At 71.6% G+C, this 56,003-nt stretch carries 54 protein-coding genes and 2 pseudogenes (1 of these 56 running past the window's edge); 17 read left to right on the forward strand and 39 right to left on the reverse strand.

Features of this window, described 5'->3' with window-relative positions; genetic code table 11:
• The coding region (locus NH2_RS27095) for a hypothetical protein (RefSeq protein ID WP_157103999.1) at positions 1–366 on the reverse strand (366 nt) is incomplete at its 3' end.
• A 197-nt stretch (positions 367–563) separates the two neighbouring features.
• Between NH2_RS27095 and NH2_RS29115 the strand changes: the two genes are divergently transcribed.
• Positions 564–1,235 (forward strand): Ea47 family protein, encoded by a 672-nt coding sequence (locus NH2_RS29115; RefSeq protein WP_501193511.1) that lies wholly within the window; start codon positions 564–566, stop codon positions 1,233–1,235.
• A 12-nt stretch (positions 1,236–1,247) separates the two neighbouring features.
• On the opposite strand, the gene NH2_RS27100 is transcribed toward NH2_RS29115, so the two are convergent.
• The 6 genes and pseudogenes from NH2_RS27100 to NH2_RS27125 all read right to left on the reverse strand — a co-directional run bounded on the left by NH2_RS27100 (position 1,248) and on the right by NH2_RS27125 (position 5,569).
• Positions 1,248–1,700, reverse strand: coding sequence for a flavodoxin family protein (locus NH2_RS27100; protein WP_157104001.1), 453 nt, complete (start codon positions 1,698–1,700; stop codon positions 1,248–1,250).
• Between the two features lie 47 nt (positions 1,701–1,747).
• Positions 1,748–1,963 (reverse strand): annotated as a pseudogene (locus NH2_RS27105) (flavodoxin family protein); the annotation flags it as partial.
• Positions 1,964–1,967: 4 nt separating this feature from the next.
• Complete coding sequence (locus tag NH2_RS27110) at positions 1,968–2,444, reverse strand: hypothetical protein (protein WP_067660545.1); 477 nt, start codon at positions 2,442–2,444, stop codon at positions 1,968–1,970.
• Positions 2,441–3,187, reverse strand: a complete 747-nt coding sequence (gene dapB, locus NH2_RS27115; protein WP_067660548.1) for a 4-hydroxy-tetrahydrodipicolinate reductase — start codon at positions 3,185–3,187, stop codon at positions 2,441–2,443. Before dapB ends, NH2_RS27110 begins: the two co-directional genes overlap by 4 nt.
• Positions 3,188–3,224: 37 nt before the next feature.
• Positions 3,225–4,328, reverse strand: a complete 1,104-nt coding sequence (locus NH2_RS27120) for a zinc-binding dehydrogenase (RefSeq protein WP_067660551.1) — start codon at positions 4,326–4,328, stop codon at positions 3,225–3,227.
• Positions 4,325–5,569, reverse strand: a complete 1,245-nt coding sequence (locus NH2_RS27125) for an MFS transporter (RefSeq protein WP_067660554.1) — start codon at positions 5,567–5,569, stop codon at positions 4,325–4,327. The genes NH2_RS27120 and NH2_RS27125 overlap by 4 nt, the downstream gene beginning before the upstream one ends.
• Positions 5,570–5,660: 91 nt before the next feature.
• Between NH2_RS27125 and NH2_RS27130 the strand changes: the two genes are divergently transcribed.
• Entirely contained in the window at positions 5,661–5,981 is a 321-nt protein-coding gene (locus NH2_RS27130; protein WP_067660557.1) for an ArsR/SmtB family transcription factor, read from the forward strand.
• 228 nt (positions 5,982–6,209) lie between these two features.
• Here the strand turns inward: NH2_RS27130 and NH2_RS27135 are convergent, their stop codons facing one another.
• The 4 genes from NH2_RS27135 to NH2_RS27150 all read right to left on the reverse strand — a co-directional run bounded on the left by NH2_RS27135 (position 6,210) and on the right by NH2_RS27150 (position 11,926).
• Complete coding sequence (locus NH2_RS27135) at positions 6,210–7,478, reverse strand: M16 family metallopeptidase (RefSeq protein ID WP_245650797.1); 1,269 nt, start codon at positions 7,476–7,478, stop codon at positions 6,210–6,212.
• Between the two features lie 122 nt (positions 7,479–7,600).
• The gene (locus NH2_RS27140; protein ID WP_067660561.1) at positions 7,601–9,889 is read right to left on the reverse strand and encodes a polyribonucleotide nucleotidyltransferase; all 2,289 of its coding nucleotides are present in this window, start codon (positions 9,887–9,889) and stop codon (positions 7,601–7,603) included.
• Between the two features lie 697 nt (positions 9,890–10,586).
• Positions 10,587–10,856: a 30S ribosomal protein S15 gene (rpsO, locus tag NH2_RS27145; RefSeq protein WP_067660564.1), complete on the reverse strand. Its 270-nt coding sequence runs from the start codon at positions 10,854–10,856 to the stop codon at positions 10,587–10,589.
• Positions 10,857–10,963: 107 nt separating this feature from the next.
• Positions 10,964–11,926 (reverse strand): bifunctional riboflavin kinase/FAD synthetase, encoded by a 963-nt coding sequence (locus NH2_RS27150; protein ID WP_084505943.1) that lies wholly within the window; start codon positions 11,924–11,926, stop codon positions 10,964–10,966.
• A 229-nt stretch (positions 11,927–12,155) separates the two neighbouring features.
• On the opposite strand from NH2_RS27150, the gene NH2_RS27155 reads away from it, so the two are divergent.
• On the forward strand, positions 12,156–12,824 hold the full coding sequence (locus tag NH2_RS27155) for a metal-dependent transcriptional regulator (protein WP_174552886.1): 669 nt from the start codon (positions 12,156–12,158) through the stop codon (positions 12,822–12,824).
• 76 nt (positions 12,825–12,900) lie between these two features.
• Here the strand turns inward: NH2_RS27155 and NH2_RS27160 are convergent, their stop codons facing one another.
• Positions 12,901–13,974, reverse strand: coding sequence for a tartrate dehydrogenase (locus tag NH2_RS27160; protein WP_067660570.1), 1,074 nt, complete (start codon positions 13,972–13,974; stop codon positions 12,901–12,903).
• On the reverse strand, positions 13,971–15,431 hold the full coding sequence (locus NH2_RS27165; RefSeq protein WP_067660574.1) for an NAD-dependent succinate-semialdehyde dehydrogenase: 1,461 nt from the start codon (positions 15,429–15,431) through the stop codon (positions 13,971–13,973). Before NH2_RS27165 ends, NH2_RS27160 begins: the two co-directional genes overlap by 4 nt.
• A gap of 119 nt (positions 15,432–15,550) precedes the next feature.
• On the opposite strand from NH2_RS27165, the gene NH2_RS27170 reads away from it, so the two are divergent.
• From NH2_RS27170 to NH2_RS27185, 4 genes are all read left to right on the forward strand, one after another.
• Entirely contained in the window at positions 15,551–16,792 is a 1,242-nt protein-coding gene (locus NH2_RS27170; protein ID WP_067660577.1) for an aspartate aminotransferase family protein, read from the forward strand.
• Positions 16,793–16,997: 205 nt separating this feature from the next.
• Entirely contained in the window at positions 16,998–17,492 is a 495-nt protein-coding gene (locus NH2_RS27175) for a DUF3830 family protein (RefSeq protein ID WP_067660580.1), read from the forward strand.
• Between the two features lie 106 nt (positions 17,493–17,598).
• Positions 17,599–18,018 (forward strand): YciI family protein, encoded by a 420-nt coding sequence (locus NH2_RS27180; protein ID WP_067660583.1) that lies wholly within the window; start codon positions 17,599–17,601, stop codon positions 18,016–18,018.
• Positions 17,991–19,286 (forward strand): RNA polymerase sigma factor, encoded by a 1,296-nt coding sequence (locus NH2_RS27185; protein WP_218021753.1) that lies wholly within the window; start codon positions 17,991–17,993, stop codon positions 19,284–19,286. Before NH2_RS27180 ends, NH2_RS27185 begins: the two co-directional genes overlap by 28 nt.
• Before the next feature lie 39 nt (positions 19,287–19,325).
• Here the strand turns inward: NH2_RS27185 and NH2_RS27190 are convergent, their stop codons facing one another.
• Positions 19,326–20,723 (reverse strand): amidase, encoded by a 1,398-nt coding sequence (locus NH2_RS27190; RefSeq protein ID WP_084505944.1) that lies wholly within the window; start codon positions 20,721–20,723, stop codon positions 19,326–19,328.
• A gap of 13 nt (positions 20,724–20,736) precedes the next feature.
• Positions 20,737–21,702 carry a D-2-hydroxyacid dehydrogenase gene (locus NH2_RS27195; RefSeq protein ID WP_174552887.1) on the reverse strand — a complete coding sequence of 322 codons (966 nt, stop codon included), beginning with the start codon at positions 21,700–21,702 and terminating at the stop codon, positions 20,737–20,739.
• 96 nt (positions 21,703–21,798) lie between these two features.
• Here NH2_RS27195 and NH2_RS27200 point away from each other — a divergent pair, with 96 nt between their 5' ends.
• Genes NH2_RS27200 through NH2_RS27210 form a run of 3 tightly spaced genes read left to right on the forward strand, consistent with a single transcriptional unit; the run spans position 21,799 to position 23,927 of the window.
• Entirely contained in the window at positions 21,799–22,539 is a 741-nt protein-coding gene (locus tag NH2_RS27200; protein ID WP_067660592.1) for a maleate cis-trans isomerase family protein, read from the forward strand.
• A 10-nt stretch (positions 22,540–22,549) separates the two neighbouring features.
• Positions 22,550–23,275 (forward strand): maleate cis-trans isomerase family protein, encoded by a 726-nt coding sequence (locus NH2_RS27205; protein WP_067660595.1) that lies wholly within the window; start codon positions 22,550–22,552, stop codon positions 23,273–23,275.
• Entirely contained in the window at positions 23,262–23,927 is a 666-nt protein-coding gene (locus tag NH2_RS27210) for a GntR family transcriptional regulator (protein WP_067660598.1), read from the forward strand. The genes NH2_RS27205 and NH2_RS27210 overlap by 14 nt, the downstream gene beginning before the upstream one ends.
• A gap of 9 nt (positions 23,928–23,936) precedes the next feature.
• Here the strand turns inward: NH2_RS27210 and NH2_RS27215 are convergent, their stop codons facing one another.
• Complete coding sequence (locus NH2_RS27215) at positions 23,937–24,344, reverse strand: DUF4345 domain-containing protein (protein WP_067660601.1); 408 nt, start codon at positions 24,342–24,344, stop codon at positions 23,937–23,939.
• Between the two features lie 73 nt (positions 24,345–24,417).
• Here NH2_RS27215 and NH2_RS27220 point away from each other — a divergent pair, with 73 nt between their 5' ends.
• Complete coding sequence (locus NH2_RS27220; RefSeq protein WP_067660605.1) at positions 24,418–25,002, forward strand: TetR/AcrR family transcriptional regulator; 585 nt, start codon at positions 24,418–24,420, stop codon at positions 25,000–25,002.
• Between the two features lie 4 nt (positions 25,003–25,006).
• Here the strand turns inward: NH2_RS27220 and truB are convergent, their stop codons facing one another.
• From truB to NH2_RS27280, 12 genes are all read right to left on the reverse strand, one after another.
• The gene (gene truB, locus NH2_RS27225; protein WP_067660608.1) at positions 25,007–25,891 is read right to left on the reverse strand and encodes a tRNA pseudouridine(55) synthase TruB; all 885 of its coding nucleotides are present in this window, start codon (positions 25,889–25,891) and stop codon (positions 25,007–25,009) included.
• Positions 25,891–26,559, reverse strand: coding sequence for a 4'-phosphopantetheinyl transferase Npt (gene npt / locus NH2_RS27230; protein ID WP_067660610.1), 669 nt, complete (start codon positions 26,557–26,559; stop codon positions 25,891–25,893). The genes truB and npt overlap by 1 nt, the downstream gene beginning before the upstream one ends.
• A 23-nt stretch (positions 26,560–26,582) precedes the next feature.
• Positions 26,583–27,542, reverse strand: a complete 960-nt coding sequence (locus tag NH2_RS27235) for a metallophosphoesterase family protein (protein WP_157104002.1) — start codon at positions 27,540–27,542, stop codon at positions 26,583–26,585.
• A 75-nt stretch (positions 27,543–27,617) separates the two neighbouring features.
• A complete protein-coding gene (locus NH2_RS27240; protein ID WP_084505945.1) occupies positions 27,618–29,135 on the reverse strand; it encodes an MATE family efflux transporter in 1,518 nt (505 codons plus the stop codon).
• Positions 29,132–30,133, reverse strand: coding sequence for a DHH family phosphoesterase (locus NH2_RS27245; protein WP_067660615.1), 1,002 nt, complete (start codon positions 30,131–30,133; stop codon positions 29,132–29,134). The genes NH2_RS27240 and NH2_RS27245 overlap by 4 nt, the downstream gene beginning before the upstream one ends.
• 11 nt (positions 30,134–30,144) lie before the next feature.
• On the reverse strand, positions 30,145–30,585 hold the full coding sequence (gene rbfA / locus NH2_RS27250; protein ID WP_067660618.1) for a 30S ribosome-binding factor RbfA: 441 nt from the start codon (positions 30,583–30,585) through the stop codon (positions 30,145–30,147).
• Positions 30,586–30,634: 49 nt separating this feature from the next.
• Positions 30,635–30,925, reverse strand: coding sequence for a DUF503 domain-containing protein (locus tag NH2_RS27255; protein WP_067660851.1), 291 nt, complete (start codon positions 30,923–30,925; stop codon positions 30,635–30,637).
• A gap of 71 nt (positions 30,926–30,996) precedes the next feature.
• The gene (infB, locus tag NH2_RS28470) at positions 30,997–34,026 is read right to left on the reverse strand and encodes a translation initiation factor IF-2 (RefSeq protein WP_084505946.1); all 3,030 of its coding nucleotides are present in this window, start codon (positions 34,024–34,026) and stop codon (positions 30,997–30,999) included.
• A 110-nt stretch (positions 34,027–34,136) separates the two neighbouring features.
• Positions 34,137–34,376 carry a YlxR family protein gene (locus tag NH2_RS28475; RefSeq protein WP_245650799.1) on the reverse strand — a complete coding sequence of 80 codons (240 nt, stop codon included), beginning with the start codon at positions 34,374–34,376 and terminating at the stop codon, positions 34,137–34,139.
• Positions 34,377–34,489: 113 nt separating this feature from the next.
• Positions 34,490–35,518, reverse strand: a complete 1,029-nt coding sequence (gene nusA / locus NH2_RS27270) for a transcription termination factor NusA (protein WP_067660627.1) — start codon at positions 35,516–35,518, stop codon at positions 34,490–34,492.
• Positions 35,515–36,153, reverse strand: coding sequence for a ribosome maturation factor RimP (gene rimP / locus NH2_RS27275; RefSeq protein ID WP_067660630.1), 639 nt, complete (start codon positions 36,151–36,153; stop codon positions 35,515–35,517). The genes nusA and rimP overlap by 4 nt, the downstream gene beginning before the upstream one ends.
• A 201-nt stretch (positions 36,154–36,354) precedes the next feature.
• Complete coding sequence (locus NH2_RS27280) at positions 36,355–36,840, reverse strand: glutathione peroxidase (protein WP_067660633.1); 486 nt, start codon at positions 36,838–36,840, stop codon at positions 36,355–36,357.
• A 132-nt stretch (positions 36,841–36,972) separates the two neighbouring features.
• Here NH2_RS27280 and NH2_RS27285 point away from each other — a divergent pair, with 132 nt between their 5' ends.
• A complete protein-coding gene (locus NH2_RS27285) occupies positions 36,973–37,527 on the forward strand; it encodes a hypothetical protein (protein WP_067660636.1) in 555 nt (184 codons plus the stop codon).
• Positions 37,524–37,955 carry a DUF4439 domain-containing protein gene (locus NH2_RS27290; RefSeq protein ID WP_067660639.1) on the forward strand — a complete coding sequence of 144 codons (432 nt, stop codon included), beginning with the start codon at positions 37,524–37,526 and terminating at the stop codon, positions 37,953–37,955. Before NH2_RS27285 ends, NH2_RS27290 begins: the two co-directional genes overlap by 4 nt.
• Before the next feature lie 105 nt (positions 37,956–38,060).
• On the opposite strand, the gene NH2_RS27295 is transcribed toward NH2_RS27290, so the two are convergent.
• Positions 38,061–39,800 (reverse strand): proline--tRNA ligase, encoded by a 1,740-nt coding sequence (locus tag NH2_RS27295; RefSeq protein WP_067660642.1) that lies wholly within the window; start codon positions 39,798–39,800, stop codon positions 38,061–38,063.
• A gap of 45 nt (positions 39,801–39,845) precedes the next feature.
• Complete coding sequence (locus NH2_RS27300) at positions 39,846–40,580, reverse strand: SDR family oxidoreductase (protein ID WP_067660644.1); 735 nt, start codon at positions 40,578–40,580, stop codon at positions 39,846–39,848.
• A gap of 70 nt (positions 40,581–40,650) precedes the next feature.
• On the opposite strand from NH2_RS27300, the pseudogene NH2_RS28480 reads away from it, so the two are divergent.
• From NH2_RS28480 to NH2_RS27310, 3 genes and pseudogenes are all read left to right on the forward strand, one after another.
• Positions 40,651–41,391: pseudogene (locus NH2_RS28480) on the forward strand (helix-turn-helix transcriptional regulator); the annotation flags it as partial.
• A 122-nt stretch (positions 41,392–41,513) separates the two neighbouring features.
• Positions 41,514–42,257 (forward strand): peroxide stress protein YaaA, encoded by a 744-nt coding sequence (yaaA, locus tag NH2_RS27305; RefSeq protein ID WP_067660646.1) that lies wholly within the window; start codon positions 41,514–41,516, stop codon positions 42,255–42,257.
• 96 nt (positions 42,258–42,353) lie between these two features.
• Complete coding sequence (locus NH2_RS27310; protein ID WP_067660648.1) at positions 42,354–43,085, forward strand: DUF7873 family protein; 732 nt, start codon at positions 42,354–42,356, stop codon at positions 43,083–43,085.
• Positions 43,086–43,414: 329 nt separating this feature from the next.
• Here the strand turns inward: NH2_RS27310 and NH2_RS27315 are convergent, their stop codons facing one another.
• The 3 genes from NH2_RS27315 to cobA all read right to left on the reverse strand — a co-directional run bounded on the left by NH2_RS27315 (position 43,415) and on the right by cobA (position 48,448).
• Positions 43,415–45,469 carry a GmrSD restriction endonuclease domain-containing protein gene (locus NH2_RS27315; RefSeq protein ID WP_169811545.1) on the reverse strand — a complete coding sequence of 685 codons (2,055 nt, stop codon included), beginning with the start codon at positions 45,467–45,469 and terminating at the stop codon, positions 43,415–43,417.
• A gap of 165 nt (positions 45,470–45,634) precedes the next feature.
• Positions 45,635–47,122, reverse strand: a complete 1,488-nt coding sequence (locus NH2_RS27320) for an MFS transporter (protein ID WP_245650794.1) — start codon at positions 47,120–47,122, stop codon at positions 45,635–45,637.
• A 93-nt stretch (positions 47,123–47,215) separates the two neighbouring features.
• Entirely contained in the window at positions 47,216–48,448 is a 1,233-nt protein-coding gene (gene cobA / locus NH2_RS27325) for a uroporphyrinogen-III C-methyltransferase (protein ID WP_067660656.1), read from the reverse strand.
• Between the two features lie 274 nt (positions 48,449–48,722).
• Here cobA and NH2_RS27330 point away from each other — a divergent pair, with 274 nt between their 5' ends.
• Positions 48,723–49,910 (forward strand): TetR/AcrR family transcriptional regulator, encoded by a 1,188-nt coding sequence (locus NH2_RS27330; RefSeq protein WP_369690069.1) that lies wholly within the window; start codon positions 48,723–48,725, stop codon positions 49,908–49,910.
• Here the strand turns inward: NH2_RS27330 and NH2_RS27335 are convergent.
• The 6 genes in view from NH2_RS27335 to NH2_RS27360 are tightly spaced (at most 13 nt apart) and all read right to left on the reverse strand, a layout consistent with a single transcriptional unit that may run on beyond the window.
• On the reverse strand, positions 49,901–50,773 hold the full coding sequence (locus NH2_RS27335; protein ID WP_084505948.1) for an Rv1363c family protein: 873 nt from the start codon (positions 50,771–50,773) through the stop codon (positions 49,901–49,903). The two genes, NH2_RS27330 and NH2_RS27335, sit on opposite strands and share 10 nt — an antisense overlap.
• Positions 50,774–50,786: 13 nt before the next feature.
• Complete coding sequence (locus NH2_RS27340) at positions 50,787–51,968, reverse strand: MCE family protein (protein ID WP_067660663.1); 1,182 nt, start codon at positions 51,966–51,968, stop codon at positions 50,787–50,789.
• Positions 51,965–53,068, reverse strand: a complete 1,104-nt coding sequence (locus tag NH2_RS27345; RefSeq protein ID WP_067660666.1) for an MCE family protein — start codon at positions 53,066–53,068, stop codon at positions 51,965–51,967. The genes NH2_RS27340 and NH2_RS27345 overlap by 4 nt, the downstream gene beginning before the upstream one ends.
• Positions 53,065–54,174: an MCE family protein gene (locus NH2_RS27350; RefSeq protein ID WP_067660669.1), complete on the reverse strand. Its 1,110-nt coding sequence runs from the start codon at positions 54,172–54,174 to the stop codon at positions 53,065–53,067. Before NH2_RS27350 ends, NH2_RS27345 begins: the two co-directional genes overlap by 4 nt.
• Positions 54,174–55,175, reverse strand: a complete 1,002-nt coding sequence (locus tag NH2_RS27355; RefSeq protein ID WP_067660854.1) for an MCE family protein — start codon at positions 55,173–55,175, stop codon at positions 54,174–54,176. Before NH2_RS27355 ends, NH2_RS27350 begins: the two co-directional genes overlap by 1 nt.
• Positions 55,172–56,003 carry the 3' portion of an MCE family protein gene (locus tag NH2_RS27360; protein WP_067660672.1) on the reverse strand. It continues 191 nt past the right edge of the window, so 832 of the gene's 1,023 nt are visible here — the last part of the coding sequence; the start codon falls outside the window, past its right edge; it ends in the stop codon at positions 55,172–55,174. Before NH2_RS27360 ends, NH2_RS27355 begins: the two co-directional genes overlap by 4 nt.

Consider the following 56,003-nt stretch of genomic DNA (forward strand, 5'->3'; position numbering starts at 1 on the left):
ACCGCTCACCTCCGCCTGCTTTGCGGCCTCGTCCAACTTCGCGTTAGCGTTCGGGTCGGGCTTCCCCGCCGCGCCGACGAGCATGTCGCGGATGGCGTTGAACACAGCCTTCGTGTCCACCGCATTCATCAGTACGTCGCTGCACTCCGCTGCGAACTCGGTAGCGGCGGCGAAGACTGTCTCGTGCTCGCGTAGCTGGTCCTCACGTCCCTCTTTGCGGTCGAGCACCGTGTGCTCCTGCTTGGCCTTCCGTTTATCGCTCGCAAAGAGCGACCACGACCCGATGATGGGTCCGACGAGACCGGCTCCCAACAGGGCTCCCCACCCAAATCCGGGTTGGGTGAAGAAGTCAGACACGAGGCTCATGCCGGGGAGCATAGAGGCTGTCTCCGACAGGTTCGGCACTCTGCACCGACAACAGATGCACCCAGCACCCTTGGACGGCTTGCCTGACATCGCCTCGTAGTTGGCCGCTTCATCTCACTTGCCGCGTCGGGCGACGTTAATGTGGCCAGGTGCCATCAGTCGACGGTTCGGACACCAACCTCCGGCCATGCCCTCTCGTGTTGACACATGACCGCGTATTCGAGTGTCACTTTCAGCTTCATCAGATGATCGCCGCCTATCATCACCCTGCTCCGTTTAGATACTCAGCCAACGCCTTTCTCGCGAGTTCGAAATCTGTGATTGAGATGGTGCGGCTCGACATGGAGAAGGAAGGCGAGAATGCTTGGCGTAACGAGCGCGTAGGTCGAGTACTGGCCGATGACCTATTCACCCAATTCAACCTCGCCCGCAATTTTGTGATCCATCGGGGAAGTCTGATTCGGTCCAGCCAGGTTGAAGTCGGGCTCTTTAGTAACCGGCGTCTAAAGCTCGCACTCAGCACCGAACTCAAGACTGACGAGCCCAGTCACGTTCTGATCGACCGCGTCGCGAACAGCGATTCCGCTTCGATGTTTATCCATCCCGACCGCCCATTTATCGGGGAACAGCTAGGAGTTCGGCGTGTGTATCGCGAGCCTCAGTTGAGTACCGAACATGATGTTTTGACCGCCACCGACATGATTCTGAGCCAGCTGTGCAATCTAGTCGATGACTGTCATGCGCGCCTTGGGGTGCCCTCCGACGATGGCGCACACAACTGCTGTACGGCGCATGACCTCGAACAGCACGCAACGCTGCTGGAAACGGACATAGATCCGTCACTCGTGGAGCAATGGGGCTGGGACTGAGCCAGACTCCAGTTACGCCATGAGCTTGGCCGCGACGGTTGCGCCGAGTTCCCAGCACGCTTCGAGGTCGTCCTTGGACGGCTTGCCCGACACCACCACGTACTCGGCCGACTTCACCCACCCCAGCCCGGTCGTGATCGAGGTGATGCCCTTCTCCGCGCCCTCTGTGCCCTCGTTGCCGTGGAAGTACGCCCCGAACGGCCGCCCTCGGGTCGAATCGAGGCAGGGGTAGTAAATGACATCCAGCCCGTGTTTCAGGCCGCCGCTCATGTACCCGAGGTTGGCCGGGGTGCCGAGCACGTACCCGTCGGCCTCCAGCACGTCGCTCGGCGACAGCGACAAAGCGGCCCGGCGCACGACCTCCACGCCTTCGATCTCCGGGTCGGTCGCGCCGGACACCACGGCCTCGAACATCGCCTGACAGTGCGGCGACGGCGTGTGGTGGACGATCAGAAGCCGTTTCACGCCGCCGACCTCGCAGTACTCGTAATAGACGGGTAAGTAGACAAATTATGTTTGAGGGCGCCGCTCATGTAGCCGAGGTTGGCGGGGGTGCCGAGGAGGTAGCCGTCGGCCTCGAGGACGTCGATGGGCGCGACCGTGAGCGCGGGGCGGCGGACCACCTCGACGCCCTCGATCTCGGGATCGGTGGCCCCGCGCAGCACCGCCTCGAACATCTCGTGCGTGTGCGGGGATGGGGTGTGGTGCACGATCAGCAGGCGGGCCACGGGCTCACCGATCCAGGCGTTCCAGGGCGACGGCGCGGCGCATGACCTCGCGGGCGCGGGAGCGGTCCCCGGCGAGGTCGTAGGCACGGGCCAGGCGGTAGGAGGAGCGCCAGTTGTCGGGGTCGGCTTCCCATTCGGTCTTGACCTCGGCGAAGAGCGCGTCGGCCGCGGCGGTCTCGACGCGGCCGGAGGGGCGGCGGGGCAGGTCGGCGGTGTCGAGTTCGCGGCCCTCGGCGTGCATGCGGCGGGCCAGGTGCTGGTGGGCCAGGGCGGCGCGCAGGGTGGCGACCACGATCCAGACGCCGATGATCGGCAGGATCAGCACCCCGGCGCCGATCGCGACGGCCGCCGCCTCGCCGGAGGTGAGCAGCTCGAGCGCGATCCGGCCGAGCAGCAGGAAGTAGAAGCCGAGCGCCAGCACCAGGGCGGCGATGAAGGCGACCCGCTTCAGCACCTCGCGGGCGGGGGCGGATTCGGTCACAGGTCCAGCAGCGGGTCGAGCCCGACGGTGAGGCCGGGGCGGGCGGCGATACTCCGGACGCCGAGCAGCACGCCGGGGGCGAAGGAGTTGCGGTCGATGGAGTCGTGCCGGATGGTCAGGGTCTCGCCCTGGGTGCCGAAGAGCACCTCCTGGTGCGCGACCAGTCCGGCGAGCCGCACCGAGTGCACCCGCACCCCGTCGACGTCGGCGCCGCGCGCGCCCTCCAGCTCGGTGCTGGTGGCGTCGGGGCTGCGGCCGATCCCGGCCTTCGCCCGTGCCTCGGCGATCAGCCCGGCGGTGCGGTAGGCGGTGCCGGAGGGCGCGTCCGCCTTGTTCGGGTGGTGCAGCTCCACCACCTCGACCGAGTCGAAGAAGCGCGCCGCCTGCTCGGCGAAGCGCATGGAGAGCACCGCGCCGATGGCGAAGTTGGGAGCGATGAGCACGCCGGTCGACGGGCTCTCCGCCAGCCAGCCGCGCACCTCGGCGAGCCTGCCGTCGTCGAAGCCGGTGGTGCCGACCACGGCGTGAATCCCGTTCTCGACCAGGAACTTCAGGTTGCCCATCACCACATCGGGGTGCGTGAAATCCACGACGACCTCGGTGTTCGCGTCGGGGAAGGCGGTTAGCGCGTCGTCCTTGTCGACGGTGGCGACCAGCTCCAGGTCGTCCGCCGCCCGCACCGCGGCGCAGATGGCCTGGCCGACCTTCCCCTGCGCACCGAGCACTCCGACCCGAATGGTCACCGCTTCTCCTCTCGTCCGAACGGGGGTGAGCCTAGCGTCAGAACACGATCACCTGGCGCAGTGCGTGCCCGGCGGCCAGCTCATCCATGGCGGTATTGATCTGCTCGAGCCCGATCCGGGCGGAGACCAGCCGCTCCACCGGCAGCCTGCCCGCGCGCCACAGCCGCACGTACTCCGGGATGTCCCTGGACGGCACCGCGGAGCCCAGGTAGCTGCCGACGATGGAGCGGCCCTGCGCGACCAGCGCCAGCGGCGAGATGCTCGCGCGCGCGTCCGGGGCGGGCAGCCCGACGGTGACGGTGGTGCCGCCCGGCGCGGTGGCGGCCACGGCGGTCTCGAAGGCGCGGATATTGCCCGCGGCCTCCACCACCACCTCGGCCTGCACGCCCTGCTCGGCCACCTCGGCGGGGGTGAGCGCGGTGTTCGCGCCGAGTTCGCGGGCGAGCGCGAGTTTCTCCGGTACGGTGTCCACCGCGATCACCTCGCCGACTCCGAGCGAGACCGCGACCAGCACCGCCGCCATCCCGACGCCGCCGAGCCCGACCACCATGATCCGGTCGCCCTTGGCGGGCGGCGCCGAGTTGAGCAGCGCGCCGCCGCCGGTCAGCACCGCGCAGCCGAGCACCGCGGCGACCTCGGGCGGCACGTCGTCGTCGACCGGGACCACCGAGCGGCGGTCCACCACGGCGTGCGTGGCGAAGGCGGAGACGCCGAGGTGGTGGTGCACCTCGGCGCCGTCGCGGCGCAGCCGGCGGCCCCCGTTGAGCAGCTCGCCCGCATTGTTGGCGGCGCTGCCGGGGATACACGGCGTGCGGCCCTCGCTGGCACAGCCGGCGCACTCGCCGCAGCGCGGCAGGAAGGTCATGACCACGCGCCGCCCGACGGCGATATCCGGCTCCGCGGGCCCGACGGCCTCGACCCGGCCGGCGGCCTCGTGCCCGAGCAGCATGGGCACCGGGCGCACCCGGTTGCCGTCGACGACGGAGAGATCCGAATGGCAGAGCCCCGCCGCCTCGATCCGGACCAGCAGCTCGCCCGGCCCCGGTTCGGCCAGCTCCAGCTCGGAGATGGTGAGCGGCGCCGAGTCGGCGAACGGGACGGGCGCGGCGATGCGCTCCAGGACAGCTCCACGGATCCTCATGGCGCCGACGTTACTCCGCGCCGAGCCCGCATCACGGGCGCGACCGCGTCGTGGTCGGCCGCGCGGCGGCGCAGCCCCAGAGCGGCGGCGATCAGGCAGGCCACGGCAGCGGCCGAGACGAACCACGGGAAAACGGTGCTCAGACCCCAGACAGTGGCGGCCCACCCGGCGAGCACCGTCGGCAGCGCCATGGCGGTATAGGCGAGCAGGTAGTACGCCGACATGGTCTCGCCGCGCCTGTGCTGCGGCACCACATCCGACAGGTGCCGCAGCGACCCGCCGAAGCCGAGCCCGAAGGTGCCGCCGAGGAGCACCCCGGCCAGCAGCACCACGCCCCAGCTGTGCGTCGCCAGCGCCGGGATCAGCGCGAGCAGCGCGAAGGCCATGCCGATATCGCCCACCACGGCGGCCCGCCGCGCCGGGACGCGGGTGGCGACGAGCTGCACCAGCGCGGCGGCCAGCGCCGTCGCGGCCACCACCGCGCCGCCGAAGACCAGGTTGTGGATGCCGGTCTGGCGCGCGGCCAGCGACGGGTAGAGCGAGAGCAGCACACCGAGCACCGACCAGGCCGCCATCACGCCGATCGCGGAGAACCAGAAGTCGCCGCGAATCTCCGCGGGCACCGACGGCCTGGCGATCCGGATCCGCCCTGCCACCCGGGCCGCGTGCGGCTCGCGCAGCGCGATCACCCCGGCCGCGATGGCCAGGCAGACCACGCTGATCACCACGTACGGCGTGCGCAGCGGGTGCGGCGCGTACTGGGCGAGCAGCGCCGACCCGAGGACCGTCACCGCCATCCCGACATTGAACGCCACCCCGCTCAGCTGCCCGGAGCGCGCACCGCGGTGCGGCCGCAGGTCCAGCAACGCCGCCGCGCCCGCCACCACGGTGGCGCCGACCGCCATGCCGTGCAGCGCGCGGGCCAGCACCAGCATGGGCACCGAATCGGCGGCCACGAAGACCAGCAGCCCGGCGATCATCGTGCCGAAGGCGCCGAGCAGCACCGGCTTGCGGCCGAGCACGTCCGAGATCCGGCCGGTGACCAGCACCGCGGCCAGCGCCGCGACCGCGTACACCGCGAAGATCACGGTGGTGGTGAGCGGCGACAGGTTCCACTCGGTCTCGTACAGCCCGTAGAGCGGCGCCGGTGCCCCGGAGACCCCGAGCGCGGCCCCGGTCGCGATCAGGACGAGCGGATAGGCCCAGCGCTGCGCTGCCGGCTGGGCGATGGTCGCGGTCATCGCGGCTCCATCCGATAGGTTTGATGATTGTCGAACCGCACTCGACCATACGGCGCGGGTACGATGGTCATCAAACCGAGTGAGGTAGATCATGAGCGAAGCGAACGTCTCGGCGCCGGCGCCGGTGGCTCCGCTGGCCGCCGTGCTCGGCGCGCTGCAGGACCCGGTCCGGCTGGAGATGGTGCGGCGGCTGGCGAATGCCGGGGGGCCGGTGCGGTGCGCGGCGCTCTACGACGCCATCAACAAGTCGACCGCCACCCACCACTTCAAGATCCTGCGCGAGGCGGGGGTGATCGAGCGGCTCACCGTCGAGGGGAACACCTGCCAGCGGCTGCGCCGAAGCGAGCTGGACGCCGCGCTGCCCGGGCTGCTGCCCGCCGTGGTCGAGGCGGCCAATCGCGCCCTCCGGTGACACGGCCGGATCTCGACCTCGCCGAGCTCCTCGCCCACTGCCGCAGCGCCGACACCGCCGCCTCCCGCTGGACGCCCGAGCCCGACCGCCCGCTCTTCGCTGCCCGACGACGCGCGGGTTGCCGCGGTGGCGGCGCCCGCACACGGCATCGCCCACCGCACGGCGCGCGCGAGCACCGGCACGCGGCCCGGCGGATGAGCACACGGGGCCTCGGCCCGGCCGAGAACCCTAGTTCTCCACCAACCTCCGCACCGCGACCGGCAGATCCCGGGTCCGGCGGTACGGCCCGGCGACCGCCGCCGCCATGGGCCGGGCGAGCAGGGTGCGGGCGACGGCGTCGACCTGCTCGGTCGTCACCGCGTCGATCCGCTGGAGCGTCTCGGAGACGCTGCGGTGGTTCCCGTAGTTGAGCTCGCTGCGCCCGATCCGGTTCATCCTGGACCCGGAATCCTCCAGCCCGAGCACCAGCCCGCCGCGCAGCGAGCCCTTGGCGCGGGCGCACTCGGCGTCGGTGATGCCGTTCGCCGCCACGTCCTCCAGGACGCCGCGGGCCAGCGCGGCGACGGTGCCGAGGTTCTCCGGCTGGCAGCCGAGCGCGACCGAGAAGGCGCCGGTGTCGGCGAAGGTGTCGACCCCGGAATACACCGAGTAGGCGAGCCCGCGCTCCTCCCGGATGGCCTGGAAGAGCCGCGAGCTGAGCCCCCCGCCGACCACGGTGTTGAGTACCGAGAGCGGCCAGCGCTTGTCCCCCTCGTGCCTGCCGTAGGCGCGCACGCCGAAGGCCAGGTGCGACTGCTCGCTGTCCCGGTTGCTCCAGTGCAGGGTGGGGGCGGTGCGGGTGCGGAAGCGGCCCTCGCGGCGCGGGGCGGGCGCGGCGGCCGGGTCGAGCCGCCCGGCGAAGGCGCGGTGCACGAGCTCCACGGTGTGCTCGTGCTCGACATTGCCCGCGACCGCGACGACCATCCGGTCCGGGCGGTAGCGGCGCTGGTGGAAGGAGCGCAGCTGGGTGGGGCGCATGGCCTCGATGGACTCCACCGAGCCGATGACCGGGCGGCCGATCGGGTGGTCGCCGAAGAGCGCGGTGAGGAAGGCATCGCCGACCAGGTCCTCCGGGTCGTCGTCGCGCATGGCGATCTCCTCGAGCACCACCTGCCGCTCCACTTCGACGTCGGCGCCCCGGCACAGCCCGTTCAGCACCACGTCGGCGACGAGCTCGACCGCGAGCGGCAGGTCCTCGTCGATGACGTGCGCGTAGTAGCAGGTCTGTTCCTTGGCGGTGAAGGCGTTGAGCTCGCCGCCGACGGCGTCCATGGACTGCGCGATATCCAGCGCGCTGCGCGTCGGGGTGGCTTTGAAGAGCAGGTGCTCCAGGAAGTGCGCGGCGCCGGCGACGCCGTGCCCCTCGTCCCTGGAGCCGACGCCGACCCAGACGCCGACGGAGGCGGAGCGCACGCCGGGCACGTGCTCGGTGACGACGCGCAGCCCGCCGGGCAGCACGGTGCGGCGGACCCCGCCGTCCGAGCCGAGCTGCTCGGCGCCTGCGGTTCGGAGCGACGAACCCCCCTGCTCACCGCGGAGCAGAGGGGCCGTCGTGTTCTCGGTACTCACAGATACCGTGTCTACTCGCTTTCGGCGGCGGCGGCCTCGGGAGCCGCGGCTTCGGCGATCTCCTCGACCGGGACCAGCGAGATCTTGCCGCGGTTGTCGATATCGGCGATCTCGACGCGCAGCTTGTCGCCCACGTTGACCACGTCCTCGACCTTGGCGACGCGCTTGCCGTTGCCCAGCTTGGAGATGTGCACCAGACCGTCGCGGCCCGGCAGCAGCGAGACGAACGCGCCGAAGGCGGTGGTCTTCACGACCGTGCCGAGGAAGCGCTCGCCGACCTTCGGCAGCTGCGGGTTGGCGATGGCGTTGATCGCGTCGATCGCGGCCTGCGCCGAGGGGCCGTCGGTCGCGCCGACGAACACGGTGCCGTCGTCCTCGATGGAGATATTGGCGCCGGTGTCCTCGGTGATCTGGTTGATGACCTTGCCCTTGGGGCCGATCACCTCGCCGATCTTGTCCACCGGGATCTTGATCGCGGTGACGCGCGGGGCGTACGGGCTCATCTCGTCCGGCGAGGTGATGGCCTCGGCCATGACGTCGAGGATGGTGGTGCGGGCGTCGTGCGCCTGCGCCAGCGCCCCGGCCAGCACCTGCGAGGGGATGCCGTCCAGCTTGGTGTCGAGCTGCAGCGCGGTGACGAAGTCGCGGGTGCCCGCGACCTTGAAGTCCATGTCGCCGAAGGCATCCTCGGCGCCGAGGATGTCGGTGAGTGCGACGTAGCGCACCTCGTCGGTGCCGTCGGCGCCGGTGACGGTGTCCGAGACCAGGCCCATGGCGATACCCGCGACCGGCGCCTTGAGCGGGACGCCTGCGTTCAGCAGCGAGAGCGTGGAGGCGCAGACCGAGCCCATCGAGGTGGAGCCGTTGGAGCTCAGCGCCTCGGAGACCTGCCGGATGGCGTAGGGGAACTCCTCCTGGCTGGGCAGCACCGGGATGAGCGCCCGCTCGGCGAGCGCGCCGTGGCCGATCTCGCGCCGCTTGGGCGAGCCGACGCGACCGGTCTCACCGGTGGAGTAGGGCGGGAAGTTGTAGTGGTGCATGTAGCGCTTGCTGGTCTCCGGGCCGAGCGAGTCGACCTGCTGCGCCATCTTGACCATGTCCAGCGTGGTGACGCCCATGATCTGGGTCTCGCCGCGCTCGAAGAGCGCCGAGCCGTGCGCCCGCGGGATCACCGCGACCTCGGCGGAGAGCGCGCGGATGTCGGCCAGGCCGCGGCCGTCGATCCGGAAGCTGTCGGTGAGGATGCGCTTGCGCACCAGCTTCTTGGTGAGCGAGCGGAACGCGGCGCCCAGCTCCTTCTCCCGGCCGGCGAAGGTCTCGCCGAGCTGGTCGAGGACGGTGAGCTTGATCTCGTCGATCTTCTCCTCGCGCTCCTGCTTGCCCGCGATGCTCAGCGCCTCGCCGAGCTGCGCGGCGGCGGCCGTCTCGACGGCGGCAAAGGCATCGTCGCCGTAGGGCGGGAAGAGCGGGAACTCGCCGGTCGGCTTGGCGGCCAGCTCGGCCATGTCGGCCTGCGCGCGGACCAGCCGGGCGATGAACGGCTTGGCGGCCTCCAGCCCCTCGGCCACGACGGCCTCGGTTGGCGCCTGCGCGCCGCCGTCGACCAGCGCGATCACGTTCTCGGTGGCCTCGGCCTCGACCATCATGATGGCGACGTCGCCGGAGTCGACCACGCGACCGGCCACCACCATGTCGAAGACGGCGTGCTCGAGCTGCTCCACGGTCGGGAAGGCGACCCACTGCGGGGCGCCGCCGACGGCCGGATCCTGCAGCAGCGCGACCCGGACGCCGCCGACCGGGCCGGAGAAGGGCAGCCCGGCGATCTGGGTGGAGGCGGAGGCGGCGTTGATGGCGACCACGTCGTAGAGGTCGTTCGGGTCCAGGCTCAGGATGGTGACGACCACCTGGATCTCGTTGCGCAGCCCGTCCACGAAGGAGGGGCGCAGCGGCCGGTCGATCAACCGGCAGGTGAGGATCGCGTCGGTGGAGGGCCGGCCCTCGCGCCGGAAGAAGGAGCCCGGGATGCGGCCCGCGGCGTACATCCGCTCCTCGACGTCGACCGTGAGCGGGAAGAAGTCGAAGTGGTCCTTGGGCGCTTTGCTCGCCGAGGTGGCGGAGAGCAGCATGGTCTCGTCGTCCAGGTAGGCCGCGACCGCGCCGGCCGCCTGCCTGGCCAGCCTGCCGGTCTCGAACCGGACCGTGCGGGTGCCGTAGGCGCCGTTGTCGATCAGCGCGACGGACTCGAATACACCGGGCTCGACCTCGACGGCCGTTGACTTGCGTTCGATGGTGTCGGTCATATGTCTTGTCTCAACCTCTCGTCTTCGCCGGATCCAGCGCCCGTCGGGCGCGATCCGGCATTTCGTCAGCCGTTCCGGGTACGGACACGCGGCAGCCTCGTGCTGCGCAACGCGCGCACCCGGCCGATCCCCCTTGGGAACGGCGACGCGGAGGCGGTCATCGATCGAAGCCCGCCGGACGGATCCCTTATCCGAGCCGGGAGGCCACTACCGAAGACCGACGCCACGCAACGGATGCGTCCGGCTGTTGCCATAGTTGTCCGGGCGCGAGAGTTTCTCTTCTCGCTGCCGCAGAGGAGCCAACGACCAGATTGTACGTCTACCCGCGGGTAAATCCCCCGGAACCCCGGCCGTACCGCCCGGGGCGCAGGTCACAGCGCCTTTCCGGCGCGGCGGGCAGAGAAAGAAAGGTTTCTCGGGGGCGCAAGCGCCCCCGAACCCCCACGACGCAACGCGGGTGGCAGAGATGCGGACCCGACGCGGCAGCGAGGGCCCGACGCCGGATGGAAACCACTAGGTATCGCCCAAGTAGCGAGCTACCTCACCAACCGGCTACGCCGGGGGCGAGTCCTACGAGCCCCGTTCGCGGCCGGCTCGCGTTCGAGCACTCGAAGCGCATGCGCCGCAGGCGCGAGTCTCGAGTGCTCGAACGCGAGCCTCGAGGGCCGCGAACACGCGCGCCGAAGGCGCGCCAAAATTACCGCCTGAGCCCAAGCCGCTCGATAAGCGAACGGTAACGCTGGATGTCGTTGTCCGCCAGGTACTTCGACAGCCGCTTCCGGCGCCCGATCAGCGCCATCAGCCCGTGCCGGGTGTGGTGATCGTGCTTGTGCTTCTTCAGGTGCTCGGTGATATCGGAGATCCGCTTCGACAGCAGCGCGATCTGGGCCTCCGGCGACCCGGTGTCCTTCTCGTGCAGCCCGTACTCGGCGAGGATGGCCGACTTCTGCTCGGTGGTCAGTGCCATGCGGCGTCCACTCCTGTTTCTCAGTTCCGCGTGAATGGTTCCGGGGAAACCCCGGCTGGGCGCCGCCGCGGACCGCAGCAGACCCGAGGAGCCACCTTACCGGAGCCTCACTGGCGGGCGAGGACCGCCCTGGCCGCTTCGACGTCCCCGGCCATGGCGTCGACCAACTGCGCGGTGCTGTCGAATTTGAGCATGCCGCGCAGATGCTCGACGAAGTCGACGGCGACGTGCTGCCCGTAGAGGTCGGCCTCGCGGTCCAGGACGTAGGCCTCGACGGTGCGGGCCCGCCCGGAGAAGGTGGGGTTGGTGCCGACCGAGATGGCGGCCATGGCGCGCTGCCCGGGGGTGACGGTGCCGATGGTCGGCCCCGGTCCGAGGACGGTGAACCAGCCGGCGTAGACGCCGTCGGCGGGGATGGCGGCGTGCATCGGCGGCGCCACGTTGGCGGTGGGGTAGCCGAAGGTCCGCCCGCGCCCGTCGCCGTGCACGACGACGCCCTCCACCCGGTGCGGCCTGCCGAGCGCCTCGGTGGCGCTGGCCATGTCGCCGGCATCGACGCAGGCCCGGATGTAGGTGGAGGAGTAGGTGACGGACTGCTCGCCGAGCAGGGTGGCGGCATCGACCTCGAAGCCCCAGCGCAGCCCGAATTCGCGCATCGTCTCGACGTTGCCCGCGGCCTTCTTGCCGAAGGTGAAGTTGTCGCCGACCACGACCTCGGCGACGTGCAGCCGCTCGACCAGCAGGTCGTGCACGTAGCGGGCGGGGGTGAGCTTCATGAACTCGTGCGTGAACGGCATGACGCAGAACACGTCGACGCCGAGCTCCTCGGCGAGTTCGGCGCGCCGGGTGAGCGTGGTCAGCTGGGCGGGGTGCGACCCGGGCCGCACCACCTCCATGGGGTGCGGGTCGAAGGTCATGAGCACCGCGGGGACGCCGCGCGCGGCGGCGGATTTCACCGCCCTGCTGATGAGTTGCGCGTGGCCCCGGTGCACACCGTCGAACACACCGATGGTGACCACGCAGCGTCCCCAGTCCGCGGGCACGTCGTCGAGACTTCGCCATCTCAGCACAGTGCGCAGCCTACGCACTGTGCGGGCCGATGCGCATTCGGGCCGCGCCGGTCATGCTCGAGGTCACGGGCGGGGAGTCGGGGCGGTGAATCGGAGGTTGCCGGTGGCGGTGCGGCGTGTGGAACGGGCGCCGAGTGCATAAGCTCGAAATGTGCCCGGGAAACGAGACATCACGACCCGCCGCGAGCTGACCGACGCGCCGGAACCATCGGTGGACGGGACCGCGACGGTGGCGCCGGTGCTGAGTTCGGTCGCGCAGGACTACCTGAAGGTGATCTGGACGGCGCAGGAGTGGTCGCCGGAGAAGGTGTCGACGAAGCTGCTGGCGGAGCGGATCGGCGTCTCCGCGTCGACGGTCTCCGAGGCAGTGCGGAAGCTGGCAGACCAGGGGCTGGTGGTGCATGCGCGGTACGGCGCGATCACGCTGACCGAGGACGGGCGGCGGGCGGCGATCGCCATGGTGCGCAGGCACCGGCTGCTGGAGACGTTCCTGGTGAGCGAACTCGGCTACGGCTGGGACGAGGTGCACGACGAGGCGGAGATCCTGGAGCATGCGGTGTCGGAGCTGCTGATGGCGCGGATCGACGCGAAACTCGGCTACCCGGATCGAGATCCGCACGGTGACCCGATCCCGTCGGTGGACGGCGCCGTGCCGACGCCGCCCGCCCGCCCGCTGAGCGAGTTCGCGGCGGGCGAGTCGGGGCGGGTGGCGCGGATCTCGGACTCCGATCCGGAGATGCTGCGCTACTTCGATTCGGTGGGGATCGCGCTGGACACGGTGATCAGTGTCGCCGAGCGCCGGGATTTCGCCGGGACCATCGCAATTCGCATCGGCACCGCCGAAACCCCGATCGATCTCGGTCAGCCCGCGGCGGAGGCGATCTGGGTGACCAGCTGACGGCACGTGCGCACGGATATCGCGCCCGCCTCCGGCGGCTCGGCTGATCTGCACCGGAGGCGGACGCGGTGCGTCGCTAGGCCGGAAGCGACTTCGCTCCCGCCAGTTCGCGGGCGCGGTCGGCGATCGCCGCGCCGAGTTCCGCGGTGGTGGCCGTACCGCCGAGGTCCGGGGTGAGCACCTCCCCCGCGCCGAGCACGTCGTCGACGGCTCGCTCGACGGCGTCCGCCGCCCGCTCCTCGCCGAGGTGGCGCAGGAGCATGGCACCGGCGAGGATCTGCGCGACCGGGTTGGCGATCCCCTGGCCCGCGATGTCGGGAGCGCTCCCGTGCACCGCCTCGAACATGGAGGGCGCGGAGCGGGTCGGGTCGATATTGCCCGAGGGCGCCAGCCCGAGACCGCCGGTGACCGCGGCCGCGAGGTCGGAGAGGATGTCGCCGAAGAGGTTCGAGCCGACGATGACGTCGAGCCGGTCGGGGTGCAGCACGATCTCGGCAGCGAGCGCGTCCACGTGCATCTGCCTGGTCTGCACCCCGGGGTACTCGGCGGCGACCTCGTCGAAGATCCGGTCCCAGTAGGGCATGGAGTGGATCAGCCCATTGGACTTGGTGGCCGAGCAGAGCTTCCCGCCGCGTTCGGTGGCGCGCTCGAAGGCGTACCGGATGATCCGCTCGCAGCCGACCCGGGTGAACACCGACTCCTGCAGCACGAATTCGTCCGGCCGCCCGGGATTGTGCGTGCCGCCGATCTCCGAGTACTCCCCCTCGGAGTTCTCCCGCACGATGAGAATGTCCAGGTCCGCGGCGGTCCGCCCGCGCAGCGCGGACTCGGTGCCGGGCAGCAGCTTCACCGGGCGCAGGTTCACGTACTGGCCGAAGGCGCGGCGCAGCGGGATCAGCAGCCCCCAGAGCGAGATGTGATCCGGCACGCCAGGGAAGCCGACGGCGCCGAGCAGGATCGCGTCGAAGCCGGCGAGCCGGGCGGGGCCGTCCGGCGGCATCATGGCGCCGGTGCGCAGGTAGTTCTCGCAGGACCAGTCGAACTCGGTCCACTCCAGCCCGGGCAGCACGGCATCCAGCACCGCCACCGCCTCGACCGTCACGTCCACCCCGATGCCGTCGCCGGGGATGGTGGCAATCCGATAGCTCACAGTCGCACTCCGATGTATTTGGTCTCGAGGAATTCGTCGATGCCGGAGAATCCGCCCTCGCGCCCGAGGCCGGACTCCTTGACGCCGCCGAAGGGGGCCGCCGGGTTGGACACCACGCCCTGGTTCAACCCGACCATGCCGGTCTCCAGCGCCTCGCACACCCGCAGCCCGCGCCGCAGGTTCTCCGTGAAGACGTAGGCGACCAGGCCGTACGGGGTGTCGTTGGCCCGGGTGACCGCCTCCTCCTCGGTGTCGAAGACGCCGATGGCGGCGACCGGGCCGAAGATCTCGGTGTGGCACAGCTCGGCCGCGTCCGGCACCCCGGTCAGCACGGTGGCCGGGTAGAAGTTGCCCGGCCCGTCCGGCCGCTCGCCGCCGGTGAGCACCTCGGCGCCGCGCTGCTTGGCATCGGCGACCAGGTGCTCGACCTTGGCGAGCGCGTCGGTGTCGATCAGCGGCCCGACGACCACCTCCGGCTCGGTGCCGCGGCCGATCGGCAGCGCCGCCATCCGCGCGGCGAGCCGCCTGCCGAACTCGTCGGCGACGCCGCGCTGCACCAGGATCCGGTTGGCGGCGGTGCAGGCCTGCCCGATATTGCGCATCTTGGCGGCGAGCGCGCCCTCCACCGCCTCGTCCAGGTCGGCGTCGTCGAAGACCAGCAGCGGGGCATTGCCGCCGAGCTCCATGGAGGTGCGCATGACGGTGCTCGCGCACTGCTCGAGCAGCACCTTGCCGACCGCGGTCGACCCGGTGAAGGAGAGCTTGCGGGAGCGCGGATCGCGGATCATGGGCTCGATCACCGCGCCCGGGTCGGTGGTGGTGACCACGTTGACCACCCCGGCGGGCAGCCCGGCCTGCTCCAGCACCGCGGCCAGCGCCAGCATGGAGAGCGGGGTCTGCTCGGCGGGTTTGATCACGCTGGTGCAGCCGGCCGCGAGCGCGGGCGCGATCTTGCGGGCGCCCATGGCGATCGGGAAGTTCCACGGCGTGATGAGCAGGCTCGGGCCGACCGGCTGCTTGGTGACGAGGAAGCGCGAGCCGCCGGCCGGAGCCTGCATGTAACCGCCGTCCAGCCGCACCGCCTCCTCGGCGAACCAGCGGAAGAACTCGGCGGCGTAGGCGATCTCGCCGCGCGCCTCGGCCAGCGGCTTGCCCATCTCCAGGGTGAGCACCAGCCCGAGCCGGTCGACATCGGCGAGCAGCGCGCGGTGTACCCGCATGAGCAGGTCGCTGCGCTCGCGCGGCGGGGTCGCGGCCCAGTCGGGCTGCGCCTCGGCGGCGGCGGCCAGTGCGGCGATGCCGTCCTCGGCGCTCGCCTCGGCCACCTCGGCGATGGTCGCGCCGGTGGCCGGGTCGGTCACCGGGAAGGTGCGCGCGCCCTCCCGCCATTTGCCGCCGATGAACAGCCCCGTCGGCACGGTCTCCAGCGCGGTCCGCTCGTCTGACCGGTTGGGCATCGGTGTCTCCTCTCGGCTCGCGTGGCATTCCCTTGTCGGGAGCGCCGGAGTCATGGTAGGCATATTGTCAACAATCCGACAACAGACAATCTTCGGATTCCTACGGAGGGCGGATCCCCATGACCCAGCTGTCACCGGTGCTCAAGCAGGCCACTCCCGTCGTGGTGGAGCGGGGCGAGGGGTGCTACCTGCACGCCACCGACGGCAGGCGCTACCTGGACTTCACCGCGGGTATCGGGGTCACCAGCACCGGGCACTGCCACCCGCGGGTGGTCGCGGCGGCGCAGGAGCAGGTCGGGAAGCTGATCCACGGCCAGTACACGACGGTCATGCACCAGCCGCTGCTCCGCCTCACCGAGCGGCTCGGCGATGTGCTGCCCAGCGGGCTGGACACGCTCTTCTACAGCAACTCCGGCAGCGAGGCGGTGGAGGCGTCGCTGCGGCTGGTGCGGCAGGCGACCGGGCGGCCGAACGTGATCGTCTTCCACGGCGGGTTCCACGGCCGCACCGTCGCCGCGGCCACCATGACCACCTCGGGCACCCGGTTCTCGGCCGGGTTCAGCCCGCTCATGTCCGGCGTGCACGTGGCGCCCTTCCCCACCGCCTACCGGTACGGCTGGAGCGAGGAGGAGGCCACCGCCTTCGCGCTGCGCGAGCTGGACTACATCCTCGCCACGCTGACCGGGCCCGCCGAGACCGCCGCCTTCATCGTGGAGCCGATGCTCGGCGAGGGCGGGTACATCCCCGGCAACACCGCCTTCTTCCACGGCTTGCGCGAGCGCGCCGACCGGCACGGCATCCTGCTGGTGATCGACGAGATCCAGACCGGGTTCGGCCGCACCGGGAAGTTCTTCGGGCACCAGCACTTCGACGTCCGGCCGGATGTCATCACCATCGCCAAGGGGCTGGCCAGCGGCTTCCCCATCTCCGGGATCGCGGCCTCGGCCGAGCTCATGGCGAAGGCGTGGCCGGGCTCGCAGGGCGGCACCTACGGCGGCAACGCCGTGGCCTGCGCGGCCGCGCTCGCCACGCTCGACGTCATCGAGTCGGAGGGGCTGGTGCAGAACGCGGCCGAGCGCGGCGCCGAGCTGCTGGCCGGGCTGCGCGAGCAGCAGACCAAGCAGATCGGCGATGTGCGCGGGCTCGGGCTGCTGGCCGGGTGCGAGTTCACCACCGCCACCGGCGATCCCGACCCCGAGACGGCCACGGCCGCGCAGCGGGCCGCGGTCGCCAAGGGGCTGCTGCTGCTCACCTGCGGCGCGCACATGAACGTGGTGCGGATGATCCCGCCGCTCATCGTCACCGACGCGCAGATCCGCGACGCGCTCGGCATCTGGTCCGAGGTGCTCGCCGAGCTGTGAGTCCGCCGCGGGGCGCGGCATAGCGCCCTACGAACTCGACGGCTACCTCGCGCACCGGGATCTCCAGTGCCGGGCGCGGCGGCCTGCGGTGCCGCGGGAGCGCATCGCGGCACCGCAGCCCTGCCGGACCGCGCTGGGCGCCCCGCCCTCCGAGCAACCCAGACGACGACCGCGGGCAAACCCCGCCCGGCACAGAGGAGACAGCATGGCTCGCTACATCACCATCACCCTCACCAAGGCAGGCATCACCTGCCGGGCCCGCCTCCTCGACGACGAGGCGCCGGGCACCTGCGCCGCGGTGTGGGAGGCGCTGCCCCAGGAGGGCGACGCGTTCCACGCCAAGTACGCCCGCAACGAGGTCTACACCCTCGTGCCCCGGCTCACCGCCGCCCCGCACCGGGAGAACCCCACCGTCACCCCCATCCCCGGCGACGTCTGCCTCTTCGACTTCGAGCCCTGGGAGATCGGCAACCCCGCCTACGGCTACGAGCCCGGCTCCGCCGCCGCGCACGAGCAGGGCGCCACCGACCTCGCGCTCTTCTACGGCCGCAACAACCTGCTCATCAACGGCGACCAGGGCTGGGTGCCCGGCAATGTCTTCGCCACCATCGAGGAGGGGCTCCCCGAGCTCGCCGCCGCCTGCAATGCCCTCTGGACGCAGGGTGTGCTCGGCGAGACCCTCGCCTTCGCCCGCGGCTAGAAAAATCTTCAAAGAATGTTTCATGCCGTGTCGATTCGGCGGGCGGCCCGTTCGACCACGGGGTGAGAGGGTCCGAGCGAGACCCGCACACCGAGGGAGACGGACAATGAAGTACATGCTGATCATGCGCGCCACCGACGAGGCCTACGCGGCGATGGGCGCGGTCGATATGGACGAGATGCTGGAGACGGTCGGGCGGTTCAACGACGAGCTCATCCGGGCCGGGGTGCTGCTGGCCGCGGAGGGGCTGGATGACCCGGCCGAGGGCGTCGTGGTCGACTACTCCGCCGACCCGCCGGTCGTCACCGACGGCCCCTACGGCGAGACCAAGGAGCTCTTCGGCGGCTACTACATCCTGAGCGTCGCCTCCAAGGAGGAGGCGATCGAGTGGGCGAAGCGGCTGCCCGCGGGCGGGCCCGGGTTCAAGACCGAGATCAGGCGGGTACCGGAGATCGGCGAGTTCCCGCAGGACAATGAGTGGATCCAGAAGGAGCGCGCCTGGCGCGAGGCGACCGGGCAGCTGTGAGCGGTGCGGCCGGGCGGGCTGCGGTCGCCGCGGTGTGGCGAATCGAGTCCGCGCGGATCGTCGGCGCGCTCGCCCGCTACACCGGGGAGTTCGCACTGGCCGAGGATGTGGCGCAGGAGGCGCTGGCCGAGGCGCTCGTCGCGTGGCCGCGGGACGGGGTGCCGCGCGATCCGGCCGGGTGGCTGCTCACCGCGGGCAAGCGCCGCGCCATCGACGCCTTCCGGCGCAATGCCGCGCTCGGTGACCGGTACGCCGCCTTCGCCCGCGAGCTGGGCGAGGGCGGCGCCGCCACCGGGGGCGCGCCCGCCGCGCCCGAGCCGGAGCCGTGGGATCCGGAGCGGATCGACGACGACGTGCTGGCGCTGATGTTCGTGGCCTGCCATCCGATGCTCGCGGCGGAGGCGCGGATCGCGCTCACGCTGCGGGTGGTCGGCGGGCTCAGCAGCGGCGAGATCGCGGCGGCGTTCCTGGTTCCGACCGCGACCGTGCAGGCGCGGATCACCAGGGCCAAGAAGACGCTGGCCGCGGCGCGGGTGCCGTTCGAGGTGCCCGCGCCGGAGCAGCGGCGGGAGCGGCTGGGGTCGGTGCTCGGCGTGCTGTACGTGATCTTCACCGAGGGGTCGTCGGCGAGTTCGGGGGCGACGCAGATCCGGCTCGATCTGGCGGCGGAGGCGCTGCGGCTGGCGCGGGTGCTCGCGCGGCTGGTGCCGGACCACGCCGAGCCGCACGGGTTGCTCGCGCTGCTGGAGCTGACGGCGGCGCGGTTTCCGGCGCGGACCGGTTCCGACGGGGAGCCGGTGCTGCTGGCGGAGCAGGATCGGCGGCGGTGGGATCGGGACGGTATCCGGCGGGGGCGGGCGGCGCTCGCGCGCGGGGCCGCGATCGGGCTCGGGGCGTACGGGGTGCAGGCGGCCATCGCCGAATGTCACGCGGTGGCCGCGACTTTCGAGGAGACCGATTGGGAGCGGATCGTGGTGCTGTACGAGGCGCTGGGGCGGATCGCTCCCTCGCCGGTGGTGCGGTTGAACCGGGCGGTCGCGGTCTCCATGGCGCACGGGCCCGCGGTGGCGCTTCCCCTGGTGGATTCGGTGATGGCCGAGGGGGCGCTGGCCGGGTCGCAGCTCGTGCCGAACGTGCGCGGTGAACTGCTGGCGCGGCTCGGGCGGAATGCCGAGGCACGCGCCGAGTTCGCGAATGCCATCGCGCTGTGTCGCAACGAGAAGGAGCGTGGGGTGCTCGAGCGGCGGGTCGCGCAGTTGCCGCAGTGAATCTCGCCCGCTTCGGCTTCGCCCGGCCGGGCCGGGGGCTCAGCCCAGGACGTGCTCGGCGTAGCGGGCCACGGCGAGGACGAGGTCGTCGGAGTGGCGGGGGCCGACGATCTGCAGGCCGACGGGCAGCCCGGCGGCGGTGCGGCCGACGGGAATGCTGATGGCGGGCTGCTGGGTGAGGTTGAAGGGGTAGGTGAAGGGGGTCCACTCGGGCCAGCCGCGCAGGCCGCTGCCGGGCGGCACGTCGTGCCCCGCCTCGAAGGCGGGGATGGGCACGGTCGGGGTGACCAGGACATCGTGGTCCTGATGGAACCTCCCCATGGTGATCCCGAGCTGCGCGGCGACATTCCGCGCCTCCAGGTACTCGACGGCGCTCACCGCGTCACCCCGGGTCCACACCGCGCCGAGCCCGGGATCGACCCGCTCCCTGCTGCCCGCCGGGAACCCGGCAAGCATGGTGGCCGCGCCCGCCGCCCACAGGATCTCGAAGGCGTCCAGCGGGTCGGTGAAGCCGGGGTCGGCGGCGGTCACCGCGAGCTCGGCGTCGGCGAGCCGCCGCACCGCCGCCTCGGTGATCGCCGCGACCTCGGGGTCGACGGTGGCGTAGCCCAGGTTCGGCGACCACGCCACCCGCAGCCCGCGCACATCCCGGTGCATCTCGCCGCGGAAGGTGGCGAGTGTCGGGGCGAGCGCGGTCGGATCGCGCGGGTCGGGCAGCGCGAGGATGTCGAGCAGCAGCGCGGCGTCCTCGACCGTGCGCGTCATGGGCCCGGCGTGCGCCAGCGGGCCGAACGGGCTGGCCGGGAAGAGCGGCACCCGCCCGTGCGTCGGCTTGAACCCGACGATCCCGCAGAACGCCGCCGGGATCCGGATGCTGCCGCCGCCGTCGGTGCCGACCGACACCGGCCCCATCCCGCCCGCGACCGCCGCCGCGCTCCCCCCGGACGAGCCGCCCGCGGTCGCACTCGGCGCCACCGGATTCCGGGTGACTCCGGTGAGCGGGCTGTCGGTCACCGCCTTCCAGGCGATCTCCGGCGTCGTCGTCTTGCCGAGGAACACCATCCCGTCCTCGCGCATCCGCGCGGTGACCGGGCTGTCCACCGTCCACGGCCCGGCCGGGTCGACCGAGGTCGAGCCGCGCCGGGTGGGCCAGTCCTCGGTGAGGAAGATGTCCTTGATCGAGACCGGGACGCCGTCGAGCAGCCCGCGCGCGTAGCCGGAGTGCCAGCGCTCCTCGGAGTCCTTGGCCTGCACCAGCGCCCGGTCCGGGTCGACCAGGCAGAAGGCGTTCACCGCCTGGTCGCGGTCGGCGATGGCCGCGAGCACCGCCTCGGTCGCCTCCACCGGCGAGAGCGCGCCCGCGGCGTACGCCGTGACCAGTTGCACGGCCGTCATGGCGGCGGGGTCGGCCGGAGTGGTGTTCTCGGGGTTGCTCATCGAGGGGGCTCCTTCAGCCGGGCACGTACCCGAGTTGCTTGTCGACCACATTGCGCAGGGGCCGCCCGGCGACCCAGTTGTCGAAGTTGTCGGCGAACGCGGACAGGATTGCCCCGCTCCAGCCGATCCAATCCCCGGAGTTGTGCGGGGTGATCCGGACGCCGGGCAAGGTCCAGAGCGGGTGCCCGGCGGGCAGCGGCTCCGGATCGACCACGTCCAGCGCCGCGCCGGCGATGGCGCCGGTGCGCAGCGCCTCGACCAGCGCCTCGGTGACCACCAGCTCGCCGCGGCCGACGTTCACGAACCGCGCGTGCGGCTTCATCGCGGCGAAGGCGGCGGCGTCGAAGAGGTGCCTGGTCCGCTCGGTGAGCGGGGCGACCGCCACCACGTAGTCGGCGTTCGGCAGCTCGGCGTGCAGGTCGGTGCCGACGGTGCCGAAGTCCGGGTCGCCCGCGCGCTCCCGCCTGCCGATCGCCGAGACCCGCATCCCGGCGGCGCGCAGCAGCCGCGCGATGGCCCGGCCGATCCCGCCGGTGCCGACGATCAGCACCGAGGTGCCCGCGATCCGCTCGGTCTCCCGGTACGCCCACTCGCGCCGCTGCTGCCGGAGCAGCGCGCCGCCGAGATCCTTGGCGAAGCCGAGGATCTGGCCGAGCACGTACTCGGCGATGGCCGCGTCGAAGACCCCCCGGGTATTGGTGACCACCACGTCGCTGGCGATCAGCGCCGGGAACATCGCCGCGTCGACGCCGGTGGAGCCCATGTGCAACCATCGCAGCGCGCCGGCCTGCGGCCAGGCGGCGGGCAGCGCGTCGGTGCCGAAGTCGAGCACGAAGAGCGCGTCCGCGCCGCGCAGCGCCGCGGGCAGCCCGGCCGCGCGGGTCAGGCGCAGCTCGGCGCGGTCGGCGACGCGGGCGAGCGCCTCCGGCTCGGGCGCGTGGTCGCCGTGCAGGACGGTGATCACAGGGGCCTTTTCCACGTTGACACCGTAGGATCGCATCGTATGATTGTCAACAATCCGATCGTGTGCTGCCAGCACGGATCGCAAGAGAAGCGCTGGTAAGAGGGGCCGCAAGTGGATTTCAGCTTTCCCGGCATCGAGGGTCCGGTCGCCCAGCGCGGCATCGGGATCATCGCGCCGTTCGACCTCGCGCTGGAGCGCGAGCTCTGGCGCTGGGCCCCGCTCGACGTCAGCCTGCACCTGGCGCGCACCCCGTACGAGCCGGTCCCGGTCTCGCTGGCGATGGCCGAGCTGGTCTCGGACGCGGCGCACCTCACCGCCGCCACCCGCAATGTGCTGCACGTCGAGCCGGAGGTGGTGGCCTACCTCTGCTCCTCCGGCAGCTTCATCAAGGGGCTCGGGTACGAGCGCTCGCTCTGCGACACCATCCGCTCCGCGGGCGCCGCGGATGCGGTGACCACCTCCGGCGCGCTGCTGGAGGCGATCCAGCGGCTGGAGCTCACCCGGATCTCGGTGCTGACCCCGTACGACGAGATCCTCACCGGCAAACTGCACGATTTCCTGGCCGAGGCCGACTGCGCCGTGGTGCGCTCGGACCACCTCGGCCTCGGCGGCGGCATCTGGAAGGTCGGCTACCGGACCATCGCGGAGCGGATCCTCGGCGCCGATCACCCCGACGCCCAGGCCGTCTTCGTCAGCTGCACCAACCTGCCCACCTACGACGTGATCGAGCCGCTGGAGCAGCGGCTCGGCAAGCCCGTGCTCACCGCCAACCAGCTCACCATGTGGGCCTGCCTCGGCCGGATGAAACTCCCCATGATGGGGCCCGGCCGATGGCTGCTCGACGTCTTCTAGAAGGAGCACCATGACCACCGTCGGTCTCGTCTACCCCGACCACGCCGCCGAGGACGACTACCCGCCCGTCGCGGCGGCGCTCGGCGTGCGGCTGCCGGTGGCGCACATCTACGGCACCGACCTGCACGCCGTCCCCGAGCTGCTGGATCTGGGCAGCCCGGCCCGGCTGCGGGCCGGGGCCGAGCTGCTGGCCCCGCACCGGCCGGACGCCGTGGTCTGGGCCTGCACCTCGGGCAGCTTCGTCTACGGCCCGGACGGCGCGCGCGAGCAGGCGCGCGGCCTCGCCGAGGCCGCCGGGGTGCCCGCGACCAGCACCAGCATCGCCTTCACCGACGCCGCGCGGGCGCTCGGGCTGCGCCGGGTGGCGGTGGCGGCCAGCTACCCCGACGACGTCGCCCGGCTCTTCGTCGACTTCCTCGCCGCCGCCGGGATCGAGGTGACCTCGATGACCAGCGCCGGGATCGATACCGCCGCCGAGGTCGGCACGCTCACCCCGGACCGGGTGCTCACCCTGGCCGCCGACAACGACCACGCCGATGCCGAGGCGCTGCTCATCCCGGACACCGCCATGCACACCATGGCGCTGCTGCCGGAGCTGGAGCGGGCGTTGGCCAAACCGGTGCTCACCGCGAACCAGGTCACCGTCTGGGCCGGGCTCCGGCTCGCCGGGGCGGTCCCGGTCGCGCCCGCGCTGGGTACCCTCTTCGCCGGGAGGCCGAGTGATGTCCGTCGTTGATTTCCAGCCGGTGAACCGGAAGTCGACCGCGGAGATGATCGCGGACCGGCTCCGGGACGCCATCATGCGCGGCAGCCTCGCCCCCGGCGCGCAGCTCGGCGAGGCCGACCTGGCTGCCCAGTTCGCGGTGAGCAGGGGGCCGGTGCGCGAGGCCATGCAGCGGCTGGTCTCCGAGGGGCTGCTGCACAGCATCCGGCACCGGGGCATCTTCGTCATCGAGCTGGCGCTGGACGACGTGGTCGACATCTACCGGGCGCGCACCGCGCTGGAGGGCGGCGCGCTCGAGCTCATCCTGGACGGCCGCAGGGAGATCGCCGCCGCGGCGCTCGCGCCGAGCGTCGCCGAGATGACGGCGCGGGCCGAGGCCGGGGACGCGGCCGGCGTCTCCGACGCGGACCAGGCATTCCACGAGGCGCTGGTGCAGAGCTCGGGCAGCCCGCGGCTGGTGCGCGCCGCCCGCACCCTGCTGATCGAGACCCGCATGTGCCTCGGCGCGCTCCAGACCACCTACCCCGACCTGCGCGAGCAGGCGCGGGAGCACGTCGGGCTGCGCGAGGCGATCGCCGCGGGGGCGCCGGAGCGGGCGCGGAAGCTGCTGGTCGAGCACATGAGCGACGCGGTCGAGCGGCTGCGTGCGCAGTTCGGCTCCTGACGCCCGCGGTCAGGCCGCGGCGGCCCGCCCGGCCGCGACGCGCTTCTCGTCGGCATCCGCGAGCACCAGGTACACGGGTGGGAGCGCCACCTCCAGCGCCGTGAGCATCAGCGCGACAGGGTGCGGCCAGCCGTGCACGGCGATGGAGAGGAACCGGCCGACCGCGCCGAGCAGCATGATGCCTGCCAGGAGCCGGATGGCGCTCGCCGGGATCGGGTCGCGGCGGGCGGCCAGGATCCAGGCCAGGCCGTAGCCGGCGAAGACCGCGCCGAAGAAGCGGGCCTGGCTGTCCGCGGTGGCGCCCGGTTCGCCCATGTCCGGGAAGAGCGCCTCGCCGGTCGCCAGGTGCTCGAGCCCGATGAGGACGCAGATCACCCCCATGACCAGTGCCAGCCAGCGCAGAGCCGATGCCGCCATGATTCCCTCCCGAGTTATTAGACGTGCGTCTACTATGGCGCGTTGGTAGACGCGCGTCAACTAAGCTGGCGGCATGGTTCGCCGTCGCCTGACCCCGGAGCAGCGCCGCGCCCAGATCGTCGAGGCCGGGGCGGCGCTCTTCGCCGACCGGCCGTACGAGGCGGTGCTGATGGAGGAGGTCGCCGCCGCGGCGGGGATCTCCCGCGCCCTGCTCTACCGGCACTTCCCCGGCAAGCGGGACCTCTTCGCCGCCGTCTACGAGCGGGCGGCGGCGCAGCTGCTCGTCGACTCCTCGTTCGACCCCGCGCTCTCCGTGCCCGAGCAGATCTCGGCCGCGCTGAACACGCACCTGGACTACTTCGAGGCCAATCCGCACGCGGTGCTCGCGGCCAACAAGGTGCTCGCCGCCGACCCCACCATCCAGGCGATCATCGCGGGCGAGCTCGGCGAACTGCGCCGCCGCATGCTGGACGAGCTCGGGCTCCCCGCCCCCCGCCGCGCCGCCGCCGAGTCGGTGATCGGCGCCTGGCTCACCTTCGTCCGGGTGCTCACCGTGGACTGGCTGGAGAACGGCACCGTCACCCGCGCCGACATGCACGCCGTCAGCACCGGCGCCCTGCTCGGCGCCCTCACCCCGCTGCTCGGCGAGGGGTCCTGACCGGTCAGAACCCAGCCGGCCGCACGACCATGACCGAGGCCGCCCGCTTCCCGCTCTCCTTCAGCAGTGCGATCGCCCGCCCGTCGGGATCGACCGCCGCATAGACGTCGTCCCGCCCGACCGGCTCCAGCCACCGCCCGTTCCGCAGATCCTCCGCCTGCGAGCGATCGATATCGCGCAGCGGAAAGGCCGCGCGCACCGCCTCGTCCATGGGCAGCGAGAGCGACGGCGCCGCGGCGAGCGACTCGAGGGTGCGCGCGTGCTCGAGCGTGAACGGCCCGACCCGGGTGCGGCGCAGCGCCGTCAGGTGCCCCCCGACCCCGAGCGCGGCGCCCAGATCACGGGCCAGCGCCCGGATGTAGGTGCCGGACGAGCACTCCACCTCGACCTCGAGATCCACGAACTCCCCGCGATCGTGCCGCGCCAGCACGGCGAACCGCGAGACCGTGACCGGCCGCGCCGGGAGCCGCACCTCCTCTCCGGCCCGATGCCGGGCGTACGCCCGCTCCCCGTCGATCTTGATCGCACTCACCGTCGCGGGCACCTGCCGGATATCGCCGGTCAGCGCCGCCACCTCCGCCGCGACGGCCGCGTCGGTCACGTGCCCGGCGGGAACCACGGAGAGCACCTCCCCCTCGGCGTCGTCGGTGCCGGTGCTCGCCCCGAGCCTGATGGTCGCCGAGTACGCCTTGGTGGTGAGCGTCAGCAAGCCGAGCAGCTTGGTGGCCCGCTGCACGCCGAGCACCAGCACCCCGGTCGCCATGGGGTCGAGCGTCCCCGCGTGCCCGATCTTCCGCGTCCCCAGGATCCGGCGGCACTTGCCGACCACGTCGTGGCTGGTCATGCCGGGATCCTTGTCGACGATCAGCAGTCCGCCGAGCGGGTCCATCAGGCGGTCGCGATCGCGGTCAGGATCAGCCCGGAGCCGATCTGCCAGCGCCCGTCGAAGTCGAGCAGCGGCCTGCCGCCGTCGTTGGTGCCGCCGGGGACGAGCAGCCTCGTGTGGAAGGTGCCGGAGCCGGAGTCCGGGCCCGCCGCCTCCACGGTGAAGGTGATGTGCGCGTCCTCGAAGCCGAGCCAGCGCAGCGTGAGCGGGAACCACGCCTTGTAGGTGGCCTCCTTGGCGCAGAAGAGCAACCGGTCGAGGTGCAGCGGGCTCTCGGTCTGCTTCAGCCACTGCCGCTCCTCGGGCAGGCTGACCGAATCGAGCACCCCGTCGGGCAGCTCCGCGTGCGGCTCGGCGTCGATGCCGACCGAGCGGAAGCGCAGCGCGTGCCCGAGCGCGGCGGCGCGGTACCCGTCGCAGTGCGTGAGGCTGCCGACGATCCCGCGCGGGAAGAGCGGCATGCCGCGCTCCCCCTTGCCGATCGGCACCTCCGGCTCGCCCAGCTGGGCCAGCGCCTGCCTGGCACAGTGCCGCGCCCCGATGAAATCGCGCCTGCGCTTCTCCACCGACTTGGCGATGAGGTGCTCCTCGGCGGGGTGCGCGCGCAGCCCCTCCGGGTACTCCAGCAGCTCCGCGGCGGCGATCCCGGACGGCAGAATGTTCTCGATCATCGGCGACGAGCCTAGTCCAGCCGCTATCGGACCCCGCGCCGCCGCTGCGCCTTCGCCCGCATCTCCTCGGCCGCCGCCTCCATCTCCGGGGTGAGCCGGAAGTGCCCGCCGAACTTGTTCAGCGAGCCGGGCGAGTACTCCGGCGCGGGCAGGATCTGGCGCAGCAGGTTCTCCGGCAGCCCGCGGCGCTGCCACTCGCGCGGGTAGCCGAGCGAGACCTCCTCGAAGCGCACCCCGTCGTACCAGGAGGTGCGCGGAATGTGCAGGTGCCCGTAGACCGAGCAGACGGTGTTGTAGCGGGTGTGCCAGTCCGCGGTGCGCGTGGTGCCGCACCAGAGCGAGAACTCCGGGTAGAAGAGCACGTCGGTGGGCTCCCGGACCAGCGGGAAGTGGTTGATCAGCACCACCGGGGTGCCGGGCTCCAGCGCGTTCAGCCTGCGCTCGGTGACCTGCACCCTGGCATGGCACCAGGCGTCCCTGGTCACGTACGGATCCGGGGACAGCAGGAACTCGTCGGTGGCGACCACATTGCGCTCGCGGGCCACGGCGAGCCCCTCGGCCTTGGTGCTGGTGCCCGCGGGCAGGAACGAGTAGTCGTAGAGCAGGAACATCGGCACCAGCGTGACGGCGCCGCCGTGCTGCTCGGCGCCCGCGCCGCGCCACACGGCGTACGGATCCTCCGGGGTGAGCACGTCCAGGTCGCGGCAGAGCGAGACCAGGTAGTCGTAGCGCGCCGCCCCGCGCATCTGCACCGGGTCCTTGGCGGTGGTCCACAGCTCGTGGTTGCCCGGCACCCAGATGACCGTGGCGAACCGGCTGCGCAGCAGCTCCAGCGCCCAGCGGATGTCCTCGGTCTTCTCCGCGACGTCGCCGGCGACGATCAGCCAGTCGTCCGGCGAATCCGCCCGGATCTGCTCGACCACCGGCTTGTTGCCCTTGTGACCGACGTGGATGTCGCTCACCGCCATCAACTTGGGTATCACCCGATCCACGGTGCCACACCCGGCGGCGGGCCGGTCGGGCAGCACGCCGCCGGGGCGGTCACCGCATGGCGGCCGTCAGGGCCGCTGAATGTCGGCGCCGACCCGGGCCCAGCGCCCGGACATGGCCCTGGCACCGACCGCGAGCAGCCGCGCGAGCATGAAGGCGACCAGTCCGGCCCAGATTCCGGCGACGCCCCACCCGAAAAACAGGGCCAGCCAGATCGCGGGCAGGAAGGCGGCCAGCGCGGCCGCCATGGTGGTGGTGCGCAGATACGCGGCGTCGCCGGCGCCGAGCAGCACGCCGTCGAGCGCGAACACCACGCCCGCCACCGGAATGATGGCGACGAAGAACCACCAGATGACGCCGATCCGGTCCAGGACCGCCGGGTCGGTGGTGAAGAGCGGCGGGAGCGCCGCGGCGGCGAGCGCGAAGCAGGCGGCCAGCGCCACCGCGAAGAGCAGCGACCACCGGGTGACCCGGCCCGCCAGTCCGCGGGCGCCGCGCGCGTCGCCGCCGCCGAGCGCCGCGCCGACCAGGGTCTGGGCGGCGATGGCGAGCGAGTCCAGGGTGAGCGCCAGGAAGTTCCAGAGCTGCAGCACCACCTGGTGCGCGGCGACCGAGGCGGCACCGAAGCGGGAGGCAACCGCGGCGGCGGAGACGAAGCAGGCCTGGAAGGCGAGGCTGCGCACGATGAGGTCGCGGCCGAGCACCAGCTGGGCGCGCATGATCGCGGGGCGGGGGCGCAGCGCGGCGCGCTCCCGGACCAGCGCGGCCAGGAAGAGCGCGGCGGTAACGGCCTGACCGGCGACATTGGCCGCCGCCGAACCGGGCAGCCCCCAGTGCGGGGCGAACCACAGCCCATGCACCAGCAGCGGGCAGAGCAGCGCCGAGAGCGCGAGCCCGCAGACCACGAAGACCAGCGGCCGCCTGGTCTCCTGCACACCGCGCAGCCACCCGTTGCCCGCCATGGCGATCAGGATGAGCGGCACCCCGAACAGCGCGATCCGCAACCAGGGCAGGGCCTGGCCCGCGATCTCGGAGCCGCCCGCGATCACCCGGGTGAGCGGAGCGGCGGCGCCCTGCGCCGCGAGCAGCAGCACCAGCCCGATGCCGAGCGCCAGCCAGGTGGCCTGCACGCCCTCGGCCACCGCACCGGCCCGGTCCCCCGCGCCGTGCCTGCGGGCGGAGCGGGCCGTGGTGCCGTAGGAGAGGAAGGTGAGCTGGGTACTGGCCTGCGCCAGGATCAGCCCGCCCACCGCGAGCCCGGCCAGCGCCTGCGCGCCCAGCCTGCCGACCACGGCGAGGTCGAAGAGCAGGTAGATCGGTTCGGCGACGAGCACGCCGAGCGTCGGGATGGCCAGCGCCAGCAGCCGCCGCGGCCCGGCGTCGGCCGCCGGAGCGTCCGCGGCAGCGTCGGGCGCCGCCCCTGCACCGGCCGCCGAAGGCACAGAGCCGGGCTTCGCTTCCACGTCGGCCGCGGGAGGCACGGCGTCACGAGCCGGGCCGATGGCGGCCTCGGCCGGCACCGGCCCGGCCCTGGTGGCGGAACCCCGCTCGGTCGCCGGGTGGCCGGGTAGCTCACCGTCGCTCATTCGAGCGCGGCGAGCAGCGCCGCGAGGATCTCGTCGGCCGTGCCGTGCGTGGTGTACCCGGCGGCGAAGCGGTGTCCGCCGCCGCCGAGCGCGGTGGCAACGGCGGACACGTCCACTCCGTCGGCGGCGCCGGGCCCGCTGTTACGGGAGCGCAGCGAGACCGTCCAGCGGCCCTCGACCGAGCGGTGCTCCTTGAAGACGGCGGCGATCCCGGCCTCGGCGCTGGTGCGCACGATATCGATGACGCTCTCCACCTCCTCGGCGCCGAGCCCGTTCACATCGGTGCGCCGCACGAAGGCGTAGGCCAGCCCGATCCCACCGCGCACCCCCGGCTCCAGCCGGGCGCTGCCCAGCACCGCGGCGAGCATGGGCAGCCAGCCGAACGGGTGCGTGTCGAGCAGCGCGCGGGAGATCTCGGCGCCGTCGATCCCGGTGCCGAGCAGCCGCTCGGCCAGCCCGTGCGTGCCGGGCCGCACCCAGCGGAACGAGCCGGTATCGGTGACCAGCCCGGCATACAGGCAGTGCGCCACCGCCGCGTCGATCGGCTCGCCCCAGGCATCGAGCACCCGGGCGACCAGCCCCGCGGTCGATTCGGCGTCGGGGTCGATGAGGTTGATCGCCCCGAACCGGGTGTTCGAGCGGTGATGGTCGATCACCAGCGTGGTGGCTGCCCCGGCCAGCCGGTCGCCGAGCGCCCCGAGCCGCCCCGCGCTGCCGCAGTCGACGGTGACCAGCAGGTCGACCTCGGCGGGCACCTCCGCGGACGGGACGATCAGCTCGGCGCCGGGCAGCGTCCGCAGCGATGCCGCCAGCGCCGCCGGCTCGGCGAAGGAGACCCGCACCGGGACTCCGCGCCTGCGCAGCACGTGCGCCAGCGCGAGCCCGCTGCCGACGGTGTCGGCGTCCGGTTGCACGTGGCAGAGGATGGTGACCGATCGAGCCGCATCCAGCGCTCGTACCGCCGGGCCCAGCTCGACCGGCTCATCCGTGGAGATCATGCTCGTGCCGGTTACTCGTCGTCCCGGTCGCTCTTGTACGGGTCCGGCTCGCCGGCCGGGGTGGCGTTCGCCGCCACCCTGGCCACCGCGTCGTCCTGCTCCCTGGCCCGGGCCAGGAGCTCCTCCATCTCGCGCGCGGCGTCCGGCACGGTGTCGAGCACGAAGGCGAGGGTCGGGGTGAACTTGACCCCGGTGCCCGCCCCCACCTTCGAGCGCAGCACCCCCTTCGCCTTCTCCAGCCCGGCCGCGGCCTCGGTGTAATCCGGTTCCGCGTCGAGGGTTTCGCCGCGCACCGTGTAGTAGACGGTGGCGTCGCGCAGGTCGCCGGTGACCTTCGCATCGGTGACGGTGATGAAACGCAAACGCGGGTCCTTGATCTCGTACTCGATCGCGGTCGCCACGATCGAGGAGATCCGCTTCGCGAGCCGGCGTGCCCTGGCCTGATCCACCATGGCCGATTCCTCCTGTCCTGATATGGGAACGGCGTCGGCGGAGGACGTCTCAGTCCTCCGGTCCGAAGATGCGGCGGCGCACCGCCAGCAACTGTAGCTCCGGACGCGCGGCCACGTGCCGCTCACAACGGTCCAGGACCGTTGTCAATTGGTCCATTCCCGCGCTCACCATCGCCACACCCAGCTGGGAGCGGCGATGGAGGTCGTGGTCCCCGCCCTCGGCGGCACTCACCCCGAAGCGCTGCAGCTCGGCCAGAACCGGCCGGATGAGCTTGCGCTTCTCCTTGAGCGAGTGCACATCCCCGAGCAGGATGTCGAATTCGAGTGCACCGAGGTACACGCTCACCTCCGGGTAGGGGCGCGCGAGGGCGCCCCGGCCCGGTGGCCGGAGCGCCTTCACGATGCCGAGCGTCAGTCGCGCGGCTTCTCGCGCAGCTCGTACGCCTCGATGATGTCGCCTTCCTTGATATCGGAGTAGGTGACGGTCATACCGCATTCGAAGCCCTCGCGGACCTCGGTCGCGTCGTCCTTCTCCCGGCGCAGCGAGGCGATGCTCATGGTCTCGACCACCACCACGTTGTCCCGCAGCAGCCGGGCCTTGGCATTGCGCTTGACCGAGCCGGAGAGCACCATGCAGCCGGCGATATTGCCGAACTTCGAGGAGCGGAAGATCTGCCTGATCTCGGCGCGACCCAGCTCGACCTCCTCGTAGATCGGCTTGAGCAGGCCCTTGAGCGCCTTCTCGATCTCGTCGATCGCCTGGTAGATCACCGAGTAGTAGCGGATGTCGACGCCCTCGCGGTTGGCCAGCTCGGTGGCCTTGCCCTCCGCCCTGACGTTGAAGCCGATGATGATCGCGTTCGAGGCGGACGCCAGGTTGACGTTCGTCTCGGTGACGCCACCGACGCCGCGGTCGATGATCCGCAGCCGGACCTCGTCGCCGAGGTCGATCTGCAGCAGCGCCTCCTCCAGCGCCTCGACGGTGCCGGAGTTGTCGCCCTTCAGGATCAGGTTCAGCTCGCTGGTCTCCTTCAGCGCGGCATCCAGATCCTCCAAGCTGATCCGCTTGCGGCTGCGGGCCTGCAGCGCGTTGCGCTTGCGGGCATTGCGCCGGTCGGCGATCTGCCTGGCGATCCGGTCCTCGTCGACCACGAGCAGGTTGTCACCCGCGCCCGGTACCGAGGTGAAGCCGATGACCTGCACCGGCCGCGAGGGCAGTGCGGCGTCGACGTCGTCGCCGTGCTCGTCCACCATGCGGCGGACGCGACCGTAGGCGTCGCCCGCCACGATCGAGTCGCCGACCCGCAGCGTGCCGCGCTGGATCAGCACGGTGGCCACCGGGCCGCGGCCGCGGTCGAGGTGCGCCTCGATGGCGACACCCTGCGCGTCCTGGTCCGGGTTGGCCCGCAGGTCGAGCGCCGCGTCCGCGGTGAGCAGCACGGCCTCGAGCAGCGCGTCGATATTGGTGCCCTGCTTGGCCGAGATGTCCACGAACATGGTGTCGCCGCCGTACTCCTCGGCGACCAGGTTGTACTCGGTGAGCTGCTGCCGGATCTTCTCCGGGTTCGCGCCCTCCTTGTCGATCTTGTTCACCGCCACCACGATCGGCACGTCGGCCGCCTGGGCGTGGTTGATCGCCTCCACCGTCTGCGGCATGACGCCGTCGTCCGCCGCGACCACGAGGATCGCGATGTCGGTGGCCTTCGCGCCGCGGGCACGCATGGCGGTGAACGCCTCGTGGCCGGGGGTGTCGATGAAGGTGATCAGCCGGTCGGTCTCGTTCAGGTGCGTGAGCACCTGGTAGGCGCCGATGTGCTGGGTGATGCCGCCGGCCTCGCCCTCGCGGACGTTGGCCTTGCGGACGGTGTCGAGCAGGCGGGTCTTGCCGTGGTCGACGTGGCCCATGACGGTGACCACCGGCGGCCGCTGCTCGAGGTCGCCCTCGTCGCCCTCGTCCTCGCCGTAGGTGAGGTCGAAGCTCTCCAGCAGCTCGCGGTCCTCGTCCTCCGGGCTGACCACCTGGACGACGTAGTTCATCTCGCCGCCGAGCAGCTCCAGCGTCTCGTCGTTCACCGACTGGGTCGCGGTGACCATCTCGCCGAGGTTGAACAGCGCCTGCACCAGGGCGGCCGGGTTCGCGTCGATCTTCTCCGCGAAGTCCGAGAGCGAGGCGCCGCGGGCGAGCCGGATGGTCTCGCCGTTGCCGCGCGGCAGCCGCACGCCGCCGACGGCGGGCGCCTGCATCGAATCGTATTCCTGGCGCTTCTGCCGCTTCGACTTGCGACCGCGCCGGGGCGCGCCACCGGGACGGCCGAAGGCGCCCGCGGCGCCGCCGCGGCCACCGGGACCGCCCGGACGGCCACCGCCGCCACCGGGACGGCCGCGGAAACCGCCGCCGCCACCCGCGGGAGCACCGGTACCGGCGGGAGCACCGCCGCCACCGCCACCGCGGTAGCCGCCGCCACCGCCGCCGGGACGACCGCCGCCGCCCGGAGCGCCGCCGGGGCGACCGGGGCGACCGGCGCCGCCCGGACCACCGGGACGCGCCGCACGCTGCGGCATCGCACCCGGGTTCGGGCGCGGCGGCATGGAGCCGGGGCTCGGCCGCGGGCCGCCGGGACGCGGGCCGCCGCCCTGCGCGGCGGCCGGACGCGGCGCGCCACCCGGGGCCGGACCCGGCCGCGGCCCCGGACGGGGACCGCCGGGACCCGGCGCCGGACGCGGCGCGGGCCGCTCCCGATCGGGCGCGGAGGAGAAGGGGTTGTTCCCGACGCGCGGCGCCTTCGGCCCCGGCTTGGGGCCACCGGGGCGGGGGCCGCCTGCCTGCGGGCCCGCGGGCCGCTGCTGCGGCTGGCCGGGACGCTGCTGCGGCGGCGGCTGTTGGCCGGGACGCTGCTGCTGGCCGGGGCGCGGACCGCCCTGGGCCGGGCGCGGCCCGGTGGGCGCGGACGGTGCCGACGGCGCGGCCGAGGCGGCGGCGTTCGGCGCCGGGGCGGCCGGACGGGCGGGCCCCGGCTTCGCGGCGGGGCCGGGACGCGGCGCGTCGCCGGGGCGCGCTGCCTGGGCGCCGCCGGAGTGCGGCGCGGCGCCATTGCTCTCCCGCTGGGCGGGGGCGGCGGGGGTGCCGTTGCGCTCGGAGCCGCGATCGGACGGGGTGCGGGGGCCGGGGCGGGGGCCGCCACCGGGGGTGGGACGCGCACCGGGCCTGGCACCGCCGTCGCCGCCGGAGCGCGCGCCGGAATCGCCGGGGCGGGCCCCGGACCTGGTGCCGTTCGACGACTTGCTCGAGAACGACTCACGCAGCCTGCGCGCGACGGGGGCCTCCACCGTCGACGACGCCGACTTCACGAACTCGCCCTGCTCCTTGAGCGTCGCGAGTAGTTGCTTGCTGGTAACACCGAGTTCCTTGGCCAACTCGTGCACGCGGGCCTTGCCTGCCACTGCTCTCCTCTACTGAGAGGTCGAGCAGCACCTCCGTTCCTGGGGACGGCGGCCCGCACGACCTCGGATTATCTCCGATGGACGATCATCGTTGGTACTTCACGGTGTGCTCATGAGTGCTCGTGCCTGTTCTCGAGGTGATGCTCCAGGGCTGAGATATCCAGATGTCCGGACACTCGTAGTGCTCTGCCGAACGCCCGGCGCTTGTGCGCCGTGCTCAGACAAGCCGAAAGGGGGTGCAGCCAGGCACCCCGTCCGGGAAGTCTGCGCCGCGGATCGGGGACGACCGCGGGGAGGCCGTCTCCGGCTTCCGCTACTCGCACCACGACCCGCAACAGATCGGCGGCCATCTCGCGTTTCCGGCATCCGATACACGTCCGGACCGGCCCCGCGAGCTGAACCTTCTTCCATGATACCGCTGCCGGGGCCGGAAGATCGAACCGCTCCCCCCCGATCGATTCGGTCACCTCCGGTTGACCTCGCTGCGCACCCCGTCGCCGACCTCGGGAGCGGCGTCGCTGCGGATATCGATCCGCCACCCGGTGAGCCGCGCGGCGAGCCGGGCGTTCTGCCCTTCCTTGCCGATGGCCAGCGACAACTGGAAGTCGGGCACCACCACGCGGGCCGCGCGGGCGTCCGGGTCCACCACTGTGACCGAGACCACCTTGGACGGCGAGAGCGCGTTGCCGACGAAGGAGGCCGGATCATCGGCGTAGTCGATGATGTCGATCTTCTCGCCGGCCAGTTCGCTCATCACATTGCGCACCCGCTGCCCCATCGGCCCGATGCAGGCGCCCTTGGCGTTCACCCCGGAGACGGTGCTGCGGACCGCGATCTTGGAGCGGTGCCCGGCCTCGCGGGCCACCGCGACGATCTCCACCGAGCCGTCCGCGATCTCCGGCACCTCCAGCGCGAAGAGCCTGCGCACCAGGTTGGGGTGCGTGCGGGAGAGCGTGATCTGCGGGCCGCGCTGGCCGCGGGAGACCCCGACCACGTAGCACTTGATCCGGTCGCCGTGCTCGTAGTGCTCGCCGGGCACCTGTTCGGCGGGCGGGATGAGCCCCTCGGTGCCGGTCACCTCGCTGCCGATCCTGACCACGATGGTGCCCCTGGCATTGGCCCTGGCGTCGCGCTGCACCACGCCGCCGACGATGTCGCCCTCGTGCGTGGCGAACTCGCCGAAGGACTTCTCGTTCTCCGCGTCGCGGAGCCGCTGCAACACCACCTGGCGGGCGGTGGTCGCGGCGATCCGGCCGAACCCCTCCGGGGTGTCGTCCCACTCGGAGAGCACGTTCCCGTCGGCGTCCACCTCGCGCGCCATCACCCGGACCACGCCGGTCTTCTGGTTGATGTCGATGTAGGCGTCGGGCTGGTGCCCCTCGGTGTGCCGGTAGGCGGTGAGCAGCGCCTGCTCGATAGCCGCGATCACCGTCTCGATGGAGATGCCCTTGTCGGTGACGATGGCGCGCAGAGCTTCGATCTCGATGTTCATTCCACGATCCCTTCGGTCTGCGGCTCGGTGGCACTGCCGGACGACGGCTCGTCGCCGGGTAGCGGGGTCGCGCTCTCGGTGCGCGGGTCGGGGCGGCCGGGGGCGACGCCGCCGGCCAGTTCCAGCTCGGCCGCGCCGGGGGCGTTGAACTCCACCTGCACCACGGCCTCGGCGATCTCGGCGAGCGGCACGGTGACCCGGTGCGGGTTGCGTTTGCCGCCGAGCACCAGCGCGATCGACTCGCCGGTGAGCGCGCCGATGCGGGCCTCGAAGCGGCTGCCGACGCCGGGCTCCGGGTGCGGGGCGCCGGGGCGCAGCGTGATCCGCGCCTTGCGGCCGCGGGCGCGGCGCCAGTGCCGCTCCGCGTGCAGCGGGCGCTCGACGCCGGGGGTGGTGACCTCGAGCAGGTAGGCGGCCTCGCCGAAATCGCCCGCCTCGTCCAGCAGGCCGGAGAGGTCGGTGCTGAGTTCCGCGACGGTGTCCAGGTCGGTGGGGGCGTCCCGATCGACCACGATGGTGACCTTCGCCTGCCCGCTGCGGCCGCCCGCGATCGTGACCCCCTCCAGATCGAAACCTCGGCCCTCGACGAGGCCAGCGACGAGCTGGCTCACCCTCTCCTCGGTCGGCAACGGCATGTGGGCGGCTCCTGGTTCAGTTGTCAGCGGGTCGGAAGTTCCTGTGCCGAGGGTCTAGCGTAACGCGCTCCGAGAGTGTAGAGCGCAATCCGCTGGTCGGCGGGGTACCCCCCGGCGGCGAGCCGAGCGAACTCCGGGCATCTGCGGACGCGACGGAGCCGCCGCCCCGGAGCGGGGTGGCGGCTCCGGCCGGGGCGGGGGTTAGAGCGCCGCTTCGATGGCGGCGGTGACCTCGGCGGCGTCCGGGGTGGTGCGCGGCCGGAAGCGGCCGACGACCTTGCCCTCGCGGTCGATCAGGAACTTCTCGAAGTTCCACTGGATGTCGCCCGCGGTGCCCTCGGCGTCCGGGGTCTCGGTGAGCGTCCGGTACAGCTCGTGCCGCTCGTCGCCGTTCACGTCGGTCTTCTCCAGCAGCGGAAAGTCCACGCCGTAGGTGGTGGAGCAGAACTCCTCGATCTCCTCGGCGCTGCCCGGCTCCTGCCCCATGAACTGGTTGCAGGGCACCCCGATCACGGTGAAGCCGCGCGGGCCGTACTGCTTCTGCAGCTCGACCAGCGCGCTGTACTGCGGCGTCAGGCCGCACTTGCTGGCGACGTTCACCACGAGGGCGGCGCGGTCACCGGCCACGTCGGCCAGGGTGGTCTGCTCGCCCGCCAGGGTGCGCACCGGTACGTCTCGAATGCTCATTCGTCTCGGACCTGCCGTTCTTCGTCGTACCCCGCCCCGGCGCCACGCTACCGGACCCGGTTGAACCCGTTCCGCGCGGACAACTTTCGAGCCCGGGTTCCGATGCCGGGGCGGTCACCGGGGTCTGGCACGATGGGGCGCGTGCCGAACCGCCCTCCCGCGCCCCGACCCGCGGTCGATCGCCGCACCGCCCTGCGCGCCGGGGCAGGCGCCGCCGCGGGGCTGCTGCTCGGCGCCGCCGCGGGCTGCGCGAACGACCCGGTGCACGATCCGGACCAGCTGGCCGGGCAGGAGCAGCGGGCCCGCGTCGACGCCGCCGCGGCCACCGCCATGGCGGCCACCGAACCCGCCCGCGCCCGTGCCCTCGCCACGGTGGCGGCCGAGCGCACCGCGCACGCCGACGCGCTGCGCGCCGAGATCGCTCGGGTGGTCGGCAGCTACGGCGACGGCACCACCCCGGTGCACCGCACCCGCGAGGCGCTGCCCGCCGAGCCCACCGCCGACCCGATCACCGGGGCGACCGGCACCCCCGCCGCGCCGCCGACGGTGCAGCAGCTGCGCGACCGGCTCGCCCGTTCCCGCCGTTCGGCGGCCGACCTGGCGCGCACCCAGACCGGGTACCGGGCCGGGCTGCTCGCCTCGATCAGCGCGGCCTGCGCCGCGCACGCGGAGGTACTGCTCGCATGACATCCGACCAGGAGGCGTTGAGCACCGCGCTGGAGGCCGAGTACGCCGCCGTCTACGCCTACGGCATCATCGCCGCCTACGCCGCCGACGAGCGCTACACCGTCTTCGCCGAGCACGCCGCCGCGCACCGCGCCCGCCGGGACGCCACGGCCGACGCGCTGGCCGCGAGCGGGGTCACCCCGCCCGCACCGAGCGCCGCCTACACCGCGCCCTTCCCCGTCACCGACCCGGTCGCGGCGGCCCGGCTCGCGGTCGCCGTCGAGACGGATACCGCCGTGGCCTGGCGTTCGGTGGTCGAGAAGGGGACCACGCCCGAGGTGCGGACCACCGGGGTGGAGGCGCTCACCGAGGCCACGCTGCGGTTGGCGACCTGGCAGTCGATTCTCGGCGCCGAGCCGCCGACGGTCGCCTTCCCTGGCGCGGTCTGAGGCAGCCGGGCCTGCGCGCCGACGCATCGCGCAGCCGCCGCCCGGTCACTACCACGCGCGGCGCACGCGCCGGGCTGGTCCAGCCGCCGCGCGAGCGGCGACCGATCAGCCGCGGACCCGCGCGACGACCGCTGCCACGGCCTCGGCGGCCGGAATCTCCTCGGCCTCGCCGCTGAACCGGTCGCGGAGTTCCACGACGCCCTGCGCCCAGCCCCGGCCGATGACCAGCACCAGCGGCATGCCGAGCAGCTCGGCATCCTTGAACTTCACCCCCGGCGAGGCGGTGCGATCGTCGAAGAGCACCTCGAGCCCGGCGGCATCCAGCCCGGCCACGACCTCCTCGGCCCCGTCCCGCGCGGCCCCGTCCTTGTTGGCGATCACCACGTGCACGTCGTACGGCGCGACGGCGGCGGGCCAGCGCAGCCCCTTCTCGTCGTGCTGCTGCTCGGCGATCACCGCGACCATGCGCGAGACCCCGACCCCGTACGAGCCCATGACCAGCCGCACCGGCTTGCCGTTCTCCCCGAGCACATCCACCTCGAAGGCGTCGGTGTACTTGTACCCGAGCTGGAAGATGTGCCCGATCTCGATTCCGCGCGCGGTGACCAGCGTGCCCCGCCCGTCCGGCGCCGGATCGCCGTCCCGCACCTCGGCCGCCTCGATGGAGCCGTCCGGCGTGAAGTCGCGCCCCGCCACCAGCCCGACCACGTGCCTGCCCGGCGCGTCGGCGCCGGTGATCCACGCGGTGCCGGTGCCGACCCGCGGGTCCACCAGGTAACGAATCCCATTGCGCTGCAACCCGCGCGGCCCGATGTACCCCTTGACCAGGAACGGGTTCGCGGCGAAATCGGCATCGTCGAGCAGCTCGAACTCGGCGGGCTCCAGCGAGGCTCCGAGCCGCTTCGAGTCCACCTCGCGGTCACCGGGAATGCCGATCCCGACGATCTCGGTCTTCCCGTCCGGGTGCCGCAGCTTGACCATGACGTTCTTGAGCGTGTCGGCCGCGGTCACCGCCCCGATCCCGGCGCCGTTCGCCCACTCCACCAGCGCCGCGATGGTCGGCGTGTCCGGGGTGTCGTGCTCGACCGCCGCCGGCAGCCCCTCGATCGGCAGCGGCTCCGGCGCGGGCGTCACCACGGCCTCGACATTCGCCGCGTACCCCGACTCCGAGCGCACGTAGGTGTCCTCGCCGACCTCGCTCTCGGCCAGGAACTCCTCCGACGCGCTCCCGCCCATGGCCCCCGAGGTCGCCGCCACGATGGCGTACTTCACCCCGAGCCGCTCGAAGATCCGCTGGTACGCCTCGCGGTGCGCCGCGTAGCTGGCCTTCAGCCCCGCCTCGTCCAGGTCGAAGGAGTACGAGTCCTTCATGATGAACTCGCGCCCGCGCAGGATGCCCGCGCGCGGCCGCTCCTCGTCCCGGTACTTGGTCTGGATCTGGTACAGCGTGACCGGCAGGTCCTTGTACGAGTTGTACTCGCCCTTGACGGTGAGCGCGAAGAGCTCCTCGTGCGTGGGCCCGAGCAGGTAGTCGGCGCCCTTGCGGTCGCGCAGCCGGAAGAGCGCGTCGCCGTACTCCGTCCACCGCCTGGTCGCCTCGTACGGCTCGCGCGGCAGCAGCGCGGGCAGCGAGATCTCCTGTGCCCCGATGGCATTCATCTCCTCGCGCACCACGTCCTCGACCCGGCGCAGCACCCGCAGCCCCAGCGGTAGCCACGAATACACGCCCGGTGCGATCCGGCGGACGTAGCCCGCGCGCACGAGCAGTTTGTGGCTGGGCACCTCGGCATCGGCCGGGTCGTCGCGCAGGGTACGCAGGAAGAGGCGGGAGAGGCGGGTGATCACGGTTGCACAGGGTAGTCCGTGCTGGTCCGCCGCCATCCGGGGGTGTCAGGCCAGCCCGCCGTTGGCCCTGACCGTCTGCCCGTTCACCCAGTGCCCCGCCGGGCTCGCCAGGAAGGCGACGACGTTCGCGATGTCGTCCGGGGCGCCGAGCCGCTCCAGCGGCGGGGACTTCGCCAGGGTCGCGACCTGCTCGTCCGTCTTGCCGTCCAGGAAGAGGTCGGTCGCCGTCGGGCCGGGGGCGACGGTGTTCGCGGTGATGCCCCGGCCGCGCAGCTCCCTGGCCAGGATGAGCGTCATGGCCTCGACCGCGCCCTTGGACGCGGCATACCCGCCGTAGGTCGGGAACTGGGTGCTCACCACGGTCGTGGAGAAGCCGACGAAGGCGCCGCCGTTGCGCAGGCGGCGCGCTGCCTGCTGCGCGACCACGAAGGTGCCGCGGATATTGGTGCGGTGCATGGCGTCCAGCGCGTCCAGGTCGAGGTCGGCAATGGTCGAGAGCACCATCCGCCCCGCCGCGTTGACCACGACGTCGACGCCGCCGAACTCGGTCTCCGCGCGCTCGAACAGCGCGGAAACGGCCTGCTCGTCGGCGACATCGGCGCGCACCGCGACCGCCTTTCCCTTCCCGGCGTGGATGGCCCGGGCCGTCTCCTCCGCGGCGGATTCGTTGCCCGCGTAATTCACCACGACCGCGAACCCGTCGGCGGCGAGCCGCTCGGCGACCGCCCGCCCGATCCCCCGCGATCCCCCGGTGACGATGGCTACCCGTGTCTCGTTCATGACTCCACCCTGCGCCCGGCCGCGCACCGGTACCAGGGGACGCCATCCCCTGGTATCGGAGACTGGTGGCATGCCATCCGCGAAATACGCCGAACTGGGCGCGTTCCTCCGCTCCCGGCGCGAGCGCATCCGCCCGGAGCAGGTCGGGCTGGTCCCCGGGCCGCGGCGCCGGGTCCCCGGGCTGCGCCGGGATGAAGTAGCACAATTGGCCGGCGCCTCGGTGGACTACTACATCGAGCTGGAACGCGGCGCCGGTTCGCAACCCTCCGAGCAGATGCTCGCCGCCCTGGCCCGCGCCCTCCGGCTGACCAGGGACGAGCGCGACCACCTCTACCACCTGGCCGAACGACCGATCCCGCGCACCGCCGACCCGCAGGTGCACCCCGGCATGCTCGACCTCCTCACCCGGCTCACCGAAACCCCCGCCCAGGTCATCACCGACCTGCACGTTCCGCTGGTGCAGAATCCGCTGGCGGTCGCCCTGCTCGGCGACCGGTCCGGGCTGCGCGGCCCGGAGGCGAGCTTCGTCTACCGCTGGTTCACCGACCCCGATGCCAGGCGGATCTACCCCGAGGAGGACCACCCCGCGCACGCTCGCTCCTACGTCGCCGACTTCCGAGCAGCGGCCGCCCGCCGCGACGCGCGCGACAGCGAGGCACGCACCCTCATCGACGACCTGCTCACCCGCTCCCCCGAGTTCGCCGCGCTCTGGGCCGAGCACGATGTCGCGGTCCGGCGCGACAATCGCAAGCGCATCGTGCACCCGGAGCTCGGCCTGCTCGAGGTCCACTGCCTGACCCTGACCAGCGAGGACGGCAGGCAGCGGCTGCTCTGGTTCACCCCCGCGCTCGGCACCGACAGCGCCGACCGGCCTGGCGCTGCTCGCGGTGGTCGGCAACCAGGGCTTCCCCGGCTGAACTACCGTTACCGCTCGTGCTGGTGCTGCTGCCTCCCTCCGAAACCAAGTCCGACGGCGGGCGCGGCGGCCCGCTCGACCTCGGCTCGCTCGCGCTCCCCGCGCTCACCCCGGTCCGGGCCCAGCTGCTCGATGCGGTGGAGAAGCTGGCCGCCGACCCGGCGACGTCCGCCGCCGTCCTCGGGCTCGGCAAGTCGGCGAAGGCGGAGATCGCCCGCAATGCCGCCGTCCGCACCTCCGCCACCCGGCCCGCGCTGGAGCGCTACACCGGCGTCCTCTACGACGCACTGGACGCACGCTCGTTCACCCGCGCGCAGAAGGCCAAGGCGCTGCACCGGCTCGCCGTCGGCTCCGCGCTCTTCGGCGTGGTCCGGGCGGGCGACCCGATCCCCGCCTACCGCCTCTCCGGCGGCACCCGCCTCCCCGGCCTGCCCACCCTGCCCGCGCTCTGGAAGGACGCGCTCACCCCCGCGCTGCTCGCCGAGGCCGCGGGTGGGCTGGTGGTCGACCTGCGCTCCGGCAGTTATCAGGCGCTCGGCCCGGTCCCCGGCGCCGTCACCGCCACCGTGCTCACCGAGCAGCCGGACGGCAGCCGGACCGTCGTGAGTCACTTCAACAAGCACCACAAGGGGCTGCTCGCCCGCGCTCTCGTACTGACTCGCGCGGACCCGTCGGATGTGCGCGGGGTGGGGCGGATCGCCGCCAAAGCCGGGTTGCGGGTCGAGGTCGCCTCCCCCACGGAGCTGCTCGTCCTCACCTGAAAAATCGGTCGCGCCCGGCCCTGCCGCTCCCGTAGCGTCGTCTCCGCACCGAAGGGCGAAAGACGGTGCGAGGCAACGATTCGCCGGAGGTGGACCATGACGAAGCTCAATCAGATCATCGCCGTCGAGAAGGGCGTGAAGAGCGGTTCGGCGCGCGAGCTGGCCGAGGCGAGGGCGCTGCTGCAGAAGCAGGCGCTGCTCGCCGGTATCGCCCGCACGTACCAGCCCAAGGACGAGGAGGGCGAGCAGCTCCCGGCCGAGTCCACCCGCGTGCAGGTGACCTCCGAGGAGGTGCTGCGCCGCACCGCGGCCACCCTCACCCGGCTCTTCGACGTCACCGCCACCAAGGACTGGGCCAACACCAGCGCCACCGCCGACGTCACCGTCGACGGCGAGGTGCTGCTGGCCCAGGTGCCGGTCTCGTACCTGCTTTTCCTGGAGAAGCAGCTGGCCGAGCTGCATCAGTTCGTCAAGGCGCTCCCGGTGCTCGACGCCGCCGAGTCCTGGTCCTTCGACGACTCCACCGACACCTGGCGCACCGACGCCGTACGCACCATCCGCACCCGGAAGGTGCCGCGCAACCACGTCAAGGCGGAGGCGACGGAGAAGCACCCGGCGCAGGTCGAGGTGTACTACGAGGACATCGCGGTCGGTTACTGGACCACGGTGAAGTTCTCCGGCGCGCTCCCCGCGCGGCGGGTGAACGAGCTGGTGCAGCGGGTGGAGACGCTGCGCGAGGCGGTGCAGTTCGCGCGCGAGGAGGCCAATGGCGCCGAGGTGGCGGAGCGCCGCACCGGCGACGCCGTCTTCCGCTACCTGTTCCGCTGACCCCACGAACTCCCCCGTCGCGAGCGGGGGGAGTGCGCTCCCCGAGCGCACAAACTCACGCTGATCGATCAGCCTGAACGTCAAGCTCAGACTCTCGCTCCAGCACGAGTATTCGTCGCCCTTGCTTCGGCCCCGCGGCCCGGACGCACGGCGGCGGGGTGCCGGTTCGAATCCGGTTCTCGGTGTTCTCCTACCGAGGTGGTCCAATGGAAGGGCACGTCGCAGTCACCATGATCCGGCCGTTGGGGGTCGGGGCAGGTACGGGGTGACTCATTTCCGGGGCCCGGGAGCAGGCCAAGCTCCCGGGTCCCTCTCGCCGCACTGGAGAATCAGTCGATCCCTGGGAAGTCCGCGTCCAGATCGATAAGCCGGGCCAATTCTGCAGCAGTGATTCGTTGGCTGGCCGCTGCTCGATCCGAGGAGTCGAAGACGATCCCTTCGGTCTCGAGAATTGGACGCGGAGCATCTGTCCTAGCCGGATCTGGCCAACGAAAATCTGCCGAGATCTCACCTGTCGACTTGAGGACGCGGTGTGCGTTCGGCACGGGCAAGGTGGCGAGGCGCTGTCCGACAGCCACCGGATGCGTTCCGATAACCTCAGCGATATCGCCATAGCTGGTCCAACGGCCCGAGGGAATCGACGCGAGAACCTCGACCATCAGCCGCCATCTCGGCTCAGGAGGCAGCGACTCCACCGAATCCTCTGGTCCCGGCCAGATTTTGATGACTCGCTGCGCGAGGGCTGCGCCTCTCGCACGAATCTCGGCGCTTCCCCACCTGGTCGCGTCAGCGATCTCGCGATTCATCGCTAGTCCACTGTCTTCGAGAATCTTCTTCTTCGCCTCGAAACCGTCGTTGGCTAGTTTGGAATTGAAAGCGGTCAGCGTCAGGTTGCCCAAGGTGTGCACAACTGTGCGATGGAGGTCTTCCGGACTCTCTCCATCTGCGGTTTCGGTTCTCAGCATGTCCCACCATTCCTCGGTCGGAGACTGCGGCAGGACATGTTCGATCGTGAGCTTCGCCTTCGAGAAGTCCACGGGCTCTTTGTGACTGAGATCCTCTTCCAAGCATCGGAGAACATAGGTGCGCTGCGGACCGCGGCCGCTCCAGTAGAAGTTGTTCGCTATCACGGCCTCTCGAATGTGTTGGTCGGTGGGAAAACGCTTCCGATTACCGGAGAGGATCTTGATGATCTCCTCGGCAGTCGGGACCGCGTCGGCCAATTCCTTCACAAGAGACATCAGGACGCGGTTGCTGTTCGCACTGGCGATTCCCGCGATCATCCTCCGCACCAGATAGCTCTCCACAACCCGGAGAGACAGTGCGGCTTCGTCTGCGTCGAGCTGCCCCTCGTCGTGAGCGAGCAAGATCCGCAAGACCACGGGATGAACTACCTGGGCTCCCCAGCGGTCGAGCCGTTCGAGAGCACGTCGCAATTCCGGAGCCTGCTCGACGTCCGGCGAGATGATCTTTTTGAACGATCTCGCCTTCCGATGCAGCTCGATGATCCATTGCTCTACCAGCGACTCTTCGCGCAGCACCTCGAGCCGCTGTTGTTGCGCGTGGTACGCGGCTGTTTGGGTAGCTCGGTCATCTCCGTGTATCACCAGATCGAGCCAGATGAGCGTCTCCAACTGCTCGTTCGTCAACAGTTCCTGCAGCGGTAGCCACTGCTGCTCATATACTCGTTCGCCGCGCACTGGCATTCGCATGAACAGATAGTTGCGCAGAAGGTCTGCCTGCGTCAGAGGCTGACCGGTATGGTTGAGGCACTCGAAAATTCGGTGCACATTGTCACCCTGATGAGCCGCTATCTCCACAATGCTGAGCTGGGCGGCAATCGCTTGCTCGATCCGTGCCGGATTCGACGGGTCATCCGGGTCGTCGGCCGCGATCAGCTCCGACCGAAAGTAGCGGTACGCGAACCCGATTCGATCCTCACCGCCGGCGCCCGGTGCTCGCTCGAGAAGTGCGACCCAGGACGCACGATCTGCTTGGGTAGGCAACAGCGTGTACCGTTCGGCGCCACTGGCGTACTTGTTCATCAGGTAGAGGTCATCGATCTTGGCTGCGAGTCGCGTGTCCGCAGCGTGCACGTGATCGCGGATCGCGCACAGGAGAATGCTCAAGGTCGTGAGCCGTTGCTGACCGTCGACCACGAGCCAACCTTGGACCCCAGCGGGGGTGTTCGCGGGGCTGGGCGCCAGAACAACGGAGCCGAGGAAGTGCGAAGCGTCGTCTCCCGTCTCGATAACCGTCAGCAGGTCGTCCCACAGCTTCTTGAGATGTCTCCGTTCCCAGCTGTACCGCCGCTGGTAGAGCGGCACGACGTACTGCCTCTCGCCCTGCAGCAGACTGCGAAGGGTCGTCTCGTTCGCTTTCACCAACACTCATTTCCACTCGACAACAACGAGATTCAGCCAAACGTGGCGATGCTACCCGCCACGCTCCGCAACCTACCGTCGGTCGAACGGACGACAGCGGATCGTTGGCCGTCCCGCTGGGGCGACACTCAGCGGGCGCGGACCGCGCACACGCCGAGACGAGCGCTATCCCTGCTGCGCTTCTTTCTCCGCATGCTGCGCCTCGGCCAACTGCGCGGGCGTATACCGCAACGTCAGCGCGACGGCCCCGATGAGCAGCGCCAACAGCGCACAGCAGAAGAGGACGAGGGTGTACCCGTTGCCCAGCGCATCGATCTCGAGCGCGGTCATGTCCGTGGCGGGCACCCCGACCACCCCCCCGACGGCGAGCGTTCGCGACGCGGCGATCGGACTGAACAACCCGATGGCGATGGGCGTAGCGAGGTTCATGAACATCTGCCCGACGGCGGCGAGCGGACCGATATCGGCCGCGGGAACGCCGACCAGGACGCAGATCGGGGCCAGCACCATGGCGACGCCGACGCCGAAGCCGATCACCACCAGCAGGGGCAGCAGGACGGTGAAGTACTCGACGTCACCCTTCAACGTGGAGGCGAAGGCCAAGCCGCAGGCCAGGATGGCGCTCGCGACGAGGAGCAGCCAGCGCGGGGCGACCAGGAGCGCGAGCTTGGAGGCGAGCGCGCCGCCGATGCCGATGCCGATGGTGAACGGGATGGCGGCGAGGCCGGCGGTGAGCGGGCTGTAGCCGAGCACGTTCTGCAGGAACTGGGCGACGAAGTACGTCATCGCGCCGAGCATGCCGCCGGCCAGGAAGATGAGCAGGAAGGTGGCGACGCGGTCGCGGCGGTCGAAGAGCGACCAGGGCAGCAGGGGGGAGTCGACGCGGCGTTCCAGCAGGACGAAGACGACGAGCAGCACGAGCCCGCCGAGGAGGGCGCCGATGATCCAGGGGCTGTCCCAGCCGAGTTGCGGGCCCTCGGTGGCGCCGAAGACGATGGCGGCGCAGGCGATGGTGCCGAGCAGGGCACCGCGCACGTCGAGGGTGGTGCGCTGGTGCGCGGTGTCGGACAGGGTGACGATCGCGCCCGCGATGATGAGCGCGCCGATCGGCACGTTGATCAGGAAGATCCAGCGCCAGGAGACCTCGGTGAGCGCGCCGCCGACCACCAGGCCGCCGACCGAGCCGACGCCGACCATGGAACCCAGGATGGCGACCGCCTGGTTGCGCGCGCGGCCGGGGGCGAAGGTGGTGGCGACCAGGGCGAACGCGGTCGGGGCCGCGATGGCGGCGCCCGCGCCCTGCAGGGCGCGGGCGGTGAGCAGCATCCACTCGGCCTGGGCCAGGCCGCAGAGCAGCGAGGCGACGGTGAAGACGGCGACGCCGCTGATCAGCATGCGTTTGCGGCCGAAGGAGTCACCGAGGCGGCCGCCGAGCAGCATCAATCCGGCGAAGGTGAGGCCGTAGGAGGTGACGGTCCAGGCGCTGCCCGCGCTGGAGAGCCCCATCTCCTCCTGCAGCCGCGGTAGCGCGAAGATCACGACCGTGCCGTCCAGCACCACCATGAGCTGCAGGCCGCTCAGTACCAGGATGGCGAGCCCGAAGGCGCGCCCGGTCACCGGGTAGTGCGGGGTTACCGCGGGGTCTCTGAGCACCCGGCCACTGTAAATCATGCGTCACAGACATCGCCCCGGCCGGATGGCCGCGGCCGCCAGGCGGCGACCAGCGGATTCCGGGCGGTGCGCCAGTTACGCAGGGGCCGAGCCGAACCCGGCCGTCGGGCCGATGACGACAATCGCAGGCGGCCGGATGCCCTCGGACTTGACCCGCTCGGCCACGGTGCCGAGATCCGCCCGCAGCACCCGCTGGGTGCGCAGCGTGCCCTCCTGGATCACGGCGGCGGGGGTCTCGGCGGGGCGGCCGCCGTCGAGCAGCGCGGCGGCGAAGCGGTCCAGCCGCTCGACCGCCATCATGAGCACGAGCGTGCCGCGCAGGGTGGCCAGCGCGGGCCAGTCGACCAGGGAGTCCGGGTGGTCGGGGGCGACGTGGCCGCTCACCACCACGAACTCGTGGGTGACGCCGCGGTGCGTCACCGGGATGCCCGCCGCCGCGGGGACCGAGATCGGGCTGGTGATACCGGGCACGACGGTCACCGGGACCCCGGCCTCGACGCAGGCCTCCAGCTCCTCGTAGCCGCGGCCGAAGACGTACGGGTCGCCGCCCTTGAGCCGGACCACGAACTTGCCCGCCTTGGCGCCGTCGACCAGGGCCCGGTTGATCGCCTCCTGCGCCATGGACCGGCCGTACGGGATCTTGGCGGCGTCGATCACCTCGACCTCGGGGCCGAGCTCGGCGAGCAGCTCCGGCGGGGCGAGCCGGTCGGCGACCACCAGGTCGGCCCTGGCGAGCAGCCTGCGGCCGCGCACGGTGATCAGATCGGGGTCGCCGGGGCCGCCGCCGACCAGCGCGACGCCGGGCAGCACCGGGTCGGAGTCGTCGGTGACGACGCCGGACTGCAGCGCCTCCAGCAGCGCGCTGCGCACCGCGGCCGAGCGCCGGTGCGCGCCGCCGGCCAGCACGCCGAGGCTGAGCCCGTCGTAGCGCGCGGTGGCGGGGGTGACGGCGGTGCCGAGCCGCGCGATATCGGCGCGCACGCAGAAGACCCGGCGCCGGGTGGCCTCGGCCACGATGGCGGCATTGGTCGCCGGCTCATCGGTGCAGGCGATGGCGTACCAGGCGCCGTCCAGGTCGCCGTCGGCGTAGTCGCGCAGCTCCAGGGTGAGCTGCCCGGCGCTCGCCATCCCCTCCACGGCCGGGGTGACCGCGCGGCTGACGACGTGCACCTCGGCGCCGGAGGCGATGAGCAGCCCCAGCCTGCGCTGGGCCACCGACCCGCCGCCGACCACGACCACGCGCCGCCCGTTCAGGTCCAGCCCGACGAGGTAGTTCGGGTCGCCGGCATCGGTAGGAGTATCGGACACGGGGAGCCAGCCTACGGAGCCGCGCGGGACCGATCGGTGGGCACCCCGGCGCCGAGGACGTCTATCGTTCTCCGAGCCGAATAAGTTACGCAAAATTCAGATATCACTGCTGGACTTATGTCCTGATCAGTTCGGCTGTGTGTGATCTCCGGTTCATTCCAGTCACGAGCGGAGCAGAGTGCCGTGGACGGCGCCGTTCTCGGATAGTCTCGCCGGTATGGCTGCTGGTAACCGGCGCTCCGCGCGAGCAGACGAGGCACCGGGGAATCGGCCCGTGCGGCGCAGACCCGCGGATCGCCGGGCACAGATCGCGAACGTCTCCGCGGAGGCGTTCGGCACGCACGGCTACCACGGTGTGAGCATGGAGGAGATCGCGACCCGGCTCGACATCACCTCCACCGCGCTCTACCGGCACTACCCGAGCAAGTACGCGCTCTTCCGGCAGGAGGCGCTGCGGCTCAGCGGGATCAGCGAGGAAGCGGTGCGGCTGCCGCCGGAGTCGGCGGAGTGGGACGCGGAGCGGCGCTGCGCGCACGTGTTCGAGGCGCTGCTCGCGGTCTCCATCGTCAATCGGCGGCGCGGGGCGCTGCTGCGCTGGCAGCACCGCTACCTGGAGGACGAGGATCGGCGCACGCTGGTCGCCCAGATGGCGGCGACCGATTCCGCCATCCGGGAGCGGATCGCGGAGCTGCGGCCCGGGCTGCCGGTGGCCGAGCGTGCGGTGCTCACCGCCGCGGTGATGAGCGTGATCGGCAGCATCTCCGACCATCGGGTCGCGGTGCCGACCCGGCCGCTCACCGCGCTCTTGGCCGCGGCCTGCCGGGACATCGCCGGTGTCACGCTGCCCGCGGCGGGTGTCGGCCGGGAGCCGGCGCCGCCGCCGCCCGCCGCCACCTTCACCCACGAGGTGGTGCTGCAGAAGGCCGTGCAGCTCTTCCACGTGCGCGGGTATCCGGCGGTGAGCGTCGAGGACATCGCGGTGGCCGCCGGGCTGCCCGCCTCCTCGGCGGTGTACCGCTTCTACCGCAGCAAGGGCGATCTGCTCGCCGCGGCCTTCCGGCGCGCGGCGGACCGGGTGTCGGCGGCCATCGGGCCCGCCATCGCGGGCACCGAGGGGCCGGGGGCGGCGCTCACCCGGCTGATCGAGCTCTACGTGGACGGGTCGTTCGCCGAGCGCGAGCTGACCTTCGTGTACTACGCCGAGATCGGGAACGTGCCGGCTGCCGATCGCACCACGCTGCGCAATATCCAGCGGCTCAATGTCGAGGAGTGGGCCAAGCTGGTGACGGCGGTGCGCTCCGGGCTGAGCGCGGCACAGGCTCGGGTGCTGGTGCACGCGGCGCTGGCGCTGGTGGTCGATCTCGGGCAGTGGATGGGGCCGGAGCACCCGGAGTGCACCCGGGCACGGGTGGTGCACCTGATGCGGGTGATCCTGCTCGGGCCCGCGGCCGGTCAGGGTTGATTCGGCGCCAGGGGTGAGTTGACGTTGTTCACCAGCCAGCGGTCGTCGATCTTCTGCAGGCGCATGACCATGGAGAGCTGGCCGGGGGCCGGTTTGCCCTGGGTCCCGAGGGAGGTGATGGTCTGGCCGATCACCACGATTGCCTCGGCCGAAGTCTCGTCGGCGGACTTGATGGCGCACTGGACGTCGTCGGCCTTGGAGATGACCTCGCCCTGGGAGAGGACGTCGCGCAGTTCCTTGCTGGTGTCGGCGAACTGCTGTTTCCAGTCGCCGGTGGCGCCGTCGAGGACGCCCTGGAAGTAGGCGTCGAGGTTCTTGGCGTCGTACTCCGCGAGTACCGGGGCGTAGGTGCACGCCGCTTGCTGTGCCTCTTTCCTGGCGTCTTCCAGGGCGGTGTGGTTGCTGTTCTGGATGAACAGGGTGATGCTGGCGGCGATGGCGGCGATCAGGAGTGCCGCGGTCGCCGCGAGGGCGATGAGGGTGCGCGCGGACCTGTCCGCCGTGGTGGACGACTCGCCTTCGGCCTCGGCGGTAGTGGTTTTCGCGCGCGTCGCGTCGCCACCGGGGGCTGCGCCCGCCGTCGGCGACGCGACGGCGCGCGGAGTCTCGGCGGTGGTCGATTCGGCAGCAGTCGGCTTCTCCGCGGCGGCAGGCTTGTCCGCGGCAGCCGAATCGCCGGTAGCTGCGGGCTTGTCCGCGGCAGCCGAATCGCCGGGGGCAGCCGACTTCTCGGCACTACCCGACTCCTGGCCGGGGGCCGATTCCGCGGCAGCGGCGGGCTTCTCGGCGGTGGCCGATTTCTCCTCGGCGGCGGCATCGCCGGCGGCGGCGCGAGCTGCGTCCTTGTCGGTCGGATCGCTCATGAGCGGGGTAGTCCTATCTGCCGGGGATGGGGCGGGAGAGTTCGTCGCCGGTGACGCCGGGCGGCGGGCCGGAGCCGTTGTCCGGGACGTTGGGGCGCGGCGCGTTGGCCGACCCGCGCACCTGCAGCGCGGGGTCGCTGGTGACACAGTAGTTGTAGAGCCGGACCCGGGTATCGGTGGTGCTCAGCGTGGGCACCACCGGGATGGTGTCGTAGTCGCAGGTGGGCCGGGGCCAGGGGTCGACGAGGGTGTGGAAGGCGCCGTCGTGCGCCGGAATGCCCAGCGCCTCACTGCCTTCGCGGAGCGCGGGGAAGAGCGCGGCGATGGCGGGGGCGCGCAGCTTGGCGGCCCTGGTGATGGCGACGAAGTTGGTCACCAGGTTGGTGATCGGGTCCTGGGTCTCCTCGATGAAGCCGCCGAGCGTGGCGAGCTGCCCCGGCGCCAGGTCGAGGAAGTCCTTCACCTCCTGGTCGGCGGCGGTGAGCTGGCGGAAGAGCGCGCCCGCGCCGGTGGTCAGGGTGGTGAGGTCGGGCTGGGCCAGCGAGGTGGTGTCGGCGATCACCTGGAGGTTGCGGATGAGCTGCCGGGTCTGCGGCAGCATGCCGTCCAGCCCGGCCAGCGCCTGGCTGATCCCGGAGACCATGTTGCGCAGCCGATCCGGGCCGCCGCGCAGCGCCAGGTCCAGCTCGTCCACGATCACCGTGAGCCGCTCCGGGTTCAGGCTGCCGATCAGCCCGCTCAGGTTCACCAGCAGCGACTGCACCGGCACCGGGGTGTCGGTGCGCGAGACGTCGACCAGCGAGCCGTCGCCCAGGTACGGCCCGCCCTCGGTGTCGGGGCGGAAGTCCAGATACTGCTCGCCCGCGGCGGAGAGCCGGCCGACCGCGACCGTGCCGCCCACCGGAATCCGCACGTCGGAGTCGATCTCGGCCACCGCGGCGACCCCGGGCCCGGAGACCTCGACCGCGGTGACCTTCCCGATCCGGCTGCCCCGGAAGGTGACGTCGTTGTTCGCCGCCAGCCCGCCGGAGTTGCGCAGCTGCACAGTGACCGCGTAGGTGCGGTCGGGCAGCAGGTCCAGCCGCATGACGGCGAGCGCCAGATAGCCGCTGCCGACGATCAGTACCAGCACCAGCCCGAGGTTGGCGACCGCGATCCGATTGCGGACCAGCCAGTTCCACAGCGGGATGTTCATCGCGGGCCCTCCTGTGCCGCGGGCAGCCCGTTCAGCCTGCCCATGACCTTCTCCAGCACCTGGGTGAGGCTGCCGATGAAGGCGGGGATGTCGGTACCGTCCGGCAGCCTGCTGCCCGCGGGATCGGTGAGCGCGCCGACGCTCAGGTAGGAGACGGTGGCGGCGACCGCGAGCGTCGGCCCCTCCATCGAGCTCATCAGCGAGGGGTAGATGGTGTGCAGCCCCTCCAGCATCTGGTTCAGCTCGTCCCCGGTCTGGGTGAAGCCGGTCATGAGCCGCTGGATGCTGTCGAAGAGGCTGACCAGGTCCTCGCCGCTGGTCTGCGAGAAGTCGCCGAGCGCGGCCGTGGTCACCGCGACCTTGTCGATCAGCCCGGTGATGTCCCTGTTGTTCTCGGCGACCAGGGCGAGCAGCTCGGGGAAGGTGTCGGCGGCCCGGCCGAGCTCGGCCTTGCGCGCGGCGAGCTCACCGGTGAGCGCGTTGACGCCGTTGAGCAGCCCGTCGATATCGCCGGTGCGGGCGTTCAGCGCCGCGATCACCGCGGTCATCTCGGTGATCAGGTGGGCCAGCTGCGGCGCGCGGCCGCCGAACATGGAGTTCATCTGCGCGGTGATCTCCGCGGCCTGGTTCAGCCCGCCGCCGTTGAGCAGCATGGCCACCGAGAGCATGAGCTCCTCCACCGAGGCGCCCGCCGCGGTGCGCTCCATCGGGATGATGTCGCCGGGCTCGAGCAGCGCGCCGCCGGGGTCCGCCGCGGGCAGCGTCATGGCGACGTAGATGTCGCCGAGCGGGGTGGCCTGGCGCAGCTCCGCGGTGGTGCCGACGGGCAGCGTGATGTCCTCCCGGATCTCCATCGTCACCTCGGCCACGAAGTTCGTGGTCTGGATGCCGCTGACGACGCCGATATCGGTGCCGCCGATCCGCACGTGCGCGCGGTTCGGCAGGTTCAGCGCGTCCCGGAAGGCGGCCCTGATGGTGTAGCCGGGGCCGCCGATGCCCGGCTCCGGCATGGGGACGTCGTCCACCGTGACGGCGCAGCCGGTGAGCGCGAGGCTCAGCGCGGTGGCGCAGGCCGCGGCGCGCAGTGCGACCCGCCTCATTTCGTGAGTCCGAGCAGTGCGGCGGTGAGCCCGAAGTCGGGCCCCATGTCCTGGAGTTTGCCGGTGCGGCAGCCGTCCAGCCGCATCTGGATCCGCTCGCAGAAGAGGCTGAGCTGCTCGCTGTCGAGCGCCGCCTTGTCCAGCAGGCCGTGCAGCCGCAGCGCCCGGTGTTCCCGGCTCACCGAGTTCGAGATGTTCTGGAAGGCCAGCGGTGTCACGTCGACGATCTCGGTCAGCCCGCGGGCATTGGCCCGCATCTGGGCGGCTATCTCGACGAAGCGGGTGATCGCCCCGGCCAGCTGGTCCCGGTTCTCCCCCACCACCGTCGCGGTATTGGTGACGAAGTCGTTCAGCTGGGTGAGCACCGCCTGCAGCCCGGGCGCCTGCTCGCCGAGCAGCGCGACCAGCTCGGTGAGCCTGCCGCTGAAATCCCGCACGGTGGCGTCGTTGTCGGCGATCACCTGGGTGATCTCCTGCAGCTTGGCGATGGTGGTGGCGATCTGGTCCTTGTTGGCCAGCGTCACCTCGAAGGCCGAGCTGAGCTGCTCGAGGGTGTCGGCGAGCCGGTCGCCGTTGCCCTCAAGCAGCGGGAAGAGCACCCGGCTGGCGAGCGGGCCGTCCTCGCTGTCGCCCTTCAGCGCCGCGCCGAGCTGGTCGAAGTTCTCCAGGATGCGGTCCAGCTCCACCGGAACCCTGGTGCGGGCCAGCGGAATGTGGTCGCCGTCGGCCAGGGTCGGGCCGTCCCCGCTGTAGGCGGGGGCCAGCTCGACGTGCCGGTTGGTGATGAGCTGCGGCGAGATGAGCGCGGCCATGGCGTCGGCGGGCACCTGCACCCCCGCGTCGAGCACCATGGTGACCTCGACGTAGGAGCCGCGCGGGGTGACGGTGTCGACCTGCCCGACCGGGACGCCGAGCACCGCGACCTCGTTGCCTGCGTACAGCCCGGCCACGCTCTCGAAATCGGCGGAGACCTCGATCCGGTCGCCCAGGTATCGGCCGGGCAGCCTGCTCACCGTGTCGGGCAGCAGCGAGCAGCCCGCGGCGGTGAGCGCGGCGAGGGCCAGCGCGGCGATCCTGGCGAAGCGCGTGCGCGCGGTGTTCGTCATCAGTTGCACCCCGGTGCGAGCTGGGCGGAGCAGAGCCAGTTGTCCGGCAGCAGCCACGGCGCCCAGACGTCGCCGTACGGCCCGTTGCCGACCACATTGTTGAACTGGCGCAGCGCCACCGGCATGATCTCGTAGAGCCGGTCCAGGTTCTCCCGGTTCTTCTCCAGCCCCTCGGTCATCGTGTTCAGATTCTCGATCAGCGGGCCGAACTGGCCGTTGTTCTCCACACCCATCTCCTGCAGCAGGGCGGAGAGCGCCGCCACGTTGTCGAGTAGTTGCCGCAGCAGGTCCTGCCGCAGCGCCACCGCGTTGCCGATGGCCTCACCGCGGGTGAGCAGCACCAGCACGCTGTTCCGGTTGTCCGCCACCAGCTGCGACACCTGGTCCATGCTCTTCAGCAGGGTGTCCACCTCGTCGCGGCGGTTGTTCACCACCCTGGCCAGCGCGCCGATGCTGTCCAGCGCGGCCACGGTGAGCTGCGGCGACTCCCCCATCTGCCGAGTCAGCAGATCGAGCGCCTCGCGCAGCTTGGCCGGGTCGATCCGCTCGATCCGCTCGAACGAGGCGGTGTAGCGGGAGTCCTGGATCACCTTGGCCAGGTTGTACGGAACGGCGGTGTTGCTCAGCGGAATCCGATCGCCGGGCAGCCCCTTGCCGTCGCCCGGCGTGAGGTCGATGTGCAGCCTGCCGAGAATGGTGGACATCTCGATGACGGCCCTGGCATCCGCGCCGAGCTCGATATCGCGGCGCACGCGCAGCACCGCCACCACCTTCTGCCCCTCCAGCTCCACCCGCTGCACCGAGCCGACCTCGATGCCGGAGATGTCCACGGTCGCGCCGGGGCGCAACCCGGCGGCCTGGGCGAACTCCACCTCGACGGTCTTGTTCCCCAGCTGGGCCCTGGAGATCACGCTGGAGCCGATCAGCAACAGCACCACCGCCGCGGCCGCGGCGAAGCCGAGCCAGAGGAAGCGGTTGTCCCGATAACGCGGCCGCCTCATCGGCACACCTCCGATTGTGATTCGCCGCCGACCTGGGAGACCAGCCCCGGGGGGAGCAGCACGCCCCACAGCGAGACGTCGAGGCGGCAGATGTAGGCGTTGCCGTAGGCGCCGTAGCTGGAGAAGCGCGCGACGGCATTGAGGAAGTCGGGCAGCTCGACCGCCGCCCGGTCCAGCGAGGCGCCGTTGAGCAGCAGCAGCGCGACGCCGGTGGTGGCGGTGTCCTGGGCGCGGGCCAGGTCCGGCTGCACCATGCCGACCAGGTTCACCAACGAGTCGGTGGAGCGGGCGACCTGGTCGACCGAGCTCTTCAGGTTCTCGCCCTGCGCGTAGAGCGCGTCCATCAGCGCCCTGGCCTGGGTGATGAGCGTCTCCAGCTCGTCGGCGCGGTTGGCGAGCCCGGCCATGACGCTGCTCAGGTTGCCGATCACCGCGCCGAGCAGTTCGTCGCGCTCGCCGAAGGTGCTCGCCAGCTCGGCGGCCTGGGTGACCAGTGCGCTCAGCGAGACCCCGTCGCCCTGCAGCGCCTGGATCAGGGTCTCCGAGAGCGAGTTCACCTGGTCCGGTTGCAGCACCTGGAAGAGCGGCTCGAAGCCGGAGAGCAGCGCCGAGACGTCGAACGACGGCTCGGTGCGCTCGAGCGGGATGGTGCCGCCCGGCTTCAGCTCGGTGCCCGCCTCCGTGCCCGGCATCAGCGCGATGTAGCGCTGGCCGATCAGGTTCTGGTAGCGGACCAGCGCCTTCGTGGTGGTGGTGAGACGCTGCCGGTCCTGGATGCTGAAGTCGATCTCGGCGTGGTAGCCGTCGACGAAGTCGATGTCGTCGACC

Source organism: Nocardia harenae NBRC 108248 (assembly GCF_001612885.1).
Taxonomy (GTDB): domain Bacteria; phylum Actinomycetota; class Actinomycetes; order Mycobacteriales; family Mycobacteriaceae; genus Nocardia; species Nocardia harenae.

Excerpts from the sequence above, each read along its gene's own strand:
- NH2_RS27130 (WP_067660557.1), top strand. The coding sequence starts at position 5,661 with ATGAGCGAAGCGAACGTCTCGGCGCCGGCGCCGGTGGCTCCGCTGGCC.
- NH2_RS27205 (WP_067660595.1), top strand. The coding sequence starts at position 22,550 with ATGACCACCGTCGGTCTCGTCTACCCCGACCACGCCGCCGAGGACGAC.
- NH2_RS27350 (WP_067660669.1), bottom strand. The coding sequence starts at position 54,174 with ATGACGAACACCGCGCGCACGCGCTTCGCCAGGATCGCCGCGCTGGCC.
- NH2_RS27300 (WP_067660644.1), bottom strand. The coding sequence starts at position 40,580 with ATGAACGAGACACGGGTAGCCATCGTCACCGGGGGATCGCGGGGGATC.
- NH2_RS27280 (WP_067660633.1), bottom strand. The coding sequence starts at position 36,840 with ATGAGCATTCGAGACGTACCGGTGCGCACCCTGGCGGGCGAGCAGACC.
- NH2_RS27125 (WP_067660554.1), bottom strand. The coding sequence starts at position 5,569 with ATGACCGCGACCATCGCCCAGCCGGCAGCGCAGCGCTGGGCCTATCCG.
- NH2_RS27245 (WP_067660615.1), bottom strand. The coding sequence starts at position 30,133 with ATGATCTCCACGGATGAGCCGGTCGAGCTGGGCCCGGCGGTACGAGCG.
- NH2_RS27310 (WP_067660648.1), top strand. The coding sequence starts at position 42,354 with ATGACGAAGCTCAATCAGATCATCGCCGTCGAGAAGGGCGTGAAGAGC.
- NH2_RS27355 (WP_067660854.1), bottom strand. The coding sequence starts at position 55,175 with ATGAGGCGGCCGCGTTATCGGGACAACCGCTTCCTCTGGCTCGGCTTC.
- npt (WP_067660610.1), bottom strand. The coding sequence starts at position 26,559 with ATGATCGAGAACATTCTGCCGTCCGGGATCGCCGCCGCGGAGCTGCTG.
- rimP (WP_067660630.1), bottom strand. The coding sequence starts at position 36,153 with ATGCCGTTGCCGACCGAGGAGAGGGTGAGCCAGCTCGTCGCTGGCCTC.
- NH2_RS27180 (WP_067660583.1), top strand. The coding sequence starts at position 17,599 with ATGAAGTACATGCTGATCATGCGCGCCACCGACGAGGCCTACGCGGCG.
- NH2_RS27215 (WP_067660601.1), bottom strand. The coding sequence starts at position 24,344 with ATGGCGGCATCGGCTCTGCGCTGGCTGGCACTGGTCATGGGGGTGATC.
- nusA (WP_067660627.1), bottom strand. The coding sequence starts at position 35,518 with ATGAACATCGAGATCGAAGCTCTGCGCGCCATCGTCACCGACAAGGGC.
- rbfA (WP_067660618.1), bottom strand. The coding sequence starts at position 30,585 with ATGGTGGATCAGGCCAGGGCACGCCGGCTCGCGAAGCGGATCTCCTCG.
- NH2_RS27340 (WP_067660663.1), bottom strand. The coding sequence starts at position 51,968 with ATGAACATCCCGCTGTGGAACTGGCTGGTCCGCAATCGGATCGCGGTC.
- NH2_RS27140 (WP_067660561.1), bottom strand. The coding sequence starts at position 9,889 with ATGACCGACACCATCGAACGCAAGTCAACGGCCGTCGAGGTCGAGCCC.
- NH2_RS27290 (WP_067660639.1), top strand. The coding sequence starts at position 37,524 with ATGACATCCGACCAGGAGGCGTTGAGCACCGCGCTGGAGGCCGAGTAC.
- NH2_RS27120 (WP_067660551.1), bottom strand. The coding sequence starts at position 4,328 with ATGAGGATCCGTGGAGCTGTCCTGGAGCGCATCGCCGCGCCCGTCCCG.
- NH2_RS27190 (WP_084505944.1), bottom strand. The coding sequence starts at position 20,723 with ATGAGCAACCCCGAGAACACCACTCCGGCCGACCCCGCCGCCATGACG.
- truB (WP_067660608.1), bottom strand. The coding sequence starts at position 25,891 with ATGGACCCGCTCGGCGGACTGCTGATCGTCGACAAGGATCCCGGCATG.
- NH2_RS28475 (WP_245650799.1), bottom strand. The coding sequence starts at position 34,376 with ATGGCCGCCGATCTGTTGCGGGTCGTGGTGCGAGTAGCGGAAGCCGGA.
- NH2_RS27345 (WP_067660666.1), bottom strand. The coding sequence starts at position 53,068 with ATGAGGCGGGTCGCACTGCGCGCCGCGGCCTGCGCCACCGCGCTGAGC.
- NH2_RS27240 (WP_084505945.1), bottom strand. The coding sequence starts at position 29,135 with ATGAGCGACGGTGAGCTACCCGGCCACCCGGCGACCGAGCGGGGTTCC.
- NH2_RS27210 (WP_067660598.1), top strand. The coding sequence starts at position 23,262 with ATGTCCGTCGTTGATTTCCAGCCGGTGAACCGGAAGTCGACCGCGGAG.
- NH2_RS27165 (WP_067660574.1), bottom strand. The coding sequence starts at position 15,431 with ATGCCCAACCGGTCAGACGAGCGGACCGCGCTGGAGACCGTGCCGACG.
- rpsO (WP_067660564.1), bottom strand. The coding sequence starts at position 10,856 with ATGGCACTGACCACCGAGCAGAAGTCGGCCATCCTCGCCGAGTACGGG.
- NH2_RS27170 (WP_067660577.1), top strand. The coding sequence starts at position 15,551 with ATGACCCAGCTGTCACCGGTGCTCAAGCAGGCCACTCCCGTCGTGGTG.
- NH2_RS27335 (WP_084505948.1), bottom strand. The coding sequence starts at position 50,773 with ATGAGCGATCCGACCGACAAGGACGCAGCTCGCGCCGCCGCCGGCGAT.
- NH2_RS27175 (WP_067660580.1), top strand. The coding sequence starts at position 16,998 with ATGGCTCGCTACATCACCATCACCCTCACCAAGGCAGGCATCACCTGC.
- NH2_RS27220 (WP_067660605.1), top strand. The coding sequence starts at position 24,418 with ATGGTTCGCCGTCGCCTGACCCCGGAGCAGCGCCGCGCCCAGATCGTC.
- NH2_RS27285 (WP_067660636.1), top strand. The coding sequence starts at position 36,973 with ATGGGGCGCGTGCCGAACCGCCCTCCCGCGCCCCGACCCGCGGTCGAT.